Annotated in this window: 33 protein-coding genes; 10 read left to right on the top strand and 23 right to left on the bottom strand. The window is 43.0% G+C overall.

Features of this window, described 5'->3' with window-relative positions; genetic code table 11:
- From ACTJKA_RS18065 to ACTJKA_RS18015, 11 genes are all read right to left on the bottom strand, one after another.
- The coding region (locus tag ACTJKA_RS18065) for a transposase (protein WP_440607782.1) at window positions 1-793 on the bottom strand (793 nt) is incomplete at its 3' end.
- Between the two features lie 273 nt (window positions 794-1,066).
- The gene (locus ACTJKA_RS18060; protein ID WP_007498154.1) at window positions 1,067-2,494 is read right to left on the bottom strand and encodes a sensor histidine kinase; all 1,428 of its coding nucleotides are present in this window, start codon (window positions 2,492-2,494) and stop codon (window positions 1,067-1,069) included.
- A complete protein-coding gene (locus tag ACTJKA_RS18055) occupies window positions 2,484-3,179 on the bottom strand; it encodes a response regulator transcription factor (RefSeq protein WP_046527591.1) in 696 nt (231 codons plus the stop codon). Before ACTJKA_RS18055 ends, ACTJKA_RS18060 begins: the two co-directional genes overlap by 11 nt.
- Window positions 3,180-3,587: 408 nt before the next feature.
- Complete coding sequence (locus ACTJKA_RS18050; protein ID WP_440607880.1) at window positions 3,588-4,922, bottom strand: MmgE/PrpD family protein; 1,335 nt, start codon at window positions 4,920-4,922, stop codon at window positions 3,588-3,590.
- Complete coding sequence (locus tag ACTJKA_RS18045; protein WP_440607879.1) at window positions 4,913-6,070, bottom strand: amidohydrolase; 1,158 nt, start codon at window positions 6,068-6,070, stop codon at window positions 4,913-4,915. The genes ACTJKA_RS18050 and ACTJKA_RS18045 overlap by 10 nt, the downstream gene beginning before the upstream one ends.
- A gap of 33 nt (window positions 6,071-6,103) precedes the next feature.
- Window positions 6,104-6,850, bottom strand: coding sequence for an amino acid ABC transporter ATP-binding protein (locus ACTJKA_RS18040; protein ID WP_007498162.1), 747 nt, complete (start codon window positions 6,848-6,850; stop codon window positions 6,104-6,106).
- A 12-nt stretch (window positions 6,851-6,862) separates the two neighbouring features.
- Window positions 6,863-7,537 carry an amino acid ABC transporter permease gene (locus tag ACTJKA_RS18035; protein ID WP_007498163.1) on the bottom strand — a complete coding sequence of 225 codons (675 nt, stop codon included), beginning with the start codon at window positions 7,535-7,537 and terminating at the stop codon, window positions 6,863-6,865.
- Window positions 7,538-7,561: 24 nt separating this feature from the next.
- Window positions 7,562-8,356, bottom strand: a complete 795-nt coding sequence (locus ACTJKA_RS18030; RefSeq protein ID WP_008347268.1) for an amino acid ABC transporter substrate-binding protein — start codon at window positions 8,354-8,356, stop codon at window positions 7,562-7,564.
- A 22-nt stretch (window positions 8,357-8,378) separates the two neighbouring features.
- Complete coding sequence (locus ACTJKA_RS18025) at window positions 8,379-8,882, bottom strand: GNAT family N-acetyltransferase (RefSeq protein WP_024720188.1); 504 nt, start codon at window positions 8,880-8,882, stop codon at window positions 8,379-8,381.
- 17 nt (window positions 8,883-8,899) lie between these two features.
- Complete coding sequence (locus tag ACTJKA_RS18020) at window positions 8,900-10,225, bottom strand: LLM class flavin-dependent oxidoreductase (protein ID WP_440607878.1); 1,326 nt, start codon at window positions 10,223-10,225, stop codon at window positions 8,900-8,902.
- Window positions 10,226-10,423: 198 nt separating this feature from the next.
- Window positions 10,424-12,208 (bottom strand): right-handed parallel beta-helix repeat-containing protein, encoded by a 1,785-nt coding sequence (locus tag ACTJKA_RS18015; protein ID WP_255836173.1) that lies wholly within the window; start codon window positions 12,206-12,208, stop codon window positions 10,424-10,426.
- Window positions 12,209-12,471: 263 nt separating this feature from the next.
- Between ACTJKA_RS18015 and ACTJKA_RS18010 the strand changes: the two genes are divergently transcribed.
- A complete protein-coding gene (locus ACTJKA_RS18010; protein ID WP_047202703.1) occupies window positions 12,472-13,965 on the top strand; it encodes a peptide MFS transporter in 1,494 nt (497 codons plus the stop codon).
- 57 nt (window positions 13,966-14,022) lie between these two features.
- On the opposite strand, the gene ACTJKA_RS18005 is transcribed toward ACTJKA_RS18010, so the two are convergent.
- The 5 genes from ACTJKA_RS18005 to ACTJKA_RS17985 all read right to left on the bottom strand — a co-directional run bounded on the left by ACTJKA_RS18005 (window position 14,023) and on the right by ACTJKA_RS17985 (window position 19,577).
- The gene (locus ACTJKA_RS18005; protein ID WP_224930385.1) at window positions 14,023-14,343 is read right to left on the bottom strand and encodes a metalloprotease family protein; all 321 of its coding nucleotides are present in this window, start codon (window positions 14,341-14,343) and stop codon (window positions 14,023-14,025) included.
- Window positions 14,344-15,971: 1,628 nt separating this feature from the next.
- Entirely contained in the window at window positions 15,972-16,700 is a 729-nt protein-coding gene (locus tag ACTJKA_RS18000; protein WP_164511650.1) for an ATP-binding cassette domain-containing protein, read from the bottom strand.
- Window positions 16,701-16,756: 56 nt separating this feature from the next.
- Entirely contained in the window at window positions 16,757-17,005 is a 249-nt protein-coding gene (locus ACTJKA_RS17995) for a hypothetical protein (RefSeq protein ID WP_125590129.1), read from the bottom strand.
- A gap of 275 nt (window positions 17,006-17,280) precedes the next feature.
- On the bottom strand, window positions 17,281-18,714 hold the full coding sequence (locus tag ACTJKA_RS17990; protein WP_125590127.1) for an amino acid permease: 1,434 nt from the start codon (window positions 18,712-18,714) through the stop codon (window positions 17,281-17,283).
- A gap of 251 nt (window positions 18,715-18,965) precedes the next feature.
- Window positions 18,966-19,577 carry a dienelactone hydrolase family protein gene (locus ACTJKA_RS17985; RefSeq protein ID WP_047202711.1) on the bottom strand — a complete coding sequence of 204 codons (612 nt, stop codon included), beginning with the start codon at window positions 19,575-19,577 and terminating at the stop codon, window positions 18,966-18,968.
- A gap of 280 nt (window positions 19,578-19,857) precedes the next feature.
- On the opposite strand from ACTJKA_RS17985, the gene tcyA reads away from it, so the two are divergent.
- The 5 genes from tcyA (at window position 19,858) to ACTJKA_RS17960 (ending at window position 23,571) form a co-directional block, all read left to right on the top strand.
- Entirely contained in the window at window positions 19,858-20,673 is an 816-nt protein-coding gene (gene tcyA, locus ACTJKA_RS17980; RefSeq protein WP_007498178.1) for a cystine ABC transporter substrate-binding lipoprotein TcyA, read from the top strand.
- The gene (locus ACTJKA_RS17975; RefSeq protein ID WP_017366604.1) at window positions 20,660-21,352 is read left to right on the top strand and encodes an amino acid ABC transporter permease; all 693 of its coding nucleotides are present in this window, start codon (window positions 20,660-20,662) and stop codon (window positions 21,350-21,352) included. The genes tcyA and ACTJKA_RS17975 overlap by 14 nt, the downstream gene beginning before the upstream one ends.
- 12 nt (window positions 21,353-21,364) lie before the next feature.
- A complete protein-coding gene (locus ACTJKA_RS17970) occupies window positions 21,365-22,108 on the top strand; it encodes an amino acid ABC transporter ATP-binding protein (RefSeq protein WP_007498183.1) in 744 nt (247 codons plus the stop codon).
- 142 nt (window positions 22,109-22,250) lie between these two features.
- Window positions 22,251-22,895 carry a YczE/YyaS/YitT family protein gene (locus ACTJKA_RS17965; RefSeq protein WP_048001285.1) on the top strand — a complete coding sequence of 215 codons (645 nt, stop codon included), beginning with the start codon at window positions 22,251-22,253 and terminating at the stop codon, window positions 22,893-22,895.
- An 85-nt stretch (window positions 22,896-22,980) separates the two neighbouring features.
- Window positions 22,981-23,571 carry a hypothetical protein gene (locus ACTJKA_RS17960; RefSeq protein WP_017358533.1) on the top strand — a complete coding sequence of 197 codons (591 nt, stop codon included), beginning with the start codon at window positions 22,981-22,983 and terminating at the stop codon, window positions 23,569-23,571.
- Window positions 23,572-23,596: 25 nt separating this feature from the next.
- On the opposite strand, the gene ACTJKA_RS17955 is transcribed toward ACTJKA_RS17960, so the two are convergent.
- Window positions 23,597-24,457, bottom strand: coding sequence for an effector binding domain-containing protein (locus ACTJKA_RS17955; protein ID WP_268358203.1), 861 nt, complete (start codon window positions 24,455-24,457; stop codon window positions 23,597-23,599).
- Window positions 24,458-24,600: 143 nt separating this feature from the next.
- Between ACTJKA_RS17955 and ACTJKA_RS17950 the strand changes: the two genes are divergently transcribed.
- Window positions 24,601-25,302, top strand: a complete 702-nt coding sequence (locus ACTJKA_RS17950; RefSeq protein ID WP_156061312.1) for a 4'-phosphopantetheinyl transferase family protein — start codon at window positions 24,601-24,603, stop codon at window positions 25,300-25,302.
- Here ACTJKA_RS17950 and ACTJKA_RS17945 read toward each other — a convergent pair.
- Complete coding sequence (locus ACTJKA_RS17945) at window positions 25,289-26,626, bottom strand: aminotransferase-like domain-containing protein (RefSeq protein WP_268358200.1); 1,338 nt, start codon at window positions 26,624-26,626, stop codon at window positions 25,289-25,291. The genes ACTJKA_RS17950 and ACTJKA_RS17945 overlap by 14 nt on opposite strands.
- A 131-nt stretch (window positions 26,627-26,757) precedes the next feature.
- On the opposite strand from ACTJKA_RS17945, the gene ACTJKA_RS17940 reads away from it, so the two are divergent.
- From ACTJKA_RS17940 to ACTJKA_RS17930, 3 genes are all read left to right on the top strand, one after another.
- Window positions 26,758-27,684 (top strand): DMT family transporter, encoded by a 927-nt coding sequence (locus ACTJKA_RS17940; RefSeq protein ID WP_336750140.1) that lies wholly within the window; start codon window positions 26,758-26,760, stop codon window positions 27,682-27,684.
- A gap of 193 nt (window positions 27,685-27,877) precedes the next feature.
- Window positions 27,878-29,212, top strand: coding sequence for a hypothetical protein (locus tag ACTJKA_RS17935; protein WP_234884869.1), 1,335 nt, complete (start codon window positions 27,878-27,880; stop codon window positions 29,210-29,212).
- Window positions 29,213-29,220: 8 nt separating this feature from the next.
- Window positions 29,221-29,913: an ABC transporter ATP-binding protein gene (locus ACTJKA_RS17930; protein WP_007498206.1), complete on the top strand. Its 693-nt coding sequence runs from the start codon at window positions 29,221-29,223 to the stop codon at window positions 29,911-29,913.
- 79 nt (window positions 29,914-29,992) lie between these two features.
- Here the strand turns inward: ACTJKA_RS17930 and ACTJKA_RS17925 are convergent, their stop codons facing one another.
- The 5 genes from ACTJKA_RS17925 to ACTJKA_RS17905 form a co-directional block, all read right to left on the bottom strand.
- A complete protein-coding gene (locus tag ACTJKA_RS17925; protein ID WP_048001291.1) occupies window positions 29,993-30,733 on the bottom strand; it encodes a thioesterase II family protein in 741 nt (246 codons plus the stop codon).
- A 6-nt stretch (window positions 30,734-30,739) separates the two neighbouring features.
- Window positions 30,740-38,938, bottom strand: coding sequence for an amino acid adenylation domain-containing protein (locus tag ACTJKA_RS17920; RefSeq protein WP_440607877.1), 8,199 nt, complete (start codon window positions 38,936-38,938; stop codon window positions 30,740-30,742).
- Window positions 38,939-38,951: 13 nt separating this feature from the next.
- A complete protein-coding gene (locus ACTJKA_RS17915) occupies window positions 38,952-49,094 on the bottom strand; it encodes an amino acid adenylation domain-containing protein (RefSeq protein ID WP_440607876.1) in 10,143 nt (3,380 codons plus the stop codon).
- Between the two features lie 62 nt (window positions 49,095-49,156).
- On the bottom strand, window positions 49,157-52,990 hold the full coding sequence (locus ACTJKA_RS17910) for a non-ribosomal peptide synthetase (RefSeq protein ID WP_440607875.1): 3,834 nt from the start codon (window positions 52,988-52,990) through the stop codon (window positions 49,157-49,159).
- 45 nt (window positions 52,991-53,035) lie between these two features.
- Window positions 53,036-55,756 (bottom strand): condensation domain-containing protein (locus tag ACTJKA_RS17905; RefSeq protein WP_440607874.1); only part of this gene is annotated, 2,721 nt, incomplete at its 5' end.

Here is a 55,756-nt window from a genome sequence, read left to right as displayed (position 1 = left end):
GTGCGATTTGGTGATCCAATCGTTCAAGATACGGAACGGAATCATGGACATTGCCAGGCGTGACATGAGCATCTGTGATGATATTGTACTTCATATCCGTTGTACGGTGGTCTAGGTAGAAAAAGCCTTCTGGTTTGTTTTCACGATAAAGATAGCCACTTTCAGGATCAGTCGTACTTTGACGAATGTCTTTTTCCGTTTTCACCTCCTCTTTTACCTTTAAGGGCTTTTTTCCGTGTGCCACCCGATCTTCTTGGATCGCTTCTTCTAATTCATTTATATAGTTCTGGGTATCTTGTTCAATCGTTTTTCTTGTATATTTATGTTTATTGGCATTGGCTTTAAGATGAGTGGAGTCAGTAAAAAGAACGCGCCCTCCAACCATATCGTGATTGATGGCTTGAAGAACAATTTCATCGAAAATGTCTTGAAAAATGGTTGTATCTTTAAATCGAGTACGACGATTCCAGCTAATGGTCGAGTGATGGGGAACGGGGTCATTGATGTTTAAACCTAAAAACCATCTATACGCCATGTTATAGTAAATTTCTTTTTCAAGTTGTCTTTCAGAACGGATACCGTACAGGTATCCAATAAACATCATTTTAAACAAAATAAGTGGATCAAGTGAGGGACGACCTTTATTCTCACTATAATATGGTTTTACTTTGTCTATGATAAATGAAAAATCAATGTACTGATCAATTTTACGAAGCAGGTGATCCTCTTCGACCAATTGATCTAGCAAAACAAATTCGGCTTCGTGCTGAGAAGAATTTCTAGTGTGGAACATGAGAAAAACACCTTCCTTTAGTATGCTTTTCTCTATTATAAAATGGGATAGTGGAAAATTTAAGGAAAAAAATAAAGCTGTCGAGATTTTCTCGACAGCCTGAAGGGCTAAACAGAGTTTAGCCCTTTCTCTTCTTTTCAGCGTGATAGAAAACCTTTGCAGCCCTAGGAAAGACGAGTACCGGCGCGGAGCGAATTTCACATTCGTGAGCACCGGCACGCAGGACTGACACCGAATGCGAGGGTTTGTCTACACGCTGAGGCTAAACGGAGTTTAGCCCTTTTCTTGTGGTAGCGGTAAACGAATGATAAATGTTGTTCCTTTATGTTTTTCGCTTTTTAAATCAATCTGTCCGTCATGCAAGTCCACAAGCTGCTTGACAATCGACAATCCAAGTCCGTATTCTCCATATGGTGTATTCGTTCTCGAAATATCCGCTTTATAAAAACGTTCCCAAATGTGTTTGACTTCTTCAGGTGCAATGCCGATTCCCGTGTCTTCTACTTCAATGATCGTTTCCCCATTCTCTTCTTTCCCTCTCAAAGAAATACGGCCGCCTTCTGTAAATTGAATGGCGTTCTTTGTGATGTTGACGAGAATTTGAATGAGCCGGTCATAATCTGCGTATACCTTTTGTTCAGGGTGAACCTCTACCATGAGCTGATTGTTTTTCTCTTCAGCCATTCGGCTCAGCTGCTCCTTAATCACTTCAAACGTATCAATGAGTGGATAGTGAAATTTTTGAAGGGTGATTTGATTCGACCTGATTTTCTCATAATCCATATTTTCATTGACGAGACGAAGCATTCGTTTTGTTTCATCAGTGATGAGCGCATAGCATTTCTCTTTCTCTTCTGCCGGCACATCCGCAGTATTCAGCCATTCGACCAATCCTCGAATGGTCGTCAGCGGTGTTTTCAATTCGTGAGACACATCCGCAATGAATTGTCGCCTACGCTTTTCGAGCCGGTCAATTTCCTCTCTTGACCGTTGAAGACGATTGGCCATCATATTAAAATCCTCACCTAGTGTACCAATTTCATCAAGGTGTTTGTTTTCAAGATGAATGTTGTAGTCACCATGCGCAATTTTCTCAGTTGCCTCTCTCAGTTTTTTGATACGATTCACATGGAACTTCGACAGAAACAGACTGAGAATAAAGGTAATCGTCAATGCCACAAACACGATGATATATAAATACCGATTCATTTGAGCAATCAGCTCTTCTGCTCCTTGAATAGGAGCTATGAGCACCACCCCGCCCTTCAGCTTTCCGTCTTCCATGACAGGAAGTGCCACAAGTGATGCTTCTTGATCAAGCCGGCGTGAATCACTTCGCTTGACAATAATTTCTTCTCCTTTTGCGAGCTTGGCCCACAAATCTTTTGTGAGTAACGCTTCATGCGGCGGCATCTCTTGCTGCTGAGATAGCACAGTCCCTTTTTCATCAAAGACGAAAAAACGGATTTGTCTCGTCGAAAGAATGTCTTCAAATGGACGCAAACGGAAGTTCATCTCGGCTTTCGACAATTGTTTAAAATTCTCCAAAATTTCATTCCCATACGAACTCATTTCGTCTACCCTATTTTGATAAGCAATATCTTTCACAAAATGAGACATCAAGGTGCTGATAATAATGATGGCAATGAGCAATAACCCAAGGTGACTAATCAGCAACTGGTAAAAATATTTAATCTTCATCGAACTTATACCCTACGCCCCATACCGTATACAGAAAGGGCTTAGGTCCGTCTCCGATTTTTTGGCGCAACCGTTTAATATGAACATCAACTGTTCGTTCATCACCATAAAATTGGTATCCCCAAATTTGCTCAAGCAATTGTTCTCGTGAAAATACTTGCCGAGGATGCTGTATAAAAAAGCACAGCAGATCGTATTCCTTTGGCGTTAAATTTTCGATCCGTTTCCCCTCTAGAAACACTTCTCTCGTTTTTTTATCTAACTGAAAATGTTCAGTCTCCAGCCGTTCGTCCTCTTTCGCTCCTTCTTCAGTAGATGTTGTTTGAGCAAAACGTCGTTTCACTGCTTTGATTCTTGCCATTAAGGTGAGCGGACTAAAGGGTTTTGTCACATAATCATCTGCCCCAAGATCGAAGCCCAGCACCTGATCAGATTCCGTTTCCTTTGCTGTCAGCATAATAATCGGAACATCACTAATCTGGCGTACTTTTTGACAAATGGTCAGTCCATCCATTGAAGGAAGCATGACATCTAAGATGAGCAGATCCCAATCCTCCTCTTGCTTAAATCGATTCAATCCTTCTAATCCATCATGGACGAATTCCGCTTGAAACCCTTCTCGTTGAAAAAACATATCCGTCATTGTACAAACACTCTGGTTATCTTCAATCATTAATATTTTCATCATCAGCCTCCGCTGTTGCCTTTGTTTTTCTTTATGTAGCTTTATTTTACATGTTCCTTCTCAAATCTCAATTGGATTGATACGATTTCATGAACTTATCATGCTTTGGTCATCTTTTATTCATACTTTTTGATGGAGCTGGGTGTCGAGGTGACCCGCATTGATTTTTGTTATGAAAAAAAGCTCATCTGATTGATGAGCCCAAATTGTTGACAAAGGGCTAAAATGAACTTGATTTTAGTCCTTTGTCTTCTTTTCAGCGTGATAGAAAATCTTTGCAGTCTAGGAAGGACGAGTACTGGCGCGGAGCGAATTTGACATTCGTGAGCACCAGCACGCAGAACTGACAAAGAATGCGAGGGTTTGTCTACACGCTGAGCTCATCTGATTGATGAGCCCTTTTCCTTGTCATGCCAGCAGTTGCAAGTAAGCAGCGTCATTCCCCTCTTCAACCGCCTGTAAAAGCTGCTTTGCCTGTGATGTGCTGGTGACGCTGCTTAGCTTTTGTATGATGTCTTCTGTCGATAACGCACAGCCTGGTGCTCCCCGGGGGATATCGACTCGTTTGCTGATGGTGGTGCCGTCAGATAAGTTGAGCTTTACAATCGTAAATCGTCCTTTTGGCACTGCGTCTGGATGGGGTTGTGTCGTTTGATCATACACTCTATTTACCCGCTTCATCCATGCCCGCAGCTCTGGTGAAATGTTTTTTTTCGTAAAAGCATCCAGTGATAAAGGTTGTCCAAACACTGCTAGTGCGATGACATACTCGACACTAAATCGTCCCTCTTCTCCCGTCAAAGGTGTCCGCTCCGTGAGTGCGGCATCTCCGCCAGGCGGAAACATGACGTCGACCTGTACGATCTTCTCCTGTAAGGAAGAGTGTTCTTGTACTAATGACTCGATCGCATCGGCTGCATGATGCGCCGCTGAACAGAACGGATACACTTTAAACCATAGACCTGGCGACACGATACGCCATGCAGTGCCATAGTCCTCTAGCAGACGTCTTTCCGCCAGTTTCTGATCCCCATAGAGAGAAAAGAAGCCCAACTCCCCATCTAGAAGCGATTCACTCCCGCCAAAACCTGAGCAAGCTAAATCCATGGACCATACGGCTGTTTTAGCGGCTAAGCCGGCTTGCAATGGTTTCATATCAGTCCCAAACTGCTTTCGCATTCCAACTGATTGCGCACCAGCAAAACCGATCGCTTTCGCCAGCTCTTTCTGTGAAACTTGTTTCAAATAACCAATCGCACAGACCGCTGCAATGGCTCCGAGAGTTCCGGTATTATGCCAGCCCCGCTCATAATGCGACTTGCCAATGGATTCACCTAGCCTTGCCATCACTTCGACGCCAGTAATGTAGGCTGCTAGAAATCGATCACCGTACGCCTCCCCGTTGGTCAGCTGGGAAAGCAAGGCCGGAATGATCACTGCACTTGGGTGTCCTCTCACATCAGAATGCACATCATCATAATCAAGGGCGTGAATCAGGTAGCCATTTAGCATGGCTGCGGATTGACGGCTGACCTTCTTCCCTTGTCCAATGACAGGAATTTGAGCCGCGCCGCCTTCTTGTTCCACGAGCGTCATGAGCTTCTGAATCCCTTCATCCTCTTTTGCAGCAAGCGCTGCTGCCGCAGCGTCTAATAGACCGTTTCGAGCCATTTGAATGGCTCGTTGATCTTGCAGCGGATCAGCAGAGAGTACTGCCTCTGCGAGCTGTTTCGTTAGTTCCATGATCTTGACTCCAACGCCCGAACCGCAAGCTCGGAGAAGAAGGCAGCGGCAACAGGGAGTGCGTCTTCATTTAACGTAAAGGCAGGGTGATGCCACTCCTTTGTACCGCTCGTCCCCATCCAGACGAAAAAGCCTGGAATGCGTTCTTGGTAAAGGGCAAAGTCTTCTCCGCCTGGTGACTGCTCTGCCTCCACTACTGCGAGATCAAGCGCTCCTGCTGTTTCTTCCACAACCTTTGTCAAACGCTCGTCATTCATCACAGAAGGCAAATACGGATGCCATTTCACATCTGCCTTTGCGCCAAACCCTTCTGCGATACCGCTCACGATTTGTTTCATGAGATCTGGAATCATCGCTCTCACTTCAGGTTCAAACGTCCGAACGGTCCCTTCCATCTCGACGCGATCAGGTATCACATTCCATGATGTGCCGCCTTGAATACGTGTGATGCTGACAACCGCATGATGCAAAGAACTAATGCGGCGGCTGACAATTTGCTGTAGGGCGCTTGTGATCTGACCGCTGATGGCAATCGGATCAATTGTGTGATTTGGAATTCCAGCATGACCACCCGTTCCTTGAATGTCAATTTCAAAGCGATCGACGCTCGCCATTAATGCTTTTTCTCTTATCCCGATGGTGCCAACTGGCAGGTTAGGTTTATTGTGCATACCAAATATCGCATCCACTCCATTTAAGACGCCTGCCTCTATGACGTGTTTCGCTCCTTGCGCCACTTCCTCAGCCGGCTGGAACAAAATGCGCACTGTTCCCTTGAGCTCATGTTTCCGTTCGTTTAATAGGACGGCCGCACCAAAAATCGAAGCGGTATGGAAATCATGACCGCATGCATGCATTTTTCCTTGTATCTTTGAAGAAAATGGTTCGCCAGATGCTTCTTCAATTGGAAGTGCGTCAATATCGGCTCTCAGAGCAATCGTTGGTCCCTCTTGTTCTCCTTTGATTTCACAAACGACCCCTGTTTGAAGATCTGGAAAATCGAGTACAGTGATCCCTTCCTCTTCTAACCAGCCTCGTAGTTTTTTGGTCGTTTCATATTCTTCAAATGCCAGCTCTGGATGCTCATGAAGCGCTCGGCGTATGTTAATTAAACGTTTGTTTAAAGCTTGATTTCCTAATGATTTCACTGATACTCACCCCTCTAAAGAGTAAAAAGCAGCTTATGCTTCTTCAGCCGCTGCTTCTTTTTGGATAAATCGTTTTGTTCGTTCATTCTTCGTTTCGTCAAATAGTTCGGTTGGCGTTCCCTGCTCAATGATATGACCATCTGCCATAAAAATCACATGATCTGCTACTTCTCTTGCAAACGCCATTTCATGTGTCACGATGATCATCGTCGTTTCTTGAATGGCAATGGATTTAATCACTTGAAGCACACCTGAAACAAGCTCTGGATCTAGTGCTGACGTTGGTTCATCCAGCAAAATCGCATGTGGATCGACCGCTAACGCACGGGCAATCCCGATTCGCTGCTGCTGACCGCCGGATAGTGTGACCGGATAGCTGTCAGCTTTTTGTTCTAGCCCTACTTGTTTCAATAGCTTCATACCAATTTCATTTGCCTGCTGTTTTGTCATTTTTTTCGTCACAAGCAGTGACTCTGTAATGTTTTGCAGGGCTGTTTTGTTTTTGAATAAATTATAGTTTTGAAACACCATGGCCGTTTGCTGACGCAGGTGATGGGCTTCTTTACGTGTATATTTAGACGCATTCAGCTTCGCATCGCCAATTTCAATCGTACCTTCATCTGGCGTTTCTAATAGATTTAGACAGCGCAGCAATGTTGATTTACCGGAGCCAGAAGGTCCGATAATGGCCACAACCTGCCCTTTTTGCACGTCAAGATTAATTCCGTCTAAGACGACAAGGTCGCCGAATGATTTTTTCAAATTGGTGAGCTTGATCATGTCCACACCTCCTTAATTCCGGTAAGGTTTGCTGATTTTTCGTTCAAATAGGTCTTGCAGGAAACTATAAATGATGGTGAGCACCCAATACACAATGCCAACCGCTAAATACGTTTCAAAGTACTTATAGTTGGCCGATGCAATCATTTTCCCTTGCGCAAACATTTCTGCCACCCCAATGGTAAAGGCAAGCGATGTTTCTTTTAAAAGACCAATAAAGGTATTCCCCGTCGCTGGAATGGCATTTCTGACGGCCTGCGGGAAAATAATTCTGACGTAAGACTGCCATCTTGTCATGCCGACAGACAGGCACGCCTCAAGCTGCCCTTCATCCACTGAATTAAGAGCCGCTCTAAAAATTTCTGCTAAGTACGCTGAGTTTTTAATACTTAAACCGATAATGACCGCTGTTAGAGCATCCATTGAGGTCATCGCAGGGAATAGCTGCGGAAGACCAAAATAAATGAGAAAGAGCTGAACCAAAGTTGGAACCGCTCTGAAAAAAGAAATATACAGCTTGGCAAATTGGTATAAGACAGGTATCCGGTTTTTCGTTATAAGCGCGAATACCACACCAATGATAATGGCAAATACCATGGAGACAATCGCCATGAAGATCGTTATCGGCAAGTATTGAATCAAGGTTGGAAAAACCGTCACCATATACTGCCAATCAATGTGATTCATGTCTGCTTTTCACCGCCGCTGTTGTTATTTTTTAATCGGCACTGTGACATCGTCTTTGAAATATTTCTCAGACAATTTCTTCAGTGTTCCGTCTTCTCTTAATTCTTTGATCGCTTTATTGAATTCTTCTCTTAGCTTGTCGTGCTTTTCATCTTTGGCAAATGGGTAGCCGACTTCTTCATATACGATTGGGTTGCCGACGATTTTGAGTGGAAGTCCTGTTTTTTCAATTTGAGCTAACAAGACACTGCGTCCGTTGACGTAAGCATCTACACGGCCATTTGCAACTTCATTTAAGACACCGTCTTGTGTTTCATATGTTTTGATGTTGATTTTCTTGTCTGGGTCTTTGCTCTCTAGGTTTTTGGCATGGTTTGAGCCAAGAACAGCCGCCACCGTTTTTCCTTTTAAGTCGTCAAGTCCTTTAATGTCCTTGTTGTCCTTCTTGACAATGATTTGTGTTCCTGCGTATGCATACGTATCTGTAAAGTTGAACGTTTGTTTACGCTCATCTGTAATCGCAACTTGGTTTGATACGGTATCCAGCTTACCAGATGTCAGCTGGCCCATCAGTCCGCTGAATTCACTCAGCTGCCAGTCTAGTTTGTAGCCTAGTTTTTTCGCAATGGCTTCTGTGACTTCGACATCAAATCCTACTAGTTTGCCGTTTTCTTTATAAGCAAATGGATAGCTTTGTCCTGTAGCGCCCACTTTAAGCACTTTCTCATCTTTGCCTTCACTCTGATTGCCCCCGCCGCATGCTGCTAACACCGCAAGCATTGCCGCAAATAAAACAACTAGCCACTTTTTGTTTTTCATGTTCGTACACCCTTCTTTCCTCTTATGGTTGTGTAATATCTGATCGTAATTGTTTTTTAAAATAAATGGTGATATGGCCTTTGCCTAGATCCTTTTCACCTGCTCTGACATAGCCTTTACGCTCATACATGTCCATGAGCCACGGATGCTTATCAGCTGTCCCAAGAGAGACAAACGGTACCTTTAGTGTGTCCCTTAGCACTTCCGTTTCAACCCACTCAAGCAAGGCTGAGCCTGTGCCTTTTTTTGCCGCTGGTTCTGAAGCAAACCACCATATATGCGGAACGCCGAATGGTCCTGGCTGTTCTCCCCAAGGCATACGGAGTGATAAGGTGGAGAGAAGCTCTCCGTTTTCTTCCATTACATAGCAAAGGTTCTTTTGTACATTTTTCTGAACGAGGGCGACATCTGCATGTGCTGCTTGGAACTGGATGCCGAGCTCACGAATCGGTTCATAGGCTCTTGTTGTCAGTTCAAGCAGCGCTTCTATATCATCCTCAGTTGCCAGACGAAACGTATATCCCAACGTTAGTCACCTCACCTTTATGTCGTGTAGCGATTTTTTGGCTGTTTTAATCCGAGATTTTCTCGTAAAGTTTGTCCTGTGTATTCTGTTTTGAACAGGCCTCTTTCCTGAAGGATCGGAACGACGCGGTCTACGAAGGCATCAAGGCCTTCTGGCAATAATGGCGGCATCACGTTAAAACCGTCGGCTGCTTCTTCAACGAGCCATGTCTCCATCACATCTGCTAGTTGCTCTGGTGTTCCAATGAAGATATGGTGCCCGCGGGACCCTGCAACAGATTGGTAGAGCTGGCGAATGGTCAGGTTGTCCTTTCTCGCCATATTCATCACAAGGTCAAAGCGGCTTTTCACGGCATTTGACGCGCTTGGATCAATCTCTGGAAGCGGTTCGTCTAGTGGATACTGCGAAAGATCAATACCCCCTAAGTAGTTTTGTAAAATGCTAAGGCCGATCTCTGGAACAATCAGCTCTTGTAATTCTTCATACTTCGCTTTTGCCTCTTCTACTGTATCGGCAATGATTGGGAAGATGCCCGGCATGATGCTGACATCTTCTCTCGCTCGTCCAGCAGCCTCTACTTTCCCCTTCAAGCTTTGGTAAAATTCCTTCGCTTTGTCGAGATCGTTTTGTGCCGTGAAAATGAGCTCAGCCGTTTTAGCCGCAAGCTTTTGACCATCTTCAGAAGACCCTGCTTGAATGATCACCGGCTGTCCTTGAGGGGTGCGTGATACGTTAAGCGGACCCCGTACGGAGAAAAATTCACCTTTGTGCTGCAGCTCATGAAGCTTACTAGACTCAAAGAATTCTCCTGTTTCTTGGTTTCTGATAAGTGCGTCCTCTTCCCAAGAATCCCACAGACCTTTGACGACATCGACGAATTCTTCAGCTCGCTCGTATCGTTTGTGGTGCGCTAAATGCTCTTCTCCGCTAAAATTTTTCGCTGTTTCTTCAATAGAAGATGTGACCACATTCCATGCTGCTCGTCCGCCTGATAAATGATCGAGTGAGGCAAACTGTCTCGCAATATGGAACGGCTCACTGTATGTAGTTGATGCTGTTGCTGCTAAACCAATTGTTGAGGTAGACTCTGCAATCGAAGAAAGCAGGGTGAGCGGTTCAAATCTCGTTAATACATTTGGATGAGATGTATGATTAATTGATAAGCTGTCGGCTAAAAAGAGCAAATCCAGCTTCCCTTCCTCGGCCTTTTTCGCTAATTGTTTAAAGTAATCAAGATTCATGGCTGCGTCTGGTACTGCTTTCGGATGTCTCCAAGAGGCGACATGATGTCCAGTTCCTGCGATGAATACGCCTAGCTTGAGCTTCCGTTTCGGCTGTGACACTTGTTCTTCATCCTTTCTATATCTTCCTTGTATCAAGTGATTATTTTACAAGATACATTTTTCTGATTGAATTAATCGGTTTTATCCATAAAAAAAGGGCAAATGTTGTGAAAAATGAAAAATAATTATTACTATATGCCCTTTTTACATGATTGTCAACCGCCTTCTGAACCTCCAAAAAAAGGGATTTACAGGCGTTTACGGCGGATCAATTTCAATATTTCCGATGAGCCGGTCCGTGGAGTGTGTCATCAATTGACTGCGCTCCAGTACGTTATGGGCAATCACCGAATGAGTGGAAGATACGGTGCGGACGGCAATCGCTTTTTGAGGAGAGAGATTAATGATGTTATTCCGCAGCACACGTGCTGAGACAACCTCATCAAGAAAAACGGCTGTCGGCTGTCCGATCGAACGATTTAAATAAAAGCGGTTATCTCCAATTTGAGGTGAGCCATTTTTAATATACATCACCACATATAAGGACGTTTCTTCAAAGGAATTGTCTTTAATCTCTAAAGGAGCGGTCGTATTGCTGTAGACGGCATAGTTTTGATAGTGCTTAAAACGATTCTGCCATATGAAAGCCTTTGCATTTCCTGTCACGCTGATTGTATACGAAGATGCGAGCTGTGAATGTCCTTCTTGAATAAAGTGATTGCCGTTGATCCCCGCTTCTCCCTCCTGCACCCATATCCCTCGGCTGAATTCCTTGAATTGATTATGCTGAATGAGAATATTCGTTCCTCTGACCATCGCCGCATCGATGACAGAGTAGACGGTATTGTTTGAAAAGACAATGCTGTCTGATTGATAAATACGCAGCGATGTACTTCTAAGCCGTGTGTTTGTCCCTGACTCAATATGATTTCCTTCTATTAAAATACGATTGGCCATATAGACAGACACAGCCGCATCTTCAAAAAGACTGATTTTATTACCTGTGATGTGCACGCTGTCTCCCCTCACATCAATCCCCTTTTCAAACCCTTCAATCATATTGCCAATAATGATCACATTGTTTTCCGATTGATCAAGCGGCACGCCTAAGCTCGTAATCCCTGCTTTTGTCACGCCCCCACCCGCTGCACGAATCAAATTATTCGCAATGATCATTTCAGTGGCGAAGCCATAGGAGATACTGCTGTCCGTTTGATTACCTTCAATGATCACACCATAGCCATTGAAATTATAGATAGAGCTGGCTGCGCCGCCTCTGACTATGTTGTTTCGAATCTGAATATTCAGCGGTTCCTCCAAGTTGGTCGCATTTTCTCCGTATCCTTCAATATCAATGCCCATTTTTGGCTCGACACCATTTACCCCTGCCCTTTCAAGCAAACAGTCTTCCACAATGACACCATCACAGCCTGTAATAGACATATTGTTTCGCCTTGAGTCAGTGATGGTGCAGCCAGAAATATGAATAGACGAAGCAGGCGAGTACGATTCGATATGGGTCAATAAACCGTGCGGACTGACAATGATGCCGTCTCCCGTACAATTGTTGATTTGAACACGATCGATATTCACATGGGAAGCACCTTCAATACACACACCGAAGCCCCATTCATGTGTTTTTCTTTCTGGCGGGAGTACCTTGTACACATGCTCATCACGATCGCCTTCAATCCGCCCGCCCCGAATGGTCACATGCTCTACCTCTCCAATATAAAAGGCTGCATATCCCCACGAATCATTTGGTTTCACTTTGATAACGGCATCTGATGCCATCTCAATACAAATATGACTTGGCACTCGTATGCCGGCATTACGAAAAGGAAAAAATTGATCCCCCCTGTACACCGCATCTATTAGATACGTTCCACTCGGCAGCCAGACGTGGGAGTAGCCCTGTGCTTTTGTCCATTCCAGGCATTCGTTCAGTTTCGCTGTACAGTCCGTTTTCCCGTCAGCAATCACGCCAAAGTCTAATACATTGACAATGGGTTTCTTCAGATCAGATTCATTTACATCCCCCAATGAAAACCCCTCCTTTTTACACATGTCCTCTTGTCATCCTATGCATGTGGAAAAGGTTTGCTTGTACGATATTTCAAATTTTATATAAATTCTTCTGGAATAACTTTCCGATGATTTTCACTTGAGCGAATTTTTCATTTTTTTGAGTCTTTACGCCTATTGAACTAACATTTTCCTGTTTTAGAATAGTTTTATATTGACACAAGAACTATACAAGAATATCATTTTTCTCATATCTCTTTTTTTAAGAAAGGATCTATGCCATGTCTACAATTGACCACGATAAAATTGTTAAAAGTGTTCCTCAAAAAGGTTTTTTTGGACATCCTAAAGGACTTTACACACTGTTTTTCACTGAATTTTGGGAGCGTTTTTCTTATTATGGCATGCGTGCACTGCTTATTTATTATATGTACACAGAGGTGACAAAAGGCGGTCTTGGCTTCGACCAGACAACCGCTAATTCGATCATGTCTGTCTATGGTGCGCTTGTCTATATGTCAGGAGTTATTGGCGGATGGCTCGCCGACCGGGTATTTGGTTCGTCCAGTACGGTGTTTTATGGCGGAGTTTTCATTATGCTTGGCCACGTGATTTTGGCTTTGCCAAGTGGAGCAACAGCGCTCTTTATTAGTATGGGACTGATTATTATTGGGACAGGTCTTCTTAAGCCAAACGTTTCAAATATTGTTGGCGACCTGTATACAAAAACAGATCCACGTAGGGACTCTGGATTTAGTATTTTCTACATGGGGATCAACATGGGTGGCTTTATCTCCCCATTAATTGTCGGAACACTCGGTCAAAAAGTGAATTTCCACCTCGGGTTCTCACTCGCTGCCGTCGGGATGCTTGTTGGACTCATTACATTTGTGGTCACAAAAAAACCGAACCTTGGTCTTGCCGGCACTTATGTGACAAATCCATTATCAGCTGCCGAACGTAAGAACTTCAAAATTTACGGATCATTGGTTGTGATCTTGCTCGCAGTTTTTGCTGTCATTGGCATTCAAACAGGCGCACTCACAATTAATTTATTCACTTGGTTTGTCAGTGTTCTTGGTGTGCTCATTCCGATTGTTTATTTCATTATCATGTACTTCAGTAAAAAGACGAGCGAAGTAGAGCAATCCAGAGTTCTCGCTTATATTCCATTGTTCCTTGCTGCGGTGATGTTCTGGGCGATTCAAGAACAAGGTTCAAACATTTTAGCGACATATGCAGATCAACGAACAAACTTGAATTTCCTTGGGATGACACTAGCGTCTTCGTGGTTCCAATCATTGAACCCGATCTTTATTGTGCTGCTGTCTCCAGTGTTTGCTTGGTTATGGGTCAGACTTGGCAAGAAACAGCCGTCTACCCCGATTAAGTTCTCACTCGGCCTTCTGTTTGCAGGATTATCCTTCATCATCATGATCATTCCTGCATACATGTCTGGTCCGAACACACTTGTGAGCCCATTATGGCTCGTTCTGAGCTTCTTCCTCGTCGTGATCGGAGAGCTCTGCTTATCACCAGTTGGACTGTCAGCGACAACAAAGCTGGCACCTGCTGCCTTCTCAGCACAAACGATGAGCCTTTGGTTCCTTTCAAATGCGATGGCACAGGCGATCAATGCGCAAGTAGTCAAACTGTTTGATAAAGTGCCAGAAACCGTCTATTTCGGTATCATCGGATTGCTGGCCATCGTTTTATGCGTTGTAATGCTATTACTGACACCAGTGATTAAGAAAGCGATGAAAGGCGTTCATTAATAAAAAACTGGACATGAGTACATCATGTCCAGTTTTTGCTTTTTTTATAATAATCCTTCATTTTTTCAGCATCTTCATTATGGAATATAATATGATGGATCCATCGGCAGTAAAAGGGAACAAATTCACAAGGTTTAATATACAAATAAATGCAAATGCATTCCAGTATATGCTGATATCATAGTATAATAAGATCCCTCCACTAATCGGCAAAATAATATTAGGTGCTACTGAAATGATAAAAATATGAAGATATTCTTTATCATTTAGGTATGTAACGCTAGCTCCAAAAAAATTAAGCTTCATCCCTAATATCTTCTTTCGAAATTTTTTTATCAACAACAAATGAATAGCTTCATGGATAATAAGCACACTCATCAATATAAGATAAAAAAGAATAAACCCTTTTATAAATAAAATCAGGTTTTCCATACTTTATTTCGTTGTTTTTTTAGACTTGATAATAGCAAATAGCGCAACAATAAAGAGAATATATATAACATATATAATTAAAATTTGAGATGTAAATGAAAAATTCGTATACAATTCTTCTTCATTCATTGTCATATCAATTTTCAGTCCTAATTTTGACATATATACGCCAGTCTCATCAATAGAAAAAAGAGTCGTTATATAATCAATTAAAAAAGCAACTAAATACAAAATTGTACCTAAAAAAATCCACCTAGGCAGCCTCATCTAAATAACTCCTTTCCAACAAATAATATTTAACTGAGAATAGCAACAAGTATACAGAGACAAAAATAAGCACACTATTTGAAATTAGGTAAAGTCCTACAGCCATTACAATACATAGTACAGAAGCAGAGAACTCATTTAAAGAACTCTTATTTTTCGGAAATATAATACTCATTATCAGCCCTGCTTCAAATAAAATGACACCGTAATAGAGACTTTTTACGAAATCACCTGATAATATCAATGATGTGATTACAAGTGGTAAATTGATTATGAAATTCATAAATGTTGTAATAAAAGATTCTTTTAAAGAAGTTATCCCAAAAAATGAATTCATTTTGCGATATGATACAGTTGTATTAAAATATCTAATAGATGAAAATGAAATAATAGGATATATGTATGCAAGTGTAGTCAATGAAATGAGAATATTTTTAGTATCAAAAAGGGATAATACAAAGACCAGAAATACTACACCTAAAAGCCTTATGGTTAATTTACTCCTAATAGTTCCGAGTATAATTAAATTTAATTTATTCATTTTCATATTAAAAGGCAGTTTTAAAATATAAAAATCATTAGAAGTATATATATCATTATCAATCTTTGTGTGTAGATAATGGATACATAGCACAAATAAAGCAATTAAAATACACAAAATAAGCATGAACTTAACCACTAAGGCATGGTCAACAATCATATTAAATGTCTGAAATTTCATGTCAATTCTAAAACGAAAAGAGAAATAATAAAGGAAAAGAAACAACACTAATAACCCATTATTTATATTAAAAAAATTTAATCTAACAAGGCTACTTAAAGAATAAAAAATTAAATAATAAAAACAGATACTTGCAACGAATAAAATCTGGCAATATATCAAGATTAAAAAATTTAATCCTATACTATAGTGGAATAACCTCAACATAGGGATCATTATTGCGAAAACAATTAAAAAAGACCAATAACTTAATAATAGTTTGAAAATAACGCTACCAAACCATATACTCCCTTTTTCAAAAGGAAGGATCTTTAGCAGAAATTGCATTTTTTTTGTAAGGGAGAAGGATAGGGTTACAATTAAATAAATAACACCAGTGATAATAATGATCATATTAGTTAGACTAGAGAACAGCGAGTTTCTCAATTCATTAGAAACTTCATTCCTATTTATAAAAATTTTATTTAATTCAGACATATTTAAATAGAAATACATAATATAAACAGCTAAGATAATACCTAATAACAGATATCTATTATGCCTTTTTTTGAAAATATTATTTGATAATAAATTATGACAAATCTCATTAAGTAAGACTTTTGTTACGAGAAACGAATCCATCAATTTTTTCATAGTATTTTTGTAATTCTCCATTATTTATTACGATCCCTTCAATTTCTCCAACATTCTTAATAGTGCTCAAGGTGCCTTTGCTCAGTAAATAAACATTGGCCTGTTCGTTACGCATAATAAAATCCATGTTATGTGAAATTAAGATGAATTTTCTAAGTGCAGAGTATTTTTTTATTAAATACTCTGTCAATAAATAGCTTTCATAATCGAGTCCATTAAATACTTCATCCGCCAATACATATTCAACTTCTAAAGCCAAAGCAATCCCTATTTGTAATTTCTTTTTCATACCATAAGAATAATTACTAATTTTTTCATCTAAAAATGGTGTCAGATGATACATTTCAGTAATAAACTCAAATAATTTCTTATTTATATCCCTATATCTCCTAAAAATAAAATCAGCATATTCATTGCCTGACAAATATTCAGGCAAATAAAAGTCAGATGGTATATAGAACATTTTAAGTTTTGCTTCTTTTTCCTTTCTGCTAACAGAATTAATTTTTATATCTCCTTTTTGAAAGGAAGTTATATCGCATATGCAATTTAGAAGTGTAGTTTTCCCTGATCCATTTACTCCAACAATGATATCGATTCCTTTAGAATCAAACGTTATACTTAAGTTATTCAGAACGGGGCTACCATTATAGTTTTTTTCTAAGTTATTTATAGTGATCATATTTATCATTCCTATATTTAAATAATAGAGATTTTGAAGAACAGCCTAAGACTAATTTATTTTGCGTTACAACCTATCCCGATATCCCAAACTTTTGGCCAGTTCCACTTAACTTTACCTGAGAAACTGTAGCCTTTACTTGTACAATAAAATGCATAAGCAATACCAGAAAGTAATGCTATTAAAATAATAACCCATACTATCCATTTATTTTGAATAACGTTCTTATGTTTTTCATTTAAATAAGATCCCATTTTATATAGGCCAGACATTAATTTATTCTCAATTTTACTAATGACAAACACTTTATTCTCTCCTAACTGCTGTTCTTCAAAATACAATATAATATTAATTTTTTTATTTGGTAAAATCAAGAATATTTTACAATTTTAAGGTTATTTTAATCTATTATTCTTAAAGATCACCATTTCCCCGATCCATTATTTCAATAATTATTAAGTCCAATAGATTGTTTGAATATGACATTTTCCTAATTGATCACAAGAAAAAAACACCTTCAGATTTATATCAGAGGTGTTTTAAAATATCTCATACTCACATATTTAGTGTTTTTTTGATCTTAAAACCGGATCTCATCATCTCCGCGGATTTGCAGCTTCAGCGGCTCACTTTGTGCCTGATGCTTTTTCACATAGCGATGGTAGACAACATATCCAATGATCATGAGCGGTACGCCGACATATAGCCCGATGCGCTGCTCTTGATCAAAGGCAAGGCTGACCAACACGATGGTATTCAGTGTAATCGCAATGATTGGCAGCACCGGATAAAGAGGCGTTTTAAATTTTAAGTTTTCCAGTTTTCCGCCTGCTTTCAAATATTTTCTACGGAAAAGAAGCTGTGATAATGTAATCGTGATCCAGCCTGTCTGGGCACTCATTCCGGCAATGGACACGATCCAGGCAAATACCGTTTTCTCTGCAAAAAAACCGGATAACAGCGAAATCCCTGTAAACAGGAAAGTGAGCAGTAAGGCATTCATCGGAATACCGCGCTGATTGACGCGTCTAAATGCTTTTCCTGCCATTCCTTCCTTCGATAAGGAATACAGCATTCTCGTCGATGCATACAAGCCAGAGTTCGCAACAGATAATAAAGCAATAATAATGACAAAGTTCATGATGTCTGCCGCAAAAGGAATGCCCGTTCTCTCAAACACAGTAACAAATGGACTTTGCAGCACACTGGCTTCCTTCCAAGGCACCATACCGGCTAAGACGAAAATAGATAAGACGAAAAAGACAAGTGTACGCCATACGGTTTGATGAATCGAACGGGGAACGGTTTTCTCAGGGTTTTCACTTTCTCCTGCCGCAATCCCGATCAGCTCTGTTCCCTGAAACGAAAAATTCACCGTGATCATCGTAACCACAACAGCAAGCAGACCATTTGGAAACAGCCCATCATTCACAAAATGGCTGAAGTAAGGGGCGGGTTCACCGCTCGTTGTATCAATAAACCCAAACATCGCCGCTCCGCCTACGCCAATAAAGAGTAAAATTGCAATAATCTTAATGGTAGAAAAGAAAAACTCCGACTCCCCGAACGCTTTCGCTGACCGGGCATTTAATAAGAAAAGACAGAGTCCGAATATGAGACACCAAATCCACACATCTACTTGCGGTAGCCAGCGCCTCATCAGCTGTCCTGCTGATAAGAACTCAAGGGCGACCGTTGCCGCCCAGCCGAGCCAATAAATCCAGCCGACAGCAAAACCCGCTGCCGGGCTGACAAATTTCGTCGCATACGTATGAAACGACCCCGACACAGGAAGTGCAACCGACAGCTCCCCAAGACACAGCATGGTTAAATACATGATCAATCCGCCCACAATATATGAAAGAACAGCTCCGACTGGCCCTGCTTGTCCAATCGTATAGCCCGTTCCTAAGAAAAAGCCTGTCCCAATGACACCGCCAAGTGAAATCATAAATAAATGGCGGGAGGTCATCGCCCTTTTCAATTGATCAGGCTGATTTTGTCCAACATCCACAATGATGCCCTCCTTCTTCTAAGATGCTCTGTTATCAAAACATGTCTCCATGTGATTCATTCCATTTTCAAAACAACCTACTAATTATACATCTTTTATAATAAATATGCTTCCTTCTATGGTCACTGTCTCAAAGTCTTTATTTTAGTAATGTTCGCACAAATATGAGGTAGATTTGATCATTTAATCGAACCCAAAATATTTGCACAAAAAACCAGCATGGCACCTCATCTTCACACACTGGTTTCACCTCATTCTTTTAACAAACACCCTTTGATAAAATCATCTATTTCCTGAAAACAGTGATTTTTCGATTCAGCGTGAAAAGCCGTGGAATATGGATTCGCGAATCCATGCTCTCCCTCTACTATTGTCACGCGAAGTTTTTCCTTTTTCCCCAAAACACTCGCAAGCTCCTGGGGGTTAAAGGATGCTTCGACTTCCGGGAAAAATAACAGCGTTTTGCAGGCAGGCACAAGATCAATGTCATCTCTGATCCTTGAACCATAAAACCCAATGACTCCGGTAAACAACTGCTCATATTGACTGCATCGCCAAGCAATGGTTGCCCCCACACTAAAACCTAACAGAAATATGTCTATCGCGGCATTCTTCGTTTTTAACTCTTTTGCCACATTCAGTACGCTCATTATCGGCTCATCAAAACCAACTTTATTCATAAAATAGCCGTATGCCTCTTTCTCTTCGACATAGGAGAATTGTTTCGCCTGTCCTAATAAATGAGGACAATAAACCTCAAAACCCGCTTTGTCGAAATAATGGATCATACTCTTCATATGATCATTTATTCCGTATATTTCGTGTATTAAGATCATGACAGGTTTTTGTTTCGATGTATGCAAATGATCACACTTCCCTTTCGTTCACTGTAGGACCACTTCATTTTCTTAGAGAGCTCATCACAACAAATTTTACCATTAAATAGGTTATCTAACATTCTTGATCATGCGTTTTGTTTTATTCATTTTTTGATTTGGGTATAGATCTACGTTTGTCCGTTCAACCATTTGCGGGCATAAAGTTGGTGAGATTCGCTCAAGCTAGTTTCAAATGCTTTACTTTTAGGTTGCTTCTCTGTAAGATCATATGTTGTAAATACCAACAAGAAAAGTGGGGAATAAAATGAAAAAAATGTTCTTTGCCATTATTTTAGGCGCTTGTGTTGCATTGATCACAGCATGTGGATCAGCTGCAAACGACAGCGCAAATAAACAATCTGGGTCTAAGGAATCAGGTGACCTTTGGAAGTCCATTCAGGATAAAGGCGTATTAACCATCGGTACAGAAGGTACATATGCTCCTTTCACCTTCCATGACAAAAAAACAGATAAATTAACTGGCTATGATGTCGAGGTCATCACAGAAGTCGCAAAACGTCTTGACTTAAAACCAGAATTCAAAGAAACACAATGGGACAGCATGTTTGCTGGTCTGAATTCAAAACGTTTTGATGTGGTAGCGAACCAAGTTGGTAAAACTGGACGTGAAAATCAATATGATTTCTCTGACAAATACACAACATCTCAAGCCATTGTTGTGACAAAATCAGATAACAATGACATCAAGAAACTTTCTGATGTGAAAGGCAAAAAAGCAGCACAATCATTAACAAGTAACTATAACAAATTAGCTACAGATGCTGGCGCTAAAATTGAAGGGGTTGAAGGTCTTGCACAATCCATTCAATTGATTCAGCAAGGGCGTGCTGATTTGACGTTCAATGATAAATTAGCTGTCTTGAATTACTTGAAAACAAGCGGTAACAAAAACCTAAAAGTTGCATTTGAAACAGGAGATCCACAAGAAACGTATTTTGCCTTCAGAAAAGGCAGCGGCGAAGTCGTTGACAAAGTGAATGGCGCATTAAAAGAAATGAAAAAAGATGGTACACTTGCTAAGATTTCTAAGAAATGGTTTGGTGAAGATGTTACAAAGTAATACCCTAGGAGTCGTCATTCCTTGGGATCTTCTTCAGCAATCTTTTTGGCCAATGGTGATGCAGGGGATTTATTATACAATCCCCCTTGCCATCATTGCCTTCATTATTGGTCTTTTTATCGCGCTTGTGACAGCTCTTGCTAGAATGTCTAAAATTAAAGCCCTCAGATGGATTTTCTCCATCTATGTGTCGGCCGTTCGCGGAACGCCGCTTTTTGTGCAATTGTTTATTATTTTCTATTTCTTTCCGACATTTAATATCACACTTGATCCATATCCAAGTGCTATCATCGCTTTTTCTTTAAACGTAGGTGCGTATGCTTCGGAAATTATCCGTGCATCCGTCCTATCTGTTCCAAAAGGACAATGGGAAGCGGGGTATTCGATTGGGATGACCCATCGCAAAACGCTCGTCCGCGTGATTTTACCGCAGGCAGTGCGTGTATCGATTCCGCCGCTGTCTAATTCATTCATTAGTTTGGTGAAAGATACATCGCTTGCCTCCCAAATCCTCGTGGCAGAGATGTTCCGTAAATCACAGGAAATTGCTGCGGCGAACTTGGATCAAATTTTATTTATTTATATGGAAGCAGCCCTGATCTATTGGGTATTCTGCTTCATTCTATCGCTCGTTCAACACCAAATTGAAAAACGACTTGATCGATATGTCGCAAGGTAAGGAGGGAACGACATGCTAACAGTCAAAGGCTTAAACAAATCCTTTGGTGAAAATGAGATTTTAAAGTCGATTGATTTTACGATCAACAAAGGGCAGGTTGTGGCGATTCTTGGTCCATCAGGTTCAGGAAAAACAACGATGCTTCGCTGTTTAAATGCACTTGAAATTCCAAATGCCGGCTCCTTTACCTTCGATGATTTCTCGATTGATTTTTCTAAAAAAAATAAACAAGCTGATTTGCTCAAGCTTCGCCGGAAGTCAGGCATGGTGTTTCAAGATTATCATCTGTTCCCACATCGCACTGTTCTTGAGAATGTGATGGAAGGTCCAGTCCAAGTCCAGCGCCGTCCGAAAGAAGCGGTGCGAAAAGAAGCGATTCAGCTTCTGCAAAAGGTAGGACTTGAGGATAAAAAAGATTTGTATCCCTTCCAGCTGTCAGGCGGTCAAAAGCAGCGTGTCGGCATTGCCCGTGCACTTGCCATTCAGCCAGAGCTTATGCTTTTTGATGAACCAACCTCTGCGCTTGATCCTGAGCTTGTCGGGGAAGTCTTAAAGGTCATGAAGGATTTAGCGAAAGAAGGCTGGACGATGGCGGTTGTCACACATGAAATCAAGTTTGCCCAAGAAGTGGCGGACGAAGTGATTTTTATTGATGGCGGCGTCATCGTCGAACAAGGTCCTCCGGAAGAAATCTTCAAACGACCAAAGGAAGAACGAACAAAACAATTCTTAAACCGGATTTTGAATCCAGTGTGATCAAAAAGGCTGTTCTCATCATGTGAGAACAGCCTTTTTTTACCTCTTTCAAAGTAAGCGATTACATTAAGCAAAGCCATTTAAAGGGGCGTGCGAGTATGTTACGATTGAAATCGAGTGTTTAAGAAAGAAGGGAAAGCTTTTGAAGCGGGAACATCTTTTACGTTGGTTTTTTTATTTTGTTGGATTGGTTGTACTTGCTTTTGGACTATCGCTGACAGTGAAGGGAAAGATCCTTGGCATTGGTCCGTGGGACGCTTTTCATTATGGACTGTTTCAGCATTTTGGTTTAACCATTGGACAATGGTCGATCATTATTGGTGCACTGATTGTGACACTGACATCTGTTTTCACGAAATCTTTTCCAAAGATCGGCGCCCTGCTCAATATGGTGCTGATCGGCGTGTTTATTGATTTCTTTAATGCAGTATTACCTGCACCACATGGGTATTTACCTGCTTTATATGTGTTTATTACGGGCGTGATTGTGTCTGGGTATGGCGTTGGCATTTATGTCTCAGCCAACCTTGGCGCTGGGCCAAGGGATTCATTAATGTTGCTCATCTCAGCAAAAACGGGGCTGAACGTGCAGTGGGTTCGAAATGGTATTGAGTTAACCGTGCTCCTATTTGCATGGATGCTCGGCGGCCCGATTGGCATTGGAACGATTCTGACGGCTATCTTTACCGGACTCGTCCTTCGCTTTTCATTGCCACAATCGACACGGCTCTTGCAACTGCTCATTACAAAAACAGCGGAGAAACCTGTTCAGACCCTTACCCGATAAGAACAAGCCATTCTACTAAATGAATGGCTTGTTTTGTGCTAAACTAAATAGACGCAATATTCTTAAAACAGGAGATGATCCTCTGATGCAGCTTTTCCATTATCATTACTGGACACCATTTGTTGAGGAGACAGAGAAGGCGTACACCTCATTAGGCTTTGAAGTAAAGGGGCGTTTCGCAAAGGAAGGTTCCTTTCCCCCTCCGCAGACATGGGATGATTTTAGAGAGAAGAAGCCCTCTTTCCGAATCATTGAGATGAGAAAGGGACAGATCAATATCACATTTGGTTATAGTAAAAAAGTCCTTTTTGATCACATCGGCTTTCTAGTGACTGATGATGAATATGATCAGCTGCTGGTACAAGCGCAAAAGAGAAACTGGGCAATCCAGACTGGGGAGCGAAGAACGTTTCTTTCTACACCGATGCGCTTAAGGCTTGAATTGCAGCGGCGGACAGATGTGATTGAAACTGGTGAAGAAGCAATTGCCGAGATGACGATCGCAGTACCTGATTTGACTCATACACCTACGGTCGATCAGTTGCTGGACGGTTTGACACAACCTATTCATTGGAAAAAGGGAGAACGTCTCTCTTTACTTGAAGTGAAGATGATAGATTCTCATGGGATGAATACGACCGATCCAAACGGTGTTCACGTCCTCACACAAGGATAAAAAGCAGCGAGATACGCTGCCTTTTTTATGATTGTTTACGGATTGGAATCCAAATCAATGTCACATGATCTGGAGAATTTATCTCTCCATCTAAAGGATACGTTTCCATCTCCATTCCCCCAGCATGCTCATATCCTGAGGCAGGAAACCATTCTGTGAAAATACGTGTCCATGTTGAATGCACAGCGGTTTCGACAGGCCCTTTTGCCTGAAATACAGCCCACGTACTGGCCGGAATCTGTTCGACTGTCATGGTCGAATCTGGTTCTTCCTCACCTTGCTCAATTCCAATGATATAGTCAAATGTTTCAAGCGTTTCATCAAAATGCGCACATACACCGATATATCCGAGTTCTCCAGCTGCATGAGCCAGTGAATCCGTCCATCCTTCTTGATTGACACGCTTCCAAAAGGCGGGAATATCCTGTTTGTTTTGGCTATTCTTTGTTGTTGTCTTTAGTCTTCTGCCCATGATTGAAAATGAATCCTTTTCCACAATTCGATAATGCATCGGTTCGACTCCTTTTATTTGAAGTTCGAAGGAGAGACGGGGGTAGGCTTTCACTGTAAACTCGCCTGTTTTCACTGCTGCCGGTGTATATCCGTGATGCCGCTTGAAGGCTTTCGCAAACGACTCTGGGGTTTCATAGCCATACTTCACCGCCGCATCAATGACTTTCACTTGCTTGGTCATGAATTCTTCTGCCGCAAGGGTTAATCGTCTTTTGCGAATATATTCTGCTACTGCAATTCCCGTCAGCATATGGAATAGCCGCTGATAATGAAATTTAGACATACAGGCGGCCTCTGCCACTTCTTCGATCTGCAAAGGCTGATCCAGCCTCTCTTCCATATAATTGATACTATCCATGATCAAGTGAATCATTTTTCCCTCTCCTTCCTTTTCCACTATATCGAGAACCGCCCGCACCTTCCTGTCATTTTGTGCTTTCATTGAACAGGATGTCTGTTTCTCTTTTGCAGAGGTTCATCCAATGGTACAATAAATGTAAAAAATCGAGGTCCGTTATGAAGATTTTCGCTATTCAATTACAACCTTTAGATGATAAAAATGCACGAAAACAAATAGAACAGCTGAAGCCTTTTGTGTCACTTGAAAAACGCGCCGCCGCTGAGCGCTTTCGTTTTTTGATCGATGCAAGAAGAACGCTTTTAGGTGAGGTACTGATTCGTCACATCATTCATGAGATGTACGCACTGCCTATGGAACAGATCATTTTTGAAACAGAAGGGAATGGAAAGCCTGTTGTCCGGCAAATTCCTTCTTTTCATTTTAATCTTTCTCACTCTGGTGATTGGGTCGTGGGCGCAGTAGATGATGCGCCTGTTGGCATTGATATTGAAGAGATTAAACCGATTGATTTAGCCATTGCCAAACGATTTTTTTCAGCTGACGAATATCAAGATTTACTCTCACAGCCGGCAGACCGGCAGGAAGCCTATTTCTTTCATTTATGGTCCATGAAGGAGGCTTTTATTAAGCTGACAGGGAAGGGAATATCCTATGGTCTTTCATCCTTTACCGCTCGCTTGTCAGAGGATGGACAGGCTACTTTGAGATTACCTGATCACGAAGCCCCTTGCGTTGTCCAAACATATTCACTTGATCCTGCCTACCAAATGGCGGTTTGTACAAGAAAACCCGCTGCGGCTGAGCACGTCGAGATACTCACTTGTGAGAACATGCTGTCTCGCCTTAATAACGTGTGATTTGTTGAAGTGATGACTTGAGCAAATCGACGCCTCGTGCGATATCCTCTTCTTTTACATGCCAAATGTTCAGTTGAAGTATAGGCTCCTTATGATAAGTAGAAATGAAATGGCGGTCGATCGGCTGAACCATCACAGAAGCCTTTTTTAGCTGCTGAATGAGCTGATTCATCGGAATGGACCGGTCGACACGAACGTGGGTATGGGTAGCTGGCTCCTCTTCTCCCAGCTCATAAGCGCCTTGATCATTTTTCAAACAGGCCACAAGTTGTTTGGATCGAGCTCTATAGGTCGCCTGCATCCTTTCTCTATGACGCTCAAACATCCCGCTTTTCAAATAAATTTCTAAAGCAGCCTGCGAGAGCATTGAGCTGTCGATATCTATAAGCCGTTTATGTTCACTAAAGGGGCCAATCAGCTCGTTTGGTAAGACGACAGCACCTGTTCTAAGCCCCGGAAAAATGATTTTTGAGAAGCTTTTTAAATAAATGACCTTCCCCGCCTGATCATATGAATAGATCGGGTCTCTTTTTGTATCGAATTCTAAATCAGCCAAATAATCGTCTTCAACGATGTAGACATCATATGCTTCGGCAAGGGCTGCAATCGCTATTTTTTCTTGTTTCGACAGACTCGTTCCAAGCGGGTTTTGAAACCTTGGCATCGTATAGAAAAAGCGAATATCCTCCTCTCGGAAGATACGCTCCAATTCCTGAAGATCGAGTCCGTTTTCCGTCCGCTGAATCCCCCGGACAGGCAGCTGGTTTTTCTCTAAGTATTGGAGGAATAGGTGATAGCCTGGCTGTTCGACCAATATGGTCTGTTTTCCATTTGGAAACGGGATGGTGCTTAAAATCGATAAAGCCAGCTGAATACCAGAAGTCATGACGATCTGTTCTGGAGAGGCAAACACTTGATAATCCGTTAAACGCTTTGAAATGATTGGCAGTAAAGATGGTAATCCATTGGTGGTGCCATAGATAAATAAATCATTTTGATACAGATCAATCGCTTGATTGATGCAGTGCTGAAAATCGACATATGGAAACACAATGGGATCAGGCGCAGAGGAAGCAAAATCAATCCATGTGCTGCCCTTCTTAACGGCTGACTGATTGGTTTTCACGACAAAATAGCCACTTCTTTCTACAGAGTACAGCAAGTGTTCACGCTCTAATGTGTCTAGTGCTTTTATGACAGTGCTTTTGCTCACAGCATATTGAGCCGCTAAGTGACGAATGGATGGAATTTTCATTCCAGCATTGTATTCACCGCTCTCGATTTTGTTTTTTATATTCAACACAAGCTGATCATATTTCCTCACAGTACTACCCTCCTTGTACCGGTACAGATATCAATAACTCTGATTGTACACTTTACTTGATCCGTTTACGATAAAAAGACAGAACCGGTCAATTCAACTGAAGCATGCATGCTCGTGTAAGGAGAAATCTGATGGATATGTCAAAACAAAAAGCGTATGCTGCTTCGATCGCATACGCCTGTATTATTGGTTTTTCATTCTTGTTTGTCAAAGTAGCCTTAGCATCAGCGAATCCGATTGATGTATTGGCACACCGATTTACCGTTTCTTTCGCAGCCGCTCTTTTGTTATTTCCATTTTTACGAAAAAAGTACCGTTTTTCCATTCAATGGCGTGATCTCATTTACATTGTGCCATTTTCCTTGCTTTATCCTGTGTTGTTTTTTGCATTTCAAGTGTGGGGGCTGATGTTCACCTCTTCATCAGAGGCCGGCATTATTCAGGCGACCATCCCTATTTTGACAATGGTGCTTGCAGCATGGTGTTTAAAGGAACGTCCTACCTCGATTCAGGTGCTGTTTACCATTCTTTCTGTGTCCGGGGTGATGCTCCTCTTTGTGGTGAAGGGAATTGATGTGAAACATTCTCATCTCATCGGCTATGTGCTGATCTTACTTTCAGCCTTATCATCCAGTGCCTATAGCGTATTTGCCAGGGTGATGACACGGCGATTCCATGTCATTGAACTGACTTTCGTGATGACATTCTTTGGATTTGTCTTCTTTAATGCTGCTGCTCTCATTCGGCACTCGGTACATGCTACACTACCGCAGTTTTTCAATCCGTTTACGCAGCCATCCTTTGTATGGTCTATGCTCTTTTTAGGCATTCTCTCATCACTGCTCACAGCGTATTTATCAAACTATGCTCTTTCCCACCTTGAAGCAGCAAAGGTGAGTATTTTTAACAATCTATCTGCTTTCATTACCATTGCCGCTGGCGTGCTTATTTTACATGAAACGATTGATATGGTTCACCTCATCGGAGCTGTGCTCGTCATTGGCGGAGTGATTGGCGGGAATGTGGTGAGGAAGGGGAATTCAACACAGAAGAACTAGACAAAACTAACATCAAAACCATTTATTGTCTTGTGTTTTTTTGTATAATAAGGAGAGAGAACCTCTCCTTATTATACAAACTAAAATGGACGTGTTATGAGTGCATATATTTATAGTATTTACAAAGATATTGATCCTCAACGAGTTAAGAGGCTATCAACGTAACAGACCTTATTTATATGTGTTATTTGCGATGAACTACATACTAGCACCACTCTTCCTAGGTGGACTGCTTGCATTTTTTATCAAAAACGTATCAATCATCTACATCTCATTTTTCATTTTTTTAACAACGATTCACCTTGATAAAAGTCTTATGCGAATCTTATTTTCTTCAGATAAAAAACAGATGTCCATCCTGAAATTGAATATGGATCAATATATTTTCGGGAAAGATATGAGTAAATTTTTCGGTGTCATGATTGGTTTTATATGCTTTTTTTTAGGTTCTTTCTGCATGACTTTAAACACACATGCTTTGCATCATTCTTTTATTCTTGGAGCCTTAGGCATTAGCTCGTTATTATTCGGATATTTACTTAGATTGAACTTATTATTACTTCTTACTAGACCTAGAGTCTTTTCAATCACACCCATGATTCAATACATCACCACTGGGGTCATTGCTGCTTGGATGTTTTTTGTTTTTAAATTCGAATTATTTTCTATTCCTTTTTCTAACCAATTGGTGCTTACGCTTGCTGCTTTGATCTTTCTTACTAGTCTTATTTTATTAATCAATTGGAAAAAGAACATTAGATATTCGCCTATCTTCCATTCAGAGGAGAAGGATAGACATCATCAAAACACAACATCAAGATCTTTCAATCATATTTTATTTTTTGAAATCACCCTTCTTTTGAGAAACCCTCCAATACAATGGTCGGTTTTACTATTTATATTAACAATATCTGGTGGTCTATTAACACTCATTCTGTATGGTGTTCATACAAACCAAATCGAAACAATGAATATAGAAAATGATTTTTTGTTTATTTTTAGTGTTATGTTCCCTATGATTTTTATTTCTAACGCCCTTCAATCTTATGTCTCTTTTGATGTTGATGGTCCCATTATTCCTTTAAAACATAGGTTACCTCACTTTATAAAGAACAAAATAAACTCTAAGTTGATATTATCCGTTTTATTACATATGTTTTTTTGTACTGTATATACTATCTTTTCTACTTTTACAATAAATGTAGATCACCCCTTTTATGTGATATTTACTTTGTTAGTTAGTAGCGTTTTAATAGGCGTATGCACAGTTGGTTCTACTGTTCTATTTCCTTATTTTAAATGGGAGTATGTGTATCAAGTTCCTAGCACACTGAGCAAATTAACATTAAACCTTTGCTTCAGTTTCATTTTAGGCTTATCCGTTATGTCCTCATATAACCTAGCCTCTTTTATTGCGGCAAATACGATCATGATTGTTTGTACAGTGATCATCATCGTCATCATGTTTTTATTTTGGGATAAAACGATTAACAAAAACTGCAAATCAGTTAAAACATTATTCGAGTGAGGGATTGTATGCTTTCAATTCATGATCTAATCAAGGAATATACAGAGTCAAACTTCAAAATATCAATTCATGAATTACATTTTCATCAAGGCTCAATTGTTGGATTATTAGGCAAAAATGGCGCTGGAAAAACAACCATTCTTGAAATAATCGCGGGGTTGATCTCACCAGATAAAGGTGAATTAATCATACAAAAAGATATAGAAAATGGTTTTTCAACTGTCGGTTACATGGAAGATGATCCAACACTTTTTGAAAACTTAACATGCTTCGAATTGATTAAATATCAATCCATGTTAGTTGAACAACCGTTAAATAAAAAACAGATTCAACATTTATTAGAAAAATATGGGCTTGAAAAACAAGCCCATATTCGCTCTTCTTCTCTATCCCGAGGGATGAGGCAGAGGATTTCTTTTATATTAACCACCTTACACAATCCAGCTATAATCTTATTAGATGAACCATTTACCGGTCTAGACCCAGCAAATATGACTCTTATGAAAAGACATCTAAGAGAATTTAAGGCTCAAAATAAAACGATCATTCTTTCTACGCACATCCTTCAATTTGCCGCTAACTTATGTGACGAGATCCTTTTTATAAATGAAGGACAAATCGTTCATTCAGAAAAAAAACCTTCTGAAGAAACATTTGATGAAGGTCAGCTTGAAAAAAGATTCTTTGAAATGTTATCCTAAATAGCAGTTTATCTACGTTTAAAATGATATTTAACCATAGAAAACAACGGCCCTCGTTTGACGGGGCCGTTGTTTTCTTTTATTGACTGATGAATTGCCTTTTTGTTGTCTGCTCAATGACATGCCTCATATGTTCTGCGAACTGCTCGAGGTGTGTGTTGATATACATGTGGCCTCCTTCGAAATCAGTACGTTCGATGGCGTTTGCCCATGTTAGCCAGCCGTCTGCGTCTTCCATGCATTTCTTATCTTGCTTTCCGTTCAATAAATAAACGGGTGATTTAATGATTGTTTTGTCTGTGTGCTGGAAGGATTCTAATGCTTGATAGTCGGCACGTAAGGATGGTGTAAAGTAATCCATCATTGGCTTGTTCTCTAACAATTCTTTTGGAATCCCGCCCATTTCAGCGATATGCTGAACAAATGCTTCATTCGATAAATGGGTCAATATTTGTCTTTTTGTTTGCGGTGGCTGAATGGCAGAAATGACAACCGCTGCCGGATCGATGCCTTCCCTTTCTAGCAACTGAGTCAGCCTGTACACCACAAGTCCGCCCATGGAATGTCCGAACAAAATAAATGGACGGTTTAATTTGCCTGTCAGTCCTTCTTTATACAATTCAGCCAGCCGGTCAATGCTTGTTTCAAGCGGCATGAGGTTCGTTCCATGACCCGGAGGCTCTGCTGCTGTCACTTCGGCCGTGTCCTTCAGCTGTTCAAAGAGCGGACGGTAAGAGGCGGAATATCCGCCTGCAAAAGGAAAACAAATAAGCTGAATGAGATCTGATTTTTTTTCAAAGGTTTTAAATAATTGGTTCATACGTCCTTACCCCTTTACGATCGTTTCAAGAATCTGCGCAAGTTGATCTGCCTGCGGTCTTTTCATCATGGTCACATGGTCGCCTTTTATTTGATAATACGAGCACGTTTCTCTCGTGTAAGCTTCCCAATCGGCAAATTTCTTCTGGAAATCTGTGGCGTGATCGCTGCTTTGTATAATATAAAACGGCACAGAGAATGGGTCTTTTTCTAATTCAATGGCTTGTGACATGATGGTATTATGAGTCTGCATTTGCAAGTATTTATCTAAATAGTGATCATTCATAAATTGATGAACGACTTCATCCTTTTCTGCTTCTTTGAGGATTTTCTGCTTCACTTCTTGGAAACTGAGCCCTTGTAATGCTTCTGGTTTGATGCCGACGAGGTTCCCCATACCTAGGACGAGGGCGAGCATTTTCACTTCTTCTTCGTTCATATCGGCATGAAGCGCTTGATCTGCCTCATCTCTTAATACCGGAACCGTATCTAAAATGATCAATCCTTTTGGCGCTTTTCCTGCATGACAGAGTCTCTGATTCATTCCGTAAGCAAGATGTCCGCCCATAGAATGCCCTGCCAAATAATCAATGCCTGGTCGATAGAATGTCTCAATGGCTTCAATAAAAATGGTGACAAGCTCTGTATAATGAAGGAATTGTGGTTCTTCATCCTCATATAAGCCTGGAGACTGCAAGGCGTAAACAGCTCCTTCATGTGTCATGAGCTTGGCCACATCGATATACCCCATCACCGTTCCACCAGCAGGCGGTGCAAAGAAAATTCTCGGTTCAGCCGGATCCCCTTTTTTCAACTCGATTACATAGTTTTTCGGCGCTCTTTCGACAGGCTCGCCTATTTCTGGTACTGTGTCCAAATATGCCGCTAACTGTGCTGGCGCTGGGTGCATAAAAATCCATTTCGGATCAACACGGACACCTTTTTCTTTTAATTTGGCAACGGCTTGAATACTCATAATGGAATCTCCACCTAAATCAAAGAATGAATCATGAATTCCTACTCGTTTGACACCAAGCACTTCACTGAAAGCTGTCACAATCAGCTGCTGTGTTTCTGTTGCCGGTTGATCGTCTTCATGTGAGGATGAGACTGCGTCTGTCGGCTCCGGCAAAGCTTTTTGATCGACCTTCCCATTCGTTGTGACGGGAATTGCGTCAAGTACGATAAAGTAACTTGGAATCATATAGCCTGGCAGGCTTTCCTGTAAAAATGCTTTCCATCCGGGAACAGGCTCTCCCCCATCTGTGACAAGGTAGGCTGCCAGCCGTTTTGAGCTGCCGTACGTTTTAGCAATGACGGTACATTCTTTTACTTGTGGATGTTTGAGCAGGGCTGTCTCAATTTCTCCACATTCAATTCGGTAGCCTCTAATTTTGACCAAGTTGTCTTTTCGGCCAAGGTATTCAATACTGCCATCAGACCGCCATTTCCCTAGGTCACCGGAACGATACAGTTTGTCCCCTTTTAATGCCGGGAATGGATTGTCAATAAACCTCTCCTTCGTGCGCTCTGGGTCATGCAAATATCCTTTTGCCAGCCCTGTTCCGCCGATATAGATTTCTCCTTTGACGCCTGTTGGTACTGGATTGAGATGATCATCTAGTATGACAACCGTTGAGTTGGCGACTGGCACACCGATTGGCACTGATCTTGCATCCTCCGGTACGTGTGTGACTTGATAAGTGGTCGCTAATGTTGTGTTTTCTGTTGGACCGTAAGCATTGATCAGCACACCCTTCATATGTGGCAATGCCTTTCGTGCATGCTCACTAGACATGGCTTCTCCGCCAACAAGTAATGTACGGTATCCAGCCACACTTTTTGGATCATGCTCAATCAGCCGGTTGAATAATGCAGTTGGCAAACAGTTGGCTGTGACTTGATGCGTTTTGATTAAACGAGTTAATTCGTCCATATTCAGAGCAGCATATTTCGGGATCAGAACCAGCTGACCGCCATTTAGCAGCATTCCCCATAATTCAAAGGTAAAGGCATCAAATGCATAATTAGACAGCTGAAGCATTTTATCTTCTGAACCAAGCTCAATATAGTTTGTTTCTTTCACTAAGCGGACCACTCCTGCATGAGGAAGCATCACGCCTTTTGGTGTGCCTGTTGAGCCTGAAGTGTAGTTCACATAGGCAAGCTGGTCTTCTCCTACAATCGATTTTTCCCTTTGATACACTGCGCCTGTTTCTGGTAACGGCTTGTCCATTTCAATCTTTGTGCCGCTCAGATCGTCTAAACGATTGATCAGATGCGACTGGGTTAAAATGATATCGCTTTGTGTATCGCGAACGATCAGACCGATGCGGGCATCTGGATACTCAGGTGACATCGGTACATAAGCAGCACCCGACTTGACGATCCCTAGAACTGAGACCATCATGTCAAACGAACGATCAAACAGCATCGGGACAAGTGAACCTGGTCCAACGCCCTTTAACTGTAAATAGGCAGCCAGTTTTGTCGCCTTCTCGTCTAAATCTTGATACGTCATATGCTCTTCCATATAAGATACAGCAATCCGGTGCGGGTCACGCTGCACTTGTTCTTCAAATAATTCTTGCAGCGTACGCTTTGGATAAGGCGTGTCAGTTTGATTTTTCCCTATGATCATGGCATCCTGTTCTGTTTTGTCCATGACGCAAAAGTCAGCGAATGTCCGTTCAGGCTGAGCCGTCATGCCATCTAACAGATTGAGATAATAATTCATCATACGGTGGATCGTTTCTTGCTCAAATAAATCCGTATTATATTCCACATGGATAGACAGCTTGTCCTCCTGCTCAAATACATGCAAGGTGAGATCAAATTTAGAGACGGTATGATGGACCATCACTTGTTCCGATGTCAGTCCTTTTAGGTTGATATCCAGCGAATCAGTGACATACCCCATGGCGACTTGGAAGATTGGTGAACGACTTAGGTCTCTATCCATTGAAAGGTCATCCACAAGCTTGTCGAATGGATAATGCTGATGCTCAAAGGCTTTTAACGTCATTTCTTTCACCTTTGCCAGTAAATCGGCAAAGGTATCGGCTTTTGAAACGTCCTGTCTCAGCGCCAATGTATTGACAAACATGCCGACGAGCTTCTCTGATTGTTCGACATCACGCCCAGCGATCGGCGATCCAACAATGACATCTGTTTGTCCAGACAACTTGTGAAGCAGGACATAATAGGCTGACAGCATCGTCATAAATAGTGTTGTCCCCTGCTGTCTCGACAAGGCATGTAAACGACGAACAAGCGGTTCATCTATCACGATTTGCTCTGTAGCTCCATTAAATGTTTGAACCGGCGGACGAGGACGGTCAAACGGGAGCTCTAATACCGGCAGCTCTCCTTGTAACGTTTCTAGCCAATAGCTCTGAGCCTCATGGTGGTTCTTTAATTGCTCATTCTCCCAATGAACATAATCGGTCCATTCAATCTCAAGTGCAGGTAGCTCAGGCGTTTTCTCTGATAATAGCGCACCATACACGACTTCTAATTCTTGAATAAGCAGGCTGAGCGACCATGCATCGGAAATGATATGATGCTGTGCACAAAGCAAGTAATATTCCTCTTTCCCCATATCAACAATTGTCCATTGTGCAAGCGGTCCCCGTTCTAAGTCATAGATGCGGTTCGCCTCTTGCTGAATCAGCTGTTCCAATCTTCTCGCTCTTGTTTTTTCATTAAATAATGAGAAATTCGCAACGGTTACTGATGGCGGAAGGTCTTCACGGATGACTTGAACCGGCTTGCCGCCAATGGTTTGAAATGTTGCACGCAGTGCTTCATGACGTTTTGTTAAGAGACCGATCGCCTTTGTTAACGTTTGGATGTGTAATTGGCCCATCAGCTTCCAAGCACCTAATATATTGTAATGATGGCTCTTTTCTAATGTAGATAAGAACCAAATTCGCTTTTGAGCGTTTGACAGCTCATAGCTTGTTCGTTTTTCCAGCTTTGGAATGCTGGCTTCCTGAATGGCTGGTGCTCCATTGATGTCATCGACCATTTGTGCCAAGTGTGCCAGATTCTTGCTTTCAAACAATATTTTTAGCGGCGCCTTTAGTGAAAACTCATGATTAATACGTGAAATCGTTTGAGTGGCCTTTAATGAATGTCCACCAAGGTCAAAGAATTGATCCTCTTTGTACACACGATCGACTTCTAAAATATCCTCCCATATGGCCGCAAGCACCTGCTCTGTCTTCGTTTCTGGCAATTGCTTTTCAAACGGCTGTGCGTGTTTGTGATGGAACTGTTTGAGGGCTTCGTGATCAATAGAGCCATCTTGTTTTTTCGGTATATCTTCCACTTGCCTGATGTCCCATTTCCCCTCTATGATGCCTGTGATCTTGTCAGCATCCACTTCTTTGCCTGATTGCACCGTATAGTACAGTTTCTTTTCAAAATGTGGTATTGGTGCTGGTTGAAGATGTTCAGCAATTTCTTGATTCGCCCCATCTAGGCCGATAAATAGATGCGCTTCATTCAGCCGAACACCTAGACATAATGAATGGAGTCCTTGTTTTTTTCCAATCAATTGAAAGCCCTTGCGAACGGTTAGCGCAGCCCCAGTATGTCCCTTAGACAAACCAAGATTATCCCACATACTGAAATTCAACGAAATCGCTCTTCTTCCCTCATGATAGGTAAGGGCATGTGCGAGTCCATCTAAAAAGCTGTTCGCCGCAGAATATGCGCCAAATGTGGTACCACCAAAAAAGCCATTCACTGATCCAAAAAAGACGAGTGGCACTGACGGATCATGCTTGAAAGCTTCCTGCAGCACCCAAGCACCGTCTGCCTTCCCTGAAAGTTCTTTGACGAAATCTTCTTCTGTTGTATGAGCCAGTGTGTACGTATCCACATGCTGAAAGTGCTCAGATACATTGCCAGCACCGGCTAAATGAAGCGCTCCTCGGATCGACTGTCCGAAATGCTTTTCTGCTTCATAAATCGCCTGCTCGACGTCACATAAATTCGTCACATCGGCTTGTACATAAAGGACGTCTCCCAGACCTTTAAGCTGTGAGAATGACGCCTCTTTTTCTCTGTCTTCTTCAAGGGATGTCCGTCCAATTAACACGAGCTTCAAGCCAAATTGGAGCATTTGCTTAGACAGTTCAAATCCAATACCGCCAAGCCCGCCAGTCAGCAAGTACAAGCCTTCATATTCTAAAAACCCTTCTGTCTGAGGTGCCGTCATCATATTCACTTTTTCCAGCTTTGGTACGAGGCGCTGGCCATGCCGGTAAGACACTTCTGCTTTCAAATGAATCGCACCTAGTTCGTCCACAATATGCTTGGCATCCTGTTCCACATTCTCCGCTTCAATATCAAGGTGAGACACTTCTGCCCCTTCCCATTCTTGCGGGATGGTTTTTAATAATCCGGCAAGAGACGTTTTCTCCACATGAAGCTCATCTTGCGGTTTCACCAATTGACCACCTTTTGTGACAACAACGAGACGCATCGGCTCTTTATTTTCTTGTCTCAATGCTTGATACAAATACAAAATGGATTGGCTGGTGCTTGCATTCAGTTCTTTGAACTGCGCAGGGCTCGCAATCATCTCCTTGTCTGACACATTCCACAAGTGAAGCATACGGTCAATTTTTAATTCATCGGCTTCAAGCGCCGCCACAAGCCTGACGTAATCCCCCTTGATTCGAGGGTTCATCTGATACATCCCTTTTGACAGGCGTAAAAATTCATGACCCTTTTTCACAGAAACATAAGGCAGGTTCATTTGTTCAAATTGTGTATAAAGCGATTGATAAAGCCCTTTTTCATCCTCAAATACGAGTACATGATCAGTGGAGACTGGCTGAGATGGACCGATATTCTCTTTTACCCAAATACGTTTAAAGAACCAATCTGGGAGGGTTTGTTCATTTTCCGAAGCAAGATCAAGTGCACGTTCAATGTCATGAAACACCCCATCTTTCAGTGCCGCACCTAGTTGGGCACGTTGGATTTTTCCGCTTTCTGTTTTCGGAAATTGGTCTTTTTTCACCGGAATGATATGATCAGGTTCGATTCCCATTTTGCGAATGATGCTCTCTCTAATCTGCTGAATCATTGTGATTTGATCCTCTATCGAATCCTTCTGCGTGACAAAAAAGACGGCGAGTGTGTCATTACTTGATTCGGGATTGTAAATGCCGTACGCAGCGGCAAAGGTGACTTCAACCCCCTCAACTTCTTCCACAACGGCTTCAATTTCGTAATTCAAATAGTTCGCTCCGTTGATGACGATGATATCCTTTTCTCGCCCTGTGAGGACTAGGCGCCCTTCATGAATAAATCCTAAGTCTCCTGTATGAAACCAGCCGTTTTCCGCAAATACTTCTTCATTCGCTTCCTCATTTTGATAGTAGCCCATCATAATCGTTGGACTCTTCACCTGCAAGCGGCCGACTTGATCTTCTGGCAGCACATGGTGATGCTCATCTACAATCCGAATCCATACAGAAGGGATGGGTGCACCGACTTCTGTAAAGGTCATCTTGTGCGGATGATCGTGCGCCACATATTGAATCTCACTTGTTAATGAGGTCTGATCAATGGTCAGTTGTCCACCCTGATCATCATGACGCATGAATTCTTTTGACTGGACAATGGCTGATGATGTTTCTGACATGCCATAAGCCGGCACCATCGCATGGCGGCTTAATCCGTGCTCACCCATGATGTGCATGAAACGCTGCGTCACTTTAGGAACAACTGCTTCGGCGGCGTTCATGATATAGGTCAAGGTGGAGAGATCCCAGCTCCCTTTGCGAATGTCGTCTTCATATTCATTCATCATCGCAAAGGCAAAGTTTGGCGCCCACGTCCTTGTGACACCGTATCTTTCTACCCAATCCAGCCACACCATCGGACGTTCGATAAATTGGTCAATGGATGGACTAATTTGCTGGCAGCCGAGGTACACATCATGGACATGAAACATGACAATGCCCCCTACATGATCAAGCGGCATCCAGTTCATTGATACATCCTCATGCGTGAAACCATTTGCCTGCTCAAAGGAAATGATTCTAGATAAAATGCTTTGATGGTTGTGCCGGATACACTTTGGCACACCCGTACTTCCTGAGGACAGCAGCTGAAGCACAGGCTCATCCGGCTCTGGTTCATAATGCTGTTCATCTGGATCACAGGCAAGTAATGTTTCGATTGTTAAAATCGGAATCGCTTTTGATTCAAACGTTTTACGTAGCCCTGCAATGTCCTCAGCACTCGCTTCGTTTGTAATAATGAATGGCTCATTTTGCAGCTGAAACACGCCCTTGAGCTTGTTCACGCCTTGATTCATTTCATCATACACAGGCGGTACAGAGACTGGGGTTGGAATGATTCCACCGAGAATACAGCCCCAGAATACCGTGATAAAATCTTGATGGTCTTTCAATTGAAGCAGCACTTGATCGCCGTTTGAAAGTCCGGCTGCCCTTAATCCAGATAGGACACGTTCCGCTCCTGTGAGCAATTCCGGGTAAGTCTGGATCACCTCATGACCGCCTTCTTTGAGATACGTGACTCCGCGATTTGGTGACATAAAGGCGGCTCGGATCAGTACCTCTGTCAATGTGACTGGTGTACCTGGTTTTCTGATCACATCACCTCCATAAACAAGAGCTGGTGGTTTTTCTTGTACGGAGGATTGTATGGTTTGGCTGACTTCATCTTTTGAAAACGATTCGTTTCCATTTGTACGCTGTCTATCCGGGAAGAGGTCATCTAAATGATAAGGTGTTTGTTTTTCTGTCTGACTCTCTATCAAAACAGCTGCTTCCTCTACTCCATCTATGGCTTTCGTGCGCTCTTCTATCTTTCTTCGTTCCTCTTCATCTAGTACATCAATGGCAAGCAGCGCCTCGGTATCGACCGCTCCACTTTCTTTTCGCGGCAAGGAAGAGACGAGGACGAGTGCGGCTGGCACTTCATCAGGATGAAGCGGGCCTTTCATCAAATCCTCTCTTGTCAGCGAAGGGTCCTTCGCCTGTGCAAACAGCACAAGCGATAGGCCTCCTTCTTGATTTTTCTTCGGGATGAGCGCACATTCCTTTAGTGGAAAGTGAAGCATGAAGACTTTCTCTAATGCTTTGAGATCGATTCGTTTTCCATTGATCCTGACAATATGATTTGCTGCATTTCCTTTTCGTCTACTAACTAGCATTCTTCTTCTCCTCCTACATCCAATCCAAAATCTGAATCTTGCTTTCTTCCGTCCAAACGCCGACATCCCCTGTCGGATAAAGGTATTCGCCTGTTTGATGTTTGAATGGATGCGGAATTTTATGCGCCTCCATCCAATCGGCTAGCTCTCCAAAAAGTGCTTTGATCTCTTTGGCGCCGATAAAAATATCTCCAGGAAATCCAATCGGCATGAGCTGATGTTCTTCATTCAGGACATATATTTCCGTTTCATAGGCAGGATCATGTACGCCTGCATAAACTTCTTCTTGGTCTGGGTATAGCACGCTGACACATGCGTTTTTCGCCCAATCACTGATCATCCGCTCTTTTTCCTCATTTGTCACAATTGTGAAGGAAGATAGCGGCGTATCCACTTGTTCTGTCATGGCTTCAAGTGTGTGAATCAGCTGCTGCATCAGCGTTTGTATTTGCTTTTCTGTATATTGATTTAAGTTGTATGTGATCCGAAGCTCCAGCGTATCTCCCGGCACTGCGACAAGGGTTAAGTCATAATTTGTTTCTTCATGACTGGCGATGTCTAAAATGCGTACGCCATACGGCTCAATGGACTCAATCGGATAGTTTTCAAACACGACAATGCTGTGAAACAATGCCTCTCCATTTGGAATTTCCGTCATCTGCTGAATATCTGGCAGTACGGTATACTCGTATTCTCTCATCTGAAAAACGGTTTCCTGTGTATGGGCGAGCAATCGTGCAATCGTCCAGTCCGAATGGATCGGTAAACGAAGCGGCAATGTGTTAATAAAGAGCCCTGTCATGCTTTCCACTTCTGGTAAGTCGGCTGGCCGGCCAGATACGGTCACCCCAAATATGACATCCTCTGCGCCCGAATGAAGGTGCAAGAGCAGTCCCCACGCTGATTGAATCAGTGTGCTCATCGTGACCTTCTGCTTGCCAGTCATCTTCTCCAGCTTCTGCTGCATCTCTGGCGTCAATTTGACGCTGGACTGCGCCATGCTTACTTCTTGGTCTAAAGCATGTTCTTCGCCGTCTCCTGGAAGCGGTGTCGCTTCCTCTACGCCTGACATATAACGCTGCCAGAATTCTTGCGCCTTCTCTTGATCCTGCTTTTGCAGCCATTCGATAAAATCTTTATATGGACGGACTGTAGAAAGACTGATCTCTCGTTCGTCCACAAGAGAGCGATACAGCGCAAAGGATTCCTGAATAAAGCTGAACAAACTCCAGCCATCGATTAAAATGTGATGAAAACTAAAGACAAACGTGCATCTTTCCTCATCACAACGGAATAAAGCAATCCGAATCAGCGGTTCATCTATATGGTCTAAATGGAAATCCTTTGAACGATCAGATACTAAAAAGTGTTCGATTGTCTCTTCTTGCTCCTTGTCACTCAGGTGGCGCACATCGTGCTGAGTGAGATGGATGCTTCCTTCTGATTGAATGAACTGAACAGGCTCCTTCAGCCCTTCCCAAGCGAATTTTGTTCTCAAAATCGAATGACGTTCTACAAGAAGATTCCAAGCTTGTTCATAGGCATCGCCGTTTGTTAAGCCTTGGAGCGTCATATGCACCTGACCAAAATAAGCTTGTGAGGCTTGATCTAGCAGTGCATGAAACAGCATTCCTTGCTGCATTGGAGACAGCGGATACACATCGACTACATTGTCTGGAAGTTCATCTATTTGCTTTTGCGTGAGCTGAACCATCGGAAAATCAGATGGTGTAAAGCCGCCGCTCGCTTCAACACAATGCGTCAAGATGATCTCCATCTTTTCTTTAAAACGCTCAGGTAACAACCGCACCTCTTGATCTTGCAGCAGTTCACGATTGATCATAAAGTTCATCTGCAACTGGCCATCTGTCACATATCCATACACATCGATCAAATGCTGTCTTTCTGCTTTCGGATCGTGAACATGTCCATTTCGTTCGTCTGCTATATACAGCTTGGCTTCGCCATCTGCCTGATCTAACTGACCGAGGTAATTAAAGCTCATCTGCGGCGTTACCGTTTTGAGTAAACGAGGTTCTGTCATGTATTGAAGCAAACCATAGCCGATTCCCTTTTGCGGCACAGCTCGTAAGGTTTCTTTGACGTCTTTGATTTGTCTTGCAACATCGGTTTGTATAAAAGGAATAAAAATAGGATAAGAGCTTGTAAACCAGCCGACTGTCCGTGACAAATCCATCTGTTCAAATAAATCCTCGCGTCCATGCCCTTCTAACGTGATGAGCATTGGCTTTCCAATGGCTTGCGTGAGTCCTGCTAACAGTAAATCGTTAATCTCTGTTCGGTATGCTTGTGAGGCCTGTCTAAGTAACATATCTGTTTGTTCCTTTGTGAGCTGAACCGACAGGATCTCTGCATGTTCTTCTATATTAGAAAGCGCAGGCAGTTGGAAAGGAGAACCTTCTTCCTCTTGATCCTTGATTTTTTGCCAAAAAGAGGCCTGCGCTTGTAATTGATCTGTTTGTGCATATTCGTATAAGGCATCTGCCCACTGCTTATAGGAGGCGGTTTTTTTCGCAAATATGATGTCCTGCCCCGTAGCAAGCTGTTTCAATCCATTTAGTACATCTTCTTGTATCATGCGCCATGATATGCCATCCATGACGAGATGGTGTGCAGCAATAAAGAGCTCAGACGTGTCTTTACCTGTATGGAAAAGAATCGCTTTGATCACTTCTCCTCGCTCTAATGACAATGTTCCTTGACAGGCACTTGTCTCCAAGCGGATTTGTTCCCGTGCTTCCTCCTGAGATACATCCGTCACATCAAAGAATGTGACACAAGGTGTGACACCAGGCTCACGAATGGTTTGAATCCATGTGCCATCTGCCTCTTTTGTATATATAGCTCTCAGCATATCGTGATGATCGACCAGTTTTGAAAGAACCTGTGTTAACTGTTCATGTGGAACAGATCGCTTCATTTCAATATGCGCCGAGAGATTCCAATAATCTTGATTGGTCATCGATTGCTCAAAGAACCAAGATTGAATCGGGAGAAGACGAACCTCTCCTGTCACAGGTGATTGATCATAGACCGTAGAGACCTCTGACTTTCTCATCGCTTGTGCGAGTTGTGAGATGGTCTGTTTTTCAAATACATCTCTCGGCTGGATGACGTAGCCTTCCTGTGCTAAGCGTGCCACCATTTGTATGACAATAATGGAATCTCCGCCAAGCTCAAAGTAGTTATCATGGACGCCAATAGAAGGAACGCCTAGCAGCTGAGACCACACTTTTTCTAACACACGTTCTTCCTCAGTAGCTGCTTTGTCAATGGCTGTTTCTACTTCTTCTTGTCTCCACTCTGGCGGTGGAAGACGCTTTTGGTCTACCTTGCCATTTGGCGTGAGCGGTAATTCATCCAGCTCTATTAATAGGCTTGGCACCATATAATCTGGCAGAATGTCTTTTAAGTTATGGCGAATGTCTTGCGTGGTCATGCCGCCTTTTTGGACAAAATAACCGATCAATCGCTTATGACCACTCTCGTGCTGATGCGGGATAACGGCACATTCTGTGATGTCATCAAATGTCAGCATAGCGGCTTCAATTTCTCCGCATTCCACGCGGTGTCCACGAATTTTCACTTGATGATCGATTCTTCCAAGACAGTCAATGATGCCATTTGACAGCCAGCGGCCCATATCGCCTGTTTTATATAAACGCGCTCCTTCTTGGAAAGGATGCGGGATAAATGATGATGCTGTTTTTTCTTCATCTCCAAGGTAACCAAGTGCTAGCCCTGTGCCGCCAACATAAATTTCGCCGATGACGCCTTGCGGAACTGGCTGCATTTGGTCATCTAATACATAAGCTTGTGAATAAGCAATAGGCTGTCCAATCGGGACCGTCGCCTGATCTTCTTCCAGTGCCCGAATGTGATGCACACAGGAGAATGTTGTATTCTCTGTTGGTCCATAACCATTTAAAAGCCCTTCAGGCAAATATGGTAGTGCTTTTCGGATATGAGCGGCTGATAAGGCATCTCCGCCGATCAATAATGCATGAAGTCCAGATAAAGCTTCTGGATGCTCTTCTGTTAAACGGTTGAACAGCGGCACAGTCAGGAACCCTGTTGTAATCTGATAAGTTTTTAGTGCTTCCGCTAATGTATCCATTGATAAAATGGTATTTCGATCCGTCAGTATGAGCCTTCCCCCGTTTAAAAGGGCTCCCCATATTTCATACGTAAAAGCATCAAAAGAGAAGCTGGCGATTTGTAAAATGCGCGTTTGTTCATTAAGGGTGACATAGTCTGTTTCACACACAAGCCGGACGACCGCTTGATGCGGGATCAGTACTCCTTTTGGCTGTCCAGTTGACCCCGATGTGTAATTGATATAAGCAAGTCCATCAGGTCTTAGTGCAGCGGGCATGACCTCTGCTTCTGGTAAAAATTCTTCATACCCTTGATCAAGACAAATAAGTTCCGTTTGATGGATGGATACTTTTTTCAGCCATTCATTTTTTGTCAGTAAAAGCTGAATCCCTGTATCTCTCAGCATATAGTCAATGCGGGCATCTGGATATTCAGGATCAATTGGCACATAAGCCCCTCCTGCTTTCACAATGGCCAGCACCCCAAGAATCATTTCAGGCGATCTGTCGATGAGCAGTCCAACTGGTTCATGCGGCGTCACGCCTCGCTGCTGCAAATAGGCTGCAAGACGATCGACTTTCCCGTGTAACTCCTGGTACGTCCACTCATCTCCCTGGAACTCGAGCGCCACTGCATGAGGTGTCTTTTTCACTTGCGCTTCAAATCGTTCCGTCATGAGTAGCGGACCTTTTGGTTGATCAGTCTTTCCGCTCCATTCATAGAGCAATTGATGCTTTTCTTTCTCTGGCAGGAAATTCACTTGTCTGATCGGCTGCGCTGGATTTTCACAAATTCCTTCAAGCAGGTGCTCGTAGTATGCAAGGAATCGCTCCATCGTGTCATCAGAAAATAAATCCGCATGATACTCAAGCTTTAACTGAAGCCCTTCAGCTCCTTCAAACACAAACAGAGAGAGATCAAATTTCGCTGTATCATTATCTTCAATGGCTAAAACCGACGTCGCCTCCCCCATTGGAGATGCTTCAAGCGGTAAGTTTTGCAGAACAAACATGACCTGAAACAGTGGCTGCTTACTGGCATCACGGACAATATTCAATTCTTCGACCACCATCTCAAACGGCACATCCTGATGTGCATAAGCACCGACGGTTGTCTCCTTCACTCGCTCTAATAATTCCGTAAAGGCTGGATTCCCGCTATGGTCGATCCGAAGCGCCAATGTATTCACGAAAAAGCCGATTAAATGCTCCATTTCCGTTCGATTTCTCCCAGCAATGACCGAGCCAATGACAAACTCATCCTGTGAAGACAATCGATGTAATAGAGTAGAGAAAGCCGACAGCAAGGTCATATAAAGTGTGCTGTCTGTTTTCTTAGATAGCTCATCAATCTTTTCAGACAGTGACTTCGACAGCTGATATGTTTTCGTCTTCCCTTTGTAGGATTGAACGGCCGGCCGCGGATGATCATACGGCAATACCAAATCTTCAACAGGTGCCGCAAATTGCTCCTTCCAATAGGCAAGCTGCTTATCTAGTGGCTCTCCTGTCAAATACTCCTTCTGCCACAGTGCGTAATCCGCATATTGAATTGGCAGTGCCGGCAAGTGAGGCTCCCGCCCTTCGATCGCCGCTGTATACCACTCAGATAATTCTCTTGCCACAATGCCAATCGACCAGCCATCTGACACGATGTGGTGAATGGACATCAGCAAGATATGCTCTGCGGATGAAAGTCGAATCAGCTTCACTCGAAAGAGCGCTTCGTGTTCTAATTGAAAAGGTGTGGATGCCTCTTCTTTCGCCCATTCAGCCGCTTTTTGTTCTTTCTCTTCCTGTGACGCTATGCCTGAAAGGTCCATCACCTCAAGCTCTGGAAGGGCCATCTGTTCATGAATGACCTGTACCGGTTCATCCCCGCTCATCGTAAAGGACGTTCTGAGCGATTCATGTCTTTCCACCATATGATGCAGACTTTCCTGAAGCACCTTGATATCTAACGGCCCATTCATCCGAAACGAAATCGTATTATTGTATAATGGCAAATCCGGCTCTAATTGATAGAGGAACCACTGTCTTTGCTGGGCATAAGACATCGGAATTTCCTGACTCTTCTCCATTTTTCTCATCGGAATCACTTCATCTGCTTTAGCATTTGAATCGATCCAATCCGCTAATTCTCCGAGTCTAGTATGTTCAAACAACACAGCAAGCGGCACGTCAAACCCTGTTTTTTGTCTAACCGTAGACAGCATTTGCGTCGCCTTCAGCGAATGACCTCCTAGTAAAAAGAAATGATCGCCGCAGCTGATATCCGAGACATCGAGCAACTCTGACCAAATGTGTGCGAGCAGTTTCTCCGTTTCTGTGTGAGGTGCTCTGTTGTCTGAATCCATTCCGCTTTCCTCTATTAATTCATGAAAATATGCCTCGTCTGGCGATCCATCTTCTGTTTCTTTCCAATATTCCTCAGGAAACAAATGCACGGCATATTCACCAGATAGACGGGACTGTAAACACGTATGAATCGATTGATACAGCCGCTCTTCCACCGCCTTTGTTTGATCAGTTTTGAAAAAGACGTAAAAGGTCTGCTCTGTTTGCATCTCCGCATCCGCATGGACCATCTCGTGAATCTCTTTCTTCGATCGATCCAATCCCGTATAAATGAGCGGAGCATCTGTCATCAGACATGCGAGCATCGTTTGGAAGCCTGCTTGCTTTGAAATTGGGAGATAACCTCTTTCTTTTAACATGCCTTTTATCATGGAGCCTTCACTCATTCCAATCTCGTCCCACATGCTGAAACTAAAGCAATATGGCTTCACTGTAGATGTCAGCTTCTGATAATGAGCAAATTGTTCCACGAACTCATTGGCAGCGCAATAGGCGCCGACAGTCATACCGCCCTTTAGCGTTCGGGCTGACGAGCTGGAAAGAAATAAAACATTCCTGCGTTTGGAGGCAGCTTCATGAAGCGCAATCGTTCCATATACCTTCGCTTCGTACATGTCATTCAGAGACACAGATGTCATATCAGCAAGCAGTTCTTCTTGAATGATACCTGCGAAATGAATGATCCCATCCAGCCTTCGATTTCCGGCGACCTCATGTCTAGAGATGATTGCTTCTACCTCTTTTTCAGCCGTGATGTCTGCTTTCTCATAAAGAACCTTGCCGCCATGCACTTTTGCCTGCTTTTCTAGCAAAGACAATGTCTCTTGCTGGTCACTAGAAAGTGCCTCTCTCTCTTTCCTTCCAAGCAACACGAGATGTGCTTGATAAGATGTCAGTAGGTGTTCACTGACTAAACGTCCAATTCCGCCTAGCCCGCCTGTTATGACATAAAGCCCAGATGATTCAAATGGCGGCTCTTCCCTTTTCTGTTCCTTTTCCAAATGAAGAGGTGCTAAAAAGGGAATATAACGAACACCTTGACGATAAGCAGCAACATGACGGTCTTGGTCATGTGTGAGTTCTGCCATTATCGCCATTGCATGGGAATGACTAGATACCGATTCTGCTAGAGAAAAATCAAGACATTGCACCTTGATAAACGGCCATTCATGCTGAATTGCTGTCATCAGTCCTACTGTCGTTGCTTTTTCTACATCGTGGATTTGATCCTCCGGCACATTCATCGCATGGGCTGAGACAAAAGTGATGGCCACCTGCTCCTCATAGACGGAAATGGCTTTTGTTAAAAATAATGCACTCATGCTGCCCGTTTTCTGCGCTTGTTTTGCCTTGTCCACATAAAGCTTGTCTTCTTGGTTTGTATAGTTCCAAAGGTGAATGATGTGTTTCACCGAAACGCCATACGAACGGAGCGTCTCAAAGAGTTGTTCGTAGTCAGACGGCCGATTCGGGTGGATGATGAAGTGAGTGTGTGTGAGTTGTTTGAACGCTTGACCCGGTTCAACCGTAATGTATGTTTGTTCACTGTTTGCAAAAGATTTCAATTGATCTGCCAGTCCTAATGGATCTGCAAAGATCACAACGTCCCCTATGATCTGCTTGTCAGCTGCATCAAGTGGAGCAGGTATCCACTTCTTTTGATAACTCCAATCAGGCAAGGTATGTTCATTTTCAAGTCTCATGTCCATTTCCATGATCATTTCATCAAATTCGCCTTCTTGCCATCTTGTCTTGAGCTGTGCCCTTTCTATTTTTCCAGAGCTTGTTTTGGGAAATGCATGCTTCTGGACAGGAATGATGCGAGATGCAGACAAGCCCATTTTTGTTGCAATATGGGATTTAATGTGCTGACTTGCCCTCATAATATAAGCTGGCTCATACAGCTTCGGCGTAAAAAAGAGAATCAGTTCATCGGATGCAGAAGCCTCCATTCGGACAGAACAAGCAGCCACAAAGCTCGTTTCTACTCCCGGTACTTCCTCTGCTATGGCTTCAATTTCATAGTTGTGATAGTTTTTCCCGTTGATGATAATCATATCTTTTTCTCTACCGGTTAGTGTCAGCCTTCCTTCGTGCAGAAAACCTAAATCACCTGTGTGAAACCAGCCATCCGCTTGAAATACTTCTTGATTCGCTTCGTCATTCCGGTAATAGCCCTTCATGGTGGTTGGACCTTTTATTTGCACACGGCCAATATGATCTTCTGGAAGAAGCTCATGCTGATGATTGACGATGCGTATCGTGATACCTGGAATCGGTTTGCCCAACTCTGTAAAGCTGACGGTTCCTGTCTCACGTGCTTCTGCAGGTCTTAGCTGCTCTGTCAGCGACGTTTCCTCAAAGGTCAGAACCCCGCTGTTTTCATCTCCACGCTCAATCGCAAAGGAAAACACAACCGCTGATGAGATTTCAGACATGCCGAAAGCCGGTCTGATCACATCTCCCTTTAAGCCGTGCGGAGCAAGCAGGTGTAGAAATCGGTGGATGGTTTTTGGCACGACCGCCTCTGCCCCATTAATCATGCAGGTCATCGCCGACAGATCCCAAGATCCTGATGAAATCTCTTTCTCATAATCATTGATCATCGCAAATGCAAAGTTAGGTGCCCACGTCTTCGTTGCACGGTAGCGGTCCATCCAGTCAAGCCACCGCAGCGGCTGAGCGATAAAGTCATCTGTTCTTGCCCGAATCTGCTCGCAGCCTGTGTACACATTGACAAGGTGGAACATCACGATGCCACCAATATGATCTAAAGGCATCCAGTCTAACGAGACATCCTCTTGTGTAAATTGATTTGCTGCCACTGTTCCTTTGACGTTCGCCAGCACACTTCTATGGGAATGCTCTACACACTTTGGCATCCCTGTACTTCCAGACGTTAAGATAAAGAAGACGGAATCATCCGGCGCGACAGGGTGAGCGGCTGTATCTCTTTCTAATGTCAGCATCGGCTCAACTGCTGCGACACGTAATTGGTCTGTATGCCACAGTAAGGCTAACCCTTGCACCTCCTCGATCAGTGAGTCATCTGTTAGGATGAGCGGATGCTCGAGCAGCTTCCAAGCATGATGAAGCTTCTTCACTGCAGCATTCATCTCCCGATAGGTTGGGGCAGCCGACACAAGCGTTGGAACAAATCCGCCTAATACACATGCCCAAAAGGCAGTGACCATGGCATGATTCGATGAGAATTGAAAGAAAACAGGATCGCCTGCCTTAAGCCCCAGTGCCCTTAAACCAGTCAGAACCCTCTCGGCGTCTCCTTGTAACTGCGCATAAGATTGTGTGAGTTCGTTCTTGCTATTCACGATATACGTAAGCCCATTTGTCGTTTTTGCAGCCTCTGTTAAGACTTCCTGTAAGGTCTGTGCGCCTTGTGTGACGTCGAGATCCCCTCCATAGGAAAGAGCGGGCGGCATATCGGCCAAAGCAGGTACAGCCGTTTGCGTCTGTATCGCTTCCGCTGCGGCCTCCTGCTCAATGTGCTTGTCGAGAAATAAATGAGAGAGGTGATACGGCCGCGGTCGAATGGTTTTTTCACGTGAAAAAACAGCGAAGCGTTCGATTTCATTGGTTTGTAAAATGGTTGTCTTTACATCTTGTAAAATCGCATCCATTGATTCATGTCTACTCGTTTGGTTAATGGTTGATGGTTTCATATGAGTTCCTTTCCTTTTTTGTTAGGCAGGACTGCAAGGCTGCATCCTGCCTAATCTAAAGTTTACAAGACTCGTTCTCTATTTGTTTGATTGACAATATGTTTGATCAGCTTTGCATTTTGAGCTGCACATTCTTTCTGTTTGAACATATCAGCATGCCGGCCATAGCCTTGGTATTGGGTAAAAGATCCGGCCGTTGCCTGTGTCCACTCTTCCATCCAGTCCGGGATCGCTATTTGTTCTTCAGATTGGATGAACGTAATATCTGCCTGTATTTTGCCTTGATTCACCCCCTTAACAAACGTTTCATAGTAGGCGCGCGTCTTTTGGGCAAGCGCTTCTTGAACGATCTCCCCTTGAGCAAGCTCGCTTTGTTTCGTTTGATGAACAATCGCTTCAATATCATCATCAATGGATCGTCCTTCTAAATCACTTTCTCCAATTTTCTTATAGGAATCGATCATGATGACCTTCTCGACTGTCCGTCCTACTTGTTCAAGCGCTTGAACAAGCTCAAAGGCGAGGTAACATCCGCCTGAGTACCCCATCAACGTCAGCGGCCCTTTTGGCTGAAGGTGCTGAATATGCTGAACGTACTGCGCCATTCGGTTATTCGTTTCAATAAAATCAAAAGCGACTAGCCGAACATCATCAAGCGTTTTTGCTGCTTCCTGATAGATAAAGCCGTAGCCTGGTAATGGCGGAAGAGCAAAGACTGTTGATGTTTGAGATTCATTGAATACAAGATAGCCAGCGGTTTCCCCGTCCTGATGCTGAATATAATGACTAAGCGCTTCAATCGTCGGGGTCTCAAACAACAAATGGATCGGCACCTGAACCTCAAACTCTTTTGATACTTTGGACAAAAGAGACATTGCTTTTAAAGAATGTCCGCCAAGCTCAAAGAAATGGTCATCTGTGCTAATATCCTCTCGTTCAAGTACTTCCCGCCACATTACCAGCAGCTTTTGTTCCACTTCATTTGCGGGCAGTTTCACACGACGGTTTCCTTGCGGTGCCTCTGGTTTTGGTAGCTGGCGTTTATCAACCTTCCCGTTTGGCGTAAGTGGGAGGTTCTCCAGTTCAATCAGCTCATGAGGCAGCATATAAGCTGGAAGACGCTCTTTCAGCCCTGATTTGATGTCATCGAGTTTGCCTTTCCATGCATCATCACACGTGATATAGGCAAGCAGCCTTGTATGATTGGTTTCATCATGATCCGCTAGGAGTACAGCTTGTTTTACACCTGGGTGCATGAGAAGGTTGGCTTCAATTTCTGTCAGTTCAATTCGGTGTCCTCGAATTTTCACCTGATCATCAACTCTGCCTGCATACTCAATCAGACCGTCTTCTCGAAAGTAAGCTAAATCCCCCGTGCGATACAGGCGCTCACCCGCAGCGAATGGATGGGCGATAAAGACTTGTTTTGTCAGATCAGGACGATTCAAATACCCTTTTGCCAGTCCTTTGCCGCTCAGACAAAGCTCTCCAACCATTCCAATCGGCTGAAGCTGTCTGTGCTCACTCAATATATAAGCGCCCGTCTGGTTGAGCGGCTTCCCAATTGGAATAGAACGTGCCTCTAAAGGGATCGCTTCATCTATCGGATAATATGTGGCAAAAACCGTTGATTCGGTTGGTCCGTATACATTCAACAATCTGCCTTTCCCCATCACATCAAAGGCTTTTCTCACATGCTGAACCGATGCCCTCTCTCCCCCAAACAGCACCTTACGCACACCGCGCATCCAGTCTGTTCCTTCATCAACGAGAAGATGGAATAAAGCGGTTGGAACAAACATGACAGAAATATGCTCTCCTTTTATCAGCTCAGTGAGCTTCCCCATATCTAAAATGGTTTCTTTTTGCGGCAGGACAAGCTTTGCTCCGTTTAAAAGCGCACCATATACATCAAATGTAAAGCCATCAAATACGCTATTTGATAACGACAGCAATGTATCTGTTTCTAAAATGGTTAAATAATTCGTATTTTTGACCACCCGGGCAATATTGGAATGGGTCGTCATGATGCCTTTTGGCTGTCCGGTTGTTCCAGATGTATACATGATGTATGCCGTATCATCTAAACCAGCTTCAAGTGGCAGATTCTCTGAGCTCATCAGTAAAATTTCTTGATCATCTGCAAAAAGATACGTGCCATCAAATGCGAGTGACCTCGTCTGACTGATAAAGGATGAATGAGTCAGAAGATGCGTCGCTCCGCTATCTTTCAGCATATATTGGATACGGCTTTCTGGATAATTTGGATCAATCGGCACATAGGTGGCACCTGCTTTTAAGACAGCGAGTAAGCTAACAATGAGTTCAGGTGTCCGCTCTGCTAAAATGGCGGTCACCGTTTGATGACCCACCCCATTTTTTTGTAAATGCCTTGCCAGTCGATTTGCTTGTTCGTTCAGCTCCGCATATGTCATCGTGTGATCACCTGCTGATAATGCCACTGCATTCGGCTGTTTTCGGACATTATGCTCAAACCACTTTGTCAAATAAAGCTGATCATGCTCCAGCTCAGGTGCATTCCATTCCTCTAACATTCGCTGTTTTTCCTGCTTTGTCACAAGTGTCAGTATATGAACTAACTGATCTGGATGTTTGATGGCCCCTTTGATCAAAAGGGTCAGCTGATCCTTTAATTTATGGACAAATGCAGGATCAAATGCACGCTGATTAAAGGCCAGCTTCAGCTGCAATTGTTCCCCGGGCGACGCCAGTAAATTGAGATCATAGTTCGATTTCTCATAGACATTCATGTCTTCTACTGTAAAGCCAAGCAGTGACTCCTGCTCGTCTTTCTTTGCAGCAGGGACATTCTCAAACACCACAATATGATCAATGAGCTGCTGCTGACCTGCCTTAGCCTGAATATCATAAATCGGGATATATTGGTGCGGTTCAGCCGCTAAAGACTGCTGCTGCGTCTCTGATAATAGAGAACGGAACGTCATTTGGTCTGTCAGCTGAATTCGTCTTGGAATGACATTGATGAACAACCCCACCATCCGGTCCACACCAGCTAAATCTGCCGGACGTCCTGACACAACCGTTCCAAACAACACATCGTTTGAGCGCTGATACCTGCTTAGTAAAATGGACCAAGCCGATTGAAGCGCACTGCTTAACGTGGCATTCTGCTGCAAGGCTAACTCTGATAAAGCAGCAGTTTCTTCTTTACTCATGGCCCATTCGATTTCGCCTAATTCATGCTCATTTGTTTGCTTTCGCTGTTCTTTAAAAGTCGACTGCCCCTCAAAACCAGCCAAAGATTGCGTCCAATATTCAAGTGAGGCTTGTTTATCTTGTTTTTCCAGCCATTGAATATATTCTTTATATGGCTTGACTGGCTCCAGCCTATAAGGGATGTCATGCAAAAGTGCATGATAAATCGCAAACAATTCCTGCACAACTAGGCCAAAACACCAGCCATCTAGAAGGATATGGTGATAGCTCCATATCCAGCGATAGCTTGAAGGACCCGTTTGAAAAACAGAGGCCCGCATGAGCAGATCCTTCGAGAGATCAAATCCTCTCAGCTGATCCTTTTGTTTAAAACGATCAATACGTTCAAGCTGTTCACTTTCAGAAAGATCCTGTATGTCCACAACATCAAGCTGGAAAGGTCGATTTTTTAATACAACTTGGACAGGACGCTTCACTTTTTCGTGGAGGAACACGGTACGAAAAATATCGTACCGTTCCACAATGATATTCATGCTTTTCTCAAGCAAATCATGCCGAAGTGTGCCCTTCACGTTCATATCCATTTGTTCTACATAAAAGCCTTTTTCTTGATGATGGAGGGTATGAAACAGCATTCCTTCTTGCATCGGTGACAGATAGTACATATCTTGAACTTGATCCCTTTTAAATTGACTCATCTATTTCATTCCTCCTTCCCCTTTTTCATGACTGATCTAGTGGTGTTAGGTCAATTTCTCCTCAAGCATGTCAAAGATATCGTCCATTTCATCCATTTCAAGGTCTGCAGCCGAGAAGTCACTTGGTGTAAATTCTCGCTCTTGATGCGCTAAGCAATGGGTGATGATGGATCTGATCTTCTCCTTCAACAATGCGATGAACTGCTGTATCGTTTGTTCTTCATATTCACTTGCACAATATGAGCACGACAGAATGAATTGATTGTGCTGAACAAGACCGCTGAGGTTCAGCTTATAAACAGCTTCAGATTCAGGGCTTGCTTGACGGCCCATATCATAGGTTGAGGGCCCAAAGAGTTCTGTCGTCACTTCCTGATCAATCTGCCCAAGATAGTTCAAGCTGATTTCAGGCTGCACGTGTTTGACTGACGGTTCGGATGGTGTCATGTATCTTAAAATACCGTAACCAATCCCTTTATTCGGTACACGCCGTAGCATCTCTTTCGTTCCTTTGATAGCGTCTGCAATGGTCTGATTCGGTTTCGCTTCAAGAACGACTGGATACATGCTCGTAAACCAGCCAACTGTGCGGGATATATCTAATCCTGATAAAATGTCCTCTCTTCCATGACCTTCAAGCTGTACATGTACATGAGATTGACCTGTCCATTCCTGAACGGCCAGCCCGAGCGCACATAGAAGAATGTCATTCATTTCTGTTGTGTACGGAAGATGGATATTCGTTAACAGATGCTCGGTTTCTGCTTCTGTCAGCTGCATTTTGACCGCTTTCGTATCTGCGACTTTTCTTTCTTTTACTTCATGGTCAACAGGTAAAGTCGTAAACGGTCTATTTTCAATCGCTGCCCAATACTCCTTTTGGTTTTTTAGCAGCTGTGACTGCGCGTATCGTTCAACCGCTTCTGCCCATTCTTTGAAAGAGTGCGTTTTTAGCGGCAGAACCATCGTTTCTCCTTTTTCTGCCTGATGATAAAGAGACATAAAGTCTTCTAGTAAAATCCGGCATGAAACGCCGTCAATCACTAGATGATGTGTGACCATGAGTAAGTGATCACCGTTTTCTGTATGGAAACAAATCACTTTCATCAACGGACCTTTTTCAAGATTCAGTTGACGCTGATACTCATTGGCATATGTGGAAATCGCCTGTTTCACATCTTGCGCTTTTGAAACATCACAAGAAATAATTGAAAATGGTTCTGTCAGCTCCCGCTGATTGTATTGCAGCATGTCATCATGCTCCTGTCTGAACACCATGCGCAGTGCATCATGATGTGAGAGCAGTCTTTGCAGGACTTTTTCTGTGACTGCCAAGTCAAATCCCTTTGGTGCATGAAGCATCATTGAGAGATTCCAGTGGTGCTGGTGATCAAAGTTCCGTTCAAAGAACCAGCGCTGTATCGGTGTTAAAATAACCTCTCCTTCGACAGGTGATTGATCAGCTGTGAGAAGATCCGCTTCTTCGATATATGGGCGGAGCTCCGCAATCGTTGGGTATTGGAACAGCTGCTTCATATCGAGCTTCCAGCCTTCTTGCGTGAGTCTGCTGGCCATTTGGATGCCTTTAATCGAATCTCCGCCAAGGAAGAAGAAGTGGTCGTGAATACCAACTTGGCTGACGCCAAGTACATCTTCCCAAATGCCGCAAAGCAGTGCTTCCACTTCATCTCTTGGGGCTTCGTATGCTGTTTGATTCGCTTCCACATCAGGTGCTGGCAGTGCTTTGAGATCCACTTTGCCATTTGCCGTCATTGGCAGTTGGTCTAGCTTGATGATCCATGATGGCACCATATATTCAGGCAAGATGCGCTTTAAGCTTTCTTTCAGCGCAGCCGTTTCTGCATCTGTAATGACGTAAGCGACAAGAGCGTCTTGATCACTTGCGTCTTTGACCGTTGTCACGACGGCTTCTTTCACTTCATTTAGCGCAAGGAGCTGCGCTTCAATTTCTGATAGCTCAATACGGAATCCGCGGATGCTCACTTGATGGTCTTTTCTGCCGAGGTAGATCAGTTCGCCATCCTCTGTCCATTTCACCAAGTCACCTGTACGGTACATGCGCTCTCCTGGATAAAATGGATCTGGGACAAACCGTTTGTCCGTTTCCTCTGGGAGATTCCAGTAGCCTCTTGCCAGTCCTTTCCCCGCAATCACAAGTTCACCCGGTACGCCTTGCGGCGAGAGGTCATATAACGAACCCATAATGTAAAAACGAGTATTGGCAATCGCTGTTCCGATAGGAAGCGTGCCTTGATCTGGATCAATGATCCCGCTTGTCGCCACGACCGTATTTTCTGTTGGGCCGTAGTTATTCACGAGTTTGTATGGAACGGGCTTCACCTGTTTCAGCTTGTCCCCGCCTGTCAGTAAGTAACGGAGAGAATGATTGTCCATCGACATAAACTGCTCACATAGCTGTGTTGGCAGGAACGCAATGGTGATACCTTCGTGATTAAAATACGAATTGAGCTTGATCATATCGAGGCGAATCGCTTCGTCGATGATATGGAGCTCTGCGCCGGCGATCCACGTCGGGAACATCTCCCAAATGGAGGCATCAAAGCCAAAGCCGGCATATTTGGCGGTTCGGTCTTGTTTCGTCACCTGGAAGGCATCATTGTGCCAAAAAGCAAGATTGACAAGAGACTGGTGCTCGACCATGACACCCTTCGGCTGTCCAGTCGTTCCAGATGTGTAAATCATATAGGCGAGATCCGTTGGTTTGACAGGAACCTGAATCTCGTG

The organism is Bacillus sp. 22190, assembly GCF_052045575.1.
Classification (GTDB): Bacteria; Bacillota; Bacilli; order Bacillales; family Bacillaceae; genus Bacillus; species Bacillus altitudinis.
The sequence above is the reverse complement of the archived record's forward strand: the minus strand, read 5'-3'. Positions and strand labels throughout refer to the sequence as shown.

Excerpts from the sequence above, each read along its gene's own strand:
- ACTJKA_RS18060 (WP_007498154.1), bottom strand. The coding sequence starts at position 2,494 with ATGAAGATTAAATATTTTTACCAGTTGCTGATTAGTCACCTTGGGTTA.
- ACTJKA_RS18055 (WP_046527591.1), bottom strand. The coding sequence starts at position 3,179 with ATGAAAATATTAATGATTGAAGATAACCAGAGTGTTTGTACAATGACG.
- ACTJKA_RS18050 (WP_440607880.1), bottom strand. The coding sequence starts at position 4,922 with ATGGAACTAACGAAACAGCTCGCAGAGGCAGTACTCTCTGCTGATCCG.
- ACTJKA_RS18040 (WP_007498162.1), bottom strand. The coding sequence starts at position 6,850 with ATGATCAAGCTCACCAATTTGAAAAAATCATTCGGCGACCTTGTCGTC.
- ACTJKA_RS18035 (WP_007498163.1), bottom strand. The coding sequence starts at position 7,537 with ATGAATCACATTGATTGGCAGTATATGGTGACGGTTTTTCCAACCTTG.
- ACTJKA_RS18030 (WP_008347268.1), bottom strand. The coding sequence starts at position 8,356 with ATGAAAAACAAAAAGTGGCTAGTTGTTTTATTTGCGGCAATGCTTGCG.
- ACTJKA_RS18010 (WP_047202703.1), top strand. The coding sequence starts at position 12,472 with ATGTCTACAATTGACCACGATAAAATTGTTAAAAGTGTTCCTCAAAAA.
- ACTJKA_RS18005 (WP_224930385.1), bottom strand. The coding sequence starts at position 14,343 with ATGAGTGTGCTTATTATCCATGAAGCTATTCATTTGTTGTTGATAAAA.
- ACTJKA_RS18000 (WP_164511650.1), bottom strand. The coding sequence starts at position 16,700 with ATGATCACTATAAATAACTTAGAAAAAAACTATAATGGTAGCCCCGTT.
- tcyA (WP_007498178.1), top strand. The coding sequence starts at position 19,858 with ATGAAAAAAATGTTCTTTGCCATTATTTTAGGCGCTTGTGTTGCATTG.
- ACTJKA_RS17975 (WP_017366604.1), top strand. The coding sequence starts at position 20,660 with ATGTTACAAAGTAATACCCTAGGAGTCGTCATTCCTTGGGATCTTCTT.
- ACTJKA_RS17970 (WP_007498183.1), top strand. The coding sequence starts at position 21,365 with ATGCTAACAGTCAAAGGCTTAAACAAATCCTTTGGTGAAAATGAGATT.
- ACTJKA_RS17960 (WP_017358533.1), top strand. The coding sequence starts at position 22,981 with ATGCAGCTTTTCCATTATCATTACTGGACACCATTTGTTGAGGAGACA.
- ACTJKA_RS17955 (WP_268358203.1), bottom strand. The coding sequence starts at position 24,457 with ATGATTCACTTGATCATGGATAGTATCAATTATATGGAAGAGAGGCTG.
- ACTJKA_RS17950 (WP_156061312.1), top strand. The coding sequence starts at position 24,601 with ATGAAGATTTTCGCTATTCAATTACAACCTTTAGATGATAAAAATGCA.
- ACTJKA_RS17940 (WP_336750140.1), top strand. The coding sequence starts at position 26,758 with ATGGATATGTCAAAACAAAAAGCGTATGCTGCTTCGATCGCATACGCC.
- ACTJKA_RS17935 (WP_234884869.1), top strand. The coding sequence starts at position 27,878 with ATGAACTACATACTAGCACCACTCTTCCTAGGTGGACTGCTTGCATTT.
- ACTJKA_RS17930 (WP_007498206.1), top strand. The coding sequence starts at position 29,221 with ATGCTTTCAATTCATGATCTAATCAAGGAATATACAGAGTCAAACTTC.
- ACTJKA_RS17925 (WP_048001291.1), bottom strand. The coding sequence starts at position 30,733 with ATGAACCAATTATTTAAAACCTTTGAAAAAAAATCAGATCTCATTCAG.
- ACTJKA_RS17920 (WP_440607877.1), bottom strand. The coding sequence starts at position 38,938 with ATGCTAGTTAGTAGACGAAAAGGAAATGCAGCAAATCATATTGTCAGG.
- ACTJKA_RS17915 (WP_440607876.1), bottom strand. The coding sequence starts at position 49,094 with ATGAAACCATCAACCATTAACCAAACGAGTAGACATGAATCAATGGAT.
- ACTJKA_RS17910 (WP_440607875.1), bottom strand. The coding sequence starts at position 52,990 with ATGAGTCAATTTAAAAGGGATCAAGTTCAAGATATGTACTATCTGTCA.